Consider the following 57,671-nt stretch of genomic DNA (forward strand, 5'->3'; position numbering starts at 1 on the left):
GTAAGAGGGCTACAAACGGAAAGTTCTCTTACATTTTTCTCGTACTTTACAAAATTGGGATCAGCAATTGGGATAGTCGCTACGCTCGTTATAAGTTTGCTTGTTTTTTGGAAGAAGCGTTATTATGCTGCGATGATTGTATATCCAATGGGAATTTTAGTAACACATCTTGTGAATAAAGGGATAAAAGAGATTGTAAAGAGAGAACGTCCGTCATTAAATGAAGCGCTAGATGCACTTGGATATAGTTTTCCTAGTGGACATGCAATGCTATCAATTATGACATTTGGATTTCTTACTTATATCATTGCTGCTAATTTGAAAAGCGTAGCTGGGAAATGTGTCACAACGATTTTGATGGGTATAGTAATTCTATCGATTGGATTAAGTAGAGTCATTTTAAATGTACATTACCCAACTGATATTTTAGCTGGTTACTGCGTAGGTGGTATTTTGTTAATTATCGCGATTTACTACCATCGTTTACTTACTGAGAGATTAGGGCTTAATAAAGAGAGATAGAAAAACGTCTGGAAAAACTATTATTATAGTTTTTCCAGACGTTTTTTGTTTATATCAAGATGTGATACAGTATAAGTGACAATTGAATTATGTAAAGTAGGTGAAAATGTGTGAAGACAAATGTACATAAAGTTGATAAGTGGGGGAAGTTAGGAGCCTTTTTGTATCAGTTTCGTTATACAGTAATTGTAGCGTTACTGTTGCTCGCAATCGCACTTGGGATTTTTGCTCCAAAGCTACCGGGAGTATTAGGTGGTGACGGTTTCCAAACGGAAGGCGACTATCAAAAAACGAAAGAAATTTTAGATAAAGATTTTAAGAAGTCTCAAGATACGCTGCTACTCGTTTTTGAGAAAAATAAAGATGCTTCGCATGAGGAATTTAAAAAGCGAATAAATGAAATTGTAAAGAATGTTCAAGAGAAAGAGAACTATGAATCTTTCCATCACCCAATCCAAAATAAAGAAATGCTACAAGATGACATCGGCTATGCGACAATTTTATTTTCCGGGAAAACAAATAAGGAACGAATGGAAAAGACATTACAATTTGCTGATGAGATTGAGAAAGAAAGTAATATAGCATTAAAAGTAACACCTACAGGGTTTCCGAAAATTAATAAAGAGATTAATGAAAGAACGCAAAATGATTTAAAAGTAGCAGAGATGATTGGATTACCAATTGCGTTTCTTGTATTACTATTTTCGTTTGGTAGCCTTTTGGCATCAATTTTACCGATTTTGAATGGGGCGCTTAGTGTTATTAGTACGATGGGTATATTGTATTTCATCGGTGTTGATAAAGAACTATCTATTTTCGTGTTAAACGTTGCACCGATGATTGGACTTGCATTATCTATTGATTTTGCGCTATTATTTGTGAACCGTTTTCGAGAGGAAGTTGCTAAACGAACGGTAAAAGAAGCGATAGCAATTACATATCAAACGGCAGGACGTGCGATTGTATTTTCAGGATTATGCGTATTTGTTGGGTTATCCGGTTTGTTTTTCTTTAAGATAGATTATATTCAATCTGTCGCGATTAGCGGAATGATTGTTGTCATTATGAGTATTTTATTCTCACTCACACTTCTTCCAGCACTATTATCGTTAATCGGTAAAAGAATATTAAAAAAGAATCAAGTAGCACATACGCCGGCAAAAGCATGGCGTAAATTTGCAAAATTTGTGATGAAACATCCAATTGCAATGATTATTGTTGTTACAACATTTATTGTTATTTGCTTATTACCGTTACGTACAGCTAATTTGCAGTTCCCTGGTGTTGAAGCTTTACCTGAAAAGAGTGATACAAGGATTGCATATGAAAAGTATGAAGAAGCATTTAATGAAACTGTCAAAACACACGCTGATGTTACGTTAGTTGTAGAGACGAAAAAAGATATGAAAGAAAAAGAAAGTCTACAAAAGATAGAAGAAGTCGTTCAAAAGTTAAAAGGTGATAAGAAAGTACATGAAGTAAGAAGTTTATACGACGGGTTAACTGGAATGAAAGCAGATCAAGTTGTTGGAATGTTGCAGTCGCCAGAATCAGCGAAACTAGCTCCTGTATTTGAAGCATACACGCAAGGGAATAAGACGACGATAGAAATATTTTTGAAAACAAAACCACGTACAGAGACTGCAAAACAGTGGGTACGTGACTTTAAAAAGAACTATAAAGAAACGGATGTTACGTATTATCTAGGCGGAATGACGACGTTTCAACAAGAATTAGAAGATGAAATTAAAGATAAAGTTGTAATTGGTATGTCTGTTATATTTGGATCGACCTTTGTTATATTATTATTTGCATTCCGATCTATACTCATTCCAATTAAGGCAATTGTTATGAATATACTTAGTTTAAGTGCAACCATTGGAATTGTTGTTTGGTTATTTGAAGGTGGTCATTTCGGTTTAGAAGCAAGTCCGGTTCTGTTTGTCTTACCAATCTTCATTTTTGGCCTCGTATTTGGGCTTAGTATGGATTATGAAGTATTTCTTATTTCACGTATTCATGAGCTCTATGAAGAAACAGGAGATAACGATCAAGCAACGTTAGAAGGGCTCGTTTCAACAAGTAGAATCATTACATCAGCTGCTTTAATAATGATTGTTGTAACTGGTGCATTCGCATTTACTGATATTTTACCAGTAAAGCAGATGGGTCTTGGCGTTGCATTAGCAATATTTCTTGATGCAACAATTATTCGTCTTATGCTCGTACCAAGCTTAATGAAGTTATTTGGAGACTGGAACTGGTGGTTACCATTTCGAAAAAAACGAGAAAAATCATCGTAAAAAATGCTCATCAATATGATGAGCATTTTTTATGAATAGCAAAGCCTACATTTTGCAAATAGTATGTGATAAGAACATTACATAATAAGTAGGTGAAGGCAATGTTTCGTTATTTTAAGTTTAAGTTAAATGATACAGTACAGTTTGCCGAGAACGATGGGCATATGTATCGCATTGTCGGTTATCGGTTAGAAAAAGGATTTTATCCAAAAGATGAATGGACTCATATCATTTATGAACTACTTAGAGAATTTGACGGGTATACGATGGATGCAGAAGAGGAAGAACTTGTAAAGGTCGTTCAAGTAGAGGATGAGTATTACAAAATACAAGAAGTATCAGGTTATCGCTATCCAGTAAAAATGAAACAAAAACAACAAGTGATGAAAATAGAAAAGATGGACGATTTATTAGATGCTTACAATGATTATAAAAGGTTGGCGGATTTCTTTAAGGATTTATCGTATGAACAAAAAGCTGAAGAAGTATTGTTAGAAATGAAAAGACTTAGAGCTTGAGGGGCAGTCTATTATAAGACTGTCCTCTATTTTTGACGGTGCATCAAAGTGTGTTTTCCGTTACAATGAGAGAATCAATAGAAATAAGGTGATAAACAGTATGGAAACAAAGAAAAAGGGTGAATGGTGTGAAATTACCGTTCCAGCTAAATGGAATGGTATAAGTATTGAATCGGTATTAAAAGTAGAATGGGAAATACCGAAAAAGCTATTACATCAGCTTCGTATGGAAAAAGGTGTTACGGTTAACGGGGAACAAAGAAGATGGAATGAGCTTTTAAAAGAGAACGATAAGTTACAAGTCCATATGTTTGCGGAGGAAGAGTACGGTGTAGATCCAGAATATGGTGAATTACATGTAGTATACGAAGATGATCACGTACTTATCGTAAATAAACCAGAGCAAATGGACACACACCCTGCTGAAAAAGGTGGAACCGGGACGCTTGCAAATCTTGTTGCTTTTCATTTTCAAATGCAAGGTTTAGAGACGAAGGTGCGTCATATTCATCGTTTAGATAAAGATACGACAGGTGGTGTCGTGTTTGCTAAGCATAGAATTGCTGGTTCAATTATGGATCGCTTATTAATGGAAAGAAAAATTAAAAGAACGTACGCAGCGCTCGTTGAAGGGAAAGTAAAGAAGAAACAAGGAAAGATTGATGCTGCTATCGGAAGGGATCGCCATCATGCTACAAGGCGTCGTATTTCTCCAAAAGGTGACCAAGCTATCACATATTATAAAGTAGAAAAGTATTTTAAGAAGCAAAACACGACTTTCGTAACGTTACAATTAGAAACGGGTAGAACACATCAAATTCGTGTTCATATGAGTCATAATGGTAATCCATTAGTTGGGGATGTATTATATGGTGGACAAACAAAATATATGTCCAGTCAAGCATTGCATGCGATGAAGATACATTTCTTGCATCCAATTACGAAAGAAGCGATTGAAGTTGATGTGCCGTTTCCTACAAAGTTAAATAATAAAATAAAAGAATTTCAAAAAGAAAATGCGTAAAGTATAAGTTTTAACTTGAAAAAAGTAGATTTTTGCAGGGATTTCTCTAAAAGAAGCGAAGCCGTTAAGAGAAAAGAGAGGTGAGAATCACTTGATTAAATATAAGTATGTACTGGGAATATTTTTCGCTTGTCTTTTACTTACTCTATTTCTCTATCCCTATTTACCAAATCGTATGGCAGTACATTGGAATGTAAATGGTCAGCCAAACGAGTTTATGAGTAAACAAGTCGTTGTAGCATTTATTCCCTGTTTTATTATTTTTTCATATGGATTTTTGTATATTATTTCACATAATATATTTAAGTTTAATGAAAGAGAGCATGGTATTATAGGCGGATTTATAAAGAAAATTACGTTATTTATGTTGTTTATTCATACGCTTATCCTCTTTATTAATTTTGGGGATTTGATATCCTTTCAAACAGGATTAACGATTGGGATTAGTATGTTTCTTTTTATGCTGAGTAAAGAATTTAAGAAAATAAAAGGCAAAGAAAAAGAAAAAGATCCAATTAAATTACAAAAAATTTGTTTAGTGAGTAGACGGATTTTTCAAGTGATGGCATGTGGCATATTGTTTTCATTGTTTTTGAACTTAGAGTGGGGATTTTATGTATTGCTTAGTGTAATAAGCTGTGGATCTATGTTGTTTATGTTATATATTTTCTATTCATACATAATAGAAAGCTATGAAACTTAAAAAAGAGTCTTCTCATTATGAGAAGACTCTTTTAATCTATTTACTTCGTAATAAATTGTTGTGTCCAGTAGTTGCCGCTTTCTACATAACCAACACCGATGTGAGTGAAGCCGTTATTTAAGATGTTTGCACGGTGTCCAGCGCTGTTCATCCAAGCTTGTACTACTTCTTCAGGTGTACGTTGACCTTGAGCGATGTTTTCACCTGCAGATGTATAAGAAATACCAAATTTCTTCATCATGTCAAACGGAGACCCGTATGTAGGGCTGTTATGATCAAAGTAGTTGTTTTTTTGCATATCTTCAGACTTAATACGTGCTACTTTGCTTAATTCAGTATCGATTTTTAGTGCTGGTAAGCCTTGTTTTGCACGCTCAGCGTTTGTTAATTCAACAACACGTTGTTCAAACTCGCTTAAAGATTTTGCTTCTTCAGCAGGCTTTTGCTCAGCTGGTTTTTGTTCAGCAGGTTTTTGAGTATTGTTGTTTTCAGCAGGCTTTTGAGCTTCTGGTTTTTGAACTTCTTCAGCAGGCTTTTGCTCGGCAGGTTTTTGCTCAACTGGCTTTTGAGTTTCTGGCTTAGCTGTTGGTTGCTCAGTTACAACATTTCCAGTAGGTTGTTGACCAGGAATGAAGCAGTTTGGTTGGAAGTTTCCTTGTTGCCATTGTGCTAATGATTCAACTCCCATAGATTGTAAGAATGCTTGTAATTCTTGTTGGCTCATTTGTTTCATCATTACTTTTGAATGCTGAATATTTTGAACCTTTACGTTAGATGGTTGTACTGTTGCAGCTTGTGCATCTAGAGAAGATACTCCTAAAGTAAGAGCTGTTGCAGCAGCTACAGATAATAAAACACGCTTTTTCATGATGTGTGTCCCCCTATATAAAGTTTTAATTTGTTTTCACACGATTTGTTTTTGACAGCCTGTCTGACTGACAAATTCATCGTAGCATACAATTTGCGAGAAAAAAGATGGAAAAAAATTCATAGACTTTAAAATTACCTAATTTATCCTAAGAGAAGAAGGGAGCAAAAATAAGAGAAATATAGAGTATAAAAGGAATTTATAGTGTTTTTATACTTGGTTTTAAGAGGGGGTTTTTGGATAAAGTTACCTAAATAGAAAATGAAGAATCCTATTGTATCAATGGTTTGAACGTTTTTTTGAGGAATATAATGGATTGATTTTTACAAAACTGTAATGTTTCTGTTGTTCTTTTTTATAATAAAGTAACATATTTTTAATGTTGTAGCAGACAAAAAAGCGGCTATCTCTTTACATAGACGAAGGAGATAGCCGTTTTCCTATTATTACGTATGTTACGAGTTAGTTTCAATTGCTTCTAATAATAAATCCACAATGTGAATTCCTCTCATTTTATGAGAAAGCCCTTCTCGCTCAATACCCAATTTCATTTGTAATAAACAACCTGGATTTGCAGTAACAATGGTTGCTGCTTCTGTTTCATGCACACGGTCCATTTTGTAATCTAGAAATTCCATTGATAACTCTGAATGAACAATATTGTAAATACCAGCAGAGCCACAGCAGCGGTCGGCATCTTTCATTTCTCGATATGTTGCACCTTGGATAGCCTCTAGTAACATACGAGGTTCAGAAGATGTGCGCATAACATTGCGTAAATGACAAGAGTCTTGATACGTAATAACTTGCGGCGTGAGTCGTAAGTCAGTTCGCTTATGGAAGTCTAGTTCTACTAGTATAGCAGTAATATCTTTAATTTTAGAAACAAACTGCTTAGCACGTTCAGCCCAATCCGGATCATCTTTTAAAAGATAATCATAGTCTACGAGATAAGCCCCGCAACCACCTGCATTCGTAATAATATAGTCGATGTTTAAATCTTCGAATGCTTTTATATTTCGCTTTGCTAATTCTTTTGCTCCACTCTTTTCACCAGCATGTCCATGCAATGCACCGCAGCAACTTTGTGTTTTTGGAATAACGATATCACAACCAGCTAATTGAAGAAGTTTCATCGTTGCGTTATTTGTTTCTAAAAACATCGTATCCATTAAGCAGCCTGTGAAGAATGCAACTTGTTTTTTCTTTGTGCTTTCTGCAGGTAAAAATGAAGGACGATCTTTCATGGCTTTCATTTTAGGGACTTTTGGTAAAACGAGATCCATCGTTGCAAGCGTTTCAGGGAATAACTTCATAATCCCTGTTTTATGTGTTAGCGTTTGTAAACCAGAACGTTGATAAAATCCGATTAGTCCAGTTAATGTTCTCATTCGATTTTGATGGGGGAATAGTCCTTCAAAAACGACTTTTCGAACAGCTTTCACTGGCACTGAGAATTTTTTATTTTGATTAATAATATCACGAGCTTCTTCTAATAAATGTCCATAATTTACACCAGATGGACAAACAGGTTCACAAGCACGGCAACCAAGACAAACGTTTAATGTATGTTCAACATCTTCATCTGGTTCGATTAAACCATCAACGACTGCTTTCATTAATGCGATACGTCCGCGTGGTGAATGTGACTCTTTATATCCGGATTGAATGTAGGTAGGACAAGTAGGTAAACAAAAACCGCATCGCATACAGTTTAGTAATTCATCTTCACTTAATCGTTCTTTAAATTCTTTTTGAATATTTTCTTTATTTAATGTGGTCATTGCTCAACCACCACTCTTTTTCGAGTGTCTTTCGCGAACATTTTTCCAGGATTCATAATGTTATTTGGATCGAAAGCTTGCTTTATTCCTTGCATAGCTGCAATACCTTCTTTACCTAATTTCATTTCTAAATATGGAGCTTTCATTGCACCAACACCATGTTCACCAGTAATTGTGCCACCAAGTTCAATTGCTTTCGCAAATATTTCAGCAAAAGCTTGTTCAGCTCGGTGCATTTCTTCTGCATTACGAGCGTCTGTCATACAAGTTGGATGTAAATTACCATCACCAGCGTGTCCAAACGTACAAATAGGAATATTATATTTTTTTGCAATGGCATTAATAGCTTCAACCATCGGAGCGATTTGTGAACGTGGTACAGTCGCATCTTCTAATATTGTAGTAGGTTTTAATCGTGCGAGCGCTGATAGAGCACTACGGCGAGCGGTACGAAGCGCATCTGCTTCTGTTTCGTCTTTTGCAATACGAACATCAACTGCATTCATAGAGCGGCAAACATTAGCCATGTTTTCAATATCTCGATTGACTACTTCGGGAGGGCCGTCTTGTTCAATTAATAAAATTGCTTTTACATCTGTAGGTAAACCGATTTGCGCAAACTCTTCTACTACTTCAATTGTCGGTTGGTCTAAGAACTCCAGTGTTGCTGGAATGATTTTATTTGCAATAATAGAAGAAACAGCACGTGCAGCTTCATTAATATCTTCATATAGTGCAAGCATTGTTTTCTTTGTTTCAGGCATAGGAACAAGTTTTAATATAGCTTCTGTTACCACGCCAAGTGTTCCTTCAGAACCGATAAATAAACGAGTTAAATCGTAACCAGCTACATCTTTTGCTAATTTACCACCAGTGCGAATAATATCGCCATTTGGTAAGACAAGTTCAAGCCCCATTACATAATCACGTGTTACGCCGTATTTCAAACCGCGTAATCCACCTGAGTTTTCATTAATATTACCGCCGATTGTAGAAATTTTCATCGAGCTTGGATCTGGTGGATAAAATAAACCTTTTTCTTCTACTGCTTTAATAATATCAAGTGTAATGACACCAGCTTGTACAGTAATTGTTAAGTTTTCTTCATCAATTTCTAAAATATTGTTCATATGGCGGAAAATAAGGACGATACCGCCTTCAAGTGGACATGTTCCTGCGCAAAGATTTGTTCCAGACCCGCGCACATACACAGGAATTTTGTGAGTGTTACATACTTTTAATACTTCAGCTACTTCATTTGTATTACGAGGAGCAATGACTGCATCAGGCATTGCTTGGAAGTTTGGAGTGGCATCATAACTATAAGTTAAACACCCCATATTGGATGTATCTACATTATCTTCGCCAACAATAGATACGAATGAATGAATAATTTGTTTTTCTAACATTGGAAATCCCCCTCAAACTGTTAACGTGTTTAGTTATAATAAACAACGTGGTAACAGTGCTTTCATTATAATGATAAAAAAGTCGAGGGATTCTTTCTATGTATAATCATCTAAAGATTAATCTGTTTTATCGTTCTTTTTTGTATGATCATCTAATAGGAGGAGTGCGAAGTATAAAACGTTTAAGTCTTTGAATTGCTTTGGATCAAGTCCTGTATGTTCTTCAATCTTTTTTAGCCTGTAATGTAATGTGTTAATGTGTATATGTAATTGTTTAGCCGTCTGTTTATAAGATTGGTTATAATCGATAAATAAGCGCAAAGTATGTATAAGCTCAGGAAATGATAATAAGTTTTCGATGGTACGCTCTAGAAATTGTTCACGCGTTTCGGCAGAAATATCTTGTAAACACATTTCTAAACGTAAATCTTCATTAAATACAATTTTTTTCGTTTCCAATGATACAGAAAGAGCGCGTAATGCTTGTTCGTAACATATGTTCATATTGTTTGAGGTAACTGTTTGTCCAATCCCGATATATAAAGAAATAGAAAATAAAGTTTCGCAGTCTTGTTTTAACCGTTTTAAAAATTGATAAGTTTGCTCTTTTGAGCTCGTTGCTGTAAATAAAATAAAACGATCATTTCCCCAACGAACAAATAGATGCTCTTTTGTTAAAATATTACGTATGTGTTGCCATATTTTACGCTGGAGCATCGTGTCATTTTTGCCAATAGAAAACAAAATAAGTTGTTTTTTCTTATATAAATCAATGCCAAGTGTTTTGGCGCGATCAAGAAAACTCGGGGACCACTCTGTATTTTGAAGCCAATCAAAGACAAAAGCTTCATAAGAACGGTGCTCAAGTTCTAGTTGCTCTAAAAAGTAGTTTTCATGAATTAATAATTCGGTCATCTTACGCAATATTTCTCCGTAGCGTGAAATATTTTCAGGTTCTCCTGTAATCCCAATGACACCAATTACTTCATCATGAAATAATAAAGGAAGATTCATCCCAGCCTTTACACCTTGCAATCGCCTTTCATCTTCTTTTGTAATGATGACGGTTTTCTTTTGTTTGGCGCAGCGGAGTGCACCTTCATGAAATTGACCAATTCTTTCTGTATCTGTACTTGCGATAATAACGCCTTCTATATTAATGATAATAATATTTTCTGTAATTAGTCTGCGTACTTCTCGTACAATTTTATTCGCTAAATCAGGAAATAGCATAATTGACACACCTCAAATTCTATTTGTTGTACATTATATATGTAAATTGAGTAAGAAAGGGAAATTTCACACTTTCCACACATTTATTTGTTATTTTACAATTATAACGAAATCATCCGAAGATGGAGGGAATCTTTTGAGAAAGTATGTTTTTCTTCTCTGTTTTTTATTTCTACTAGTAGGGTGTCAAGGAAGTTCATATACACCAATTGCTAAAGATAAAAATGTTATTATAACTACGAATATAAAAGAAGGCAGCATTAGTTTTATTGATAAAAAAGATAAAAAGTTAATTACGACATGGGAACTAAATGAGCCAATGGCCGGAATCACACTGCTTCCAAATGGCGATGAAATACTTGTATACGGTAAGCAATTAGAATATATGTATGTATATTCACTAGCGGAAGGAAGGCAAGTGGGAAAATATAAAACTGGAAAGGGCATTGTAAATGTGGTGGTATCAGCAGATAAAAAACAATTATTTGCTGCTGATCAAAATGTTCAAAAGGTAAGGTTCTTTACGATAAATGGGAAAGAGACAGGAAGTGTTTCAACAGGAAAAGGGCCTATAACGATGGTAGAGTATCAGAATCGGTTATCTGTACTAAACTTTTATGATACGAAACTAACGACAATTGATACGAAGAAAAAAGAAGTTATTCAATCCTTTATGATTCCGCCAGCATCAACAGGAGCGACGATTAGTCCTGATGGGAAAGAAATATGGATTGGCGGACATGGTGATGGAAATCAAGTAAATGAGAAAGTGTTAGTGTATTCTTTACAGAGTGGAGAAATGGTGCGTTCTTTACACGCTCCATTTATGCCTGTGAATATAACGAAGGATAGTAAGTACGTATATGCACTCAGTCATGGATCGAATACACTTAGAAAGTTTGATATTAGCACATATAAAGAAATAGCTTCTGTAGAAGTAGGGTCGAATCCATTTGCATTTTTTGAGAGCGGAGCAGAAGGGTATGTAGCCAGTTATGATAGTGATGAAGTGTGCGTTATAGATATGAAGAATTTGAAAATAAAACAAACAATTAAAGTCGGAAAAGGACCGTTTCAACTCATAGAGAGGGAAGGGAAGGACAATGAATAAATATAGAGTGCTAGTTGTAGATGATGAAAGTGATATGAGACAGCTTGTTGGAATGTATTTGGATAACTTTGGATATGAGTGGGGAGAAGCTGAGAATGGAAAAGAGGCTCTTAAAAAACTAGAAACGGATCATTATGATTTCGTTGTATTAGATATAATGATGCCAGAAATGGATGGACTTTCAGTTTGTAAAGAAATTAGAAAAACGTCAGATGTGCCGATTATATTTTTAACGGCAAAAGGTGAAGAGTGGAATAGGGTGAACGGCTTACGTATGGGAGCAGATGACTATATTGTAAAACCGTTTAGTCCTGGTGAATTGGTTGCCCGTATGGAAGCTGTGCTAAGAAGATATACAAAGCAAGAACAGCAAGAAGAGATTCAATTTGGACCAATTCTTATCAATGAAAAAAGTAGACGAATAGAGGCGGGTGGTGAGCCGATTTCTCTTACTGTAAAAGAGTTTGATTTATTATATTTTCTTTGCCAACATACAGGACAAGTATTTAGCCGGGAGCAATTACTTGAAAAGGTATGGGGATATGATTATGCCGGAAGTACAAGAACGGTAGATACGCATGTGAAAACGATGCGCTTGAAGCTTGGAGAAAGTGGAAACTACATTCAAACTGTTTGGGGTGTAGGCTATAAATTTGAGGTGTAACGTATGTTTACGATGGTACAAAAACTTTGGCTTACAGTAGTATGTGCAGTATGTGTAACAGTGTCCTTTCTTTATTTCGTATCTTTATACTCGTATGAAAAATTATACGTTGATAATTTAAAAGCTTCGTTAGTAATGGAAGGAAAAAGTCTTGCTGCTCAATATGATAAGCGTGAAGGAATATCAACTTTTGAAGAGAAAGTAAGATCGTTTGATCAAATATCTAGTTCAGACGTTATTTTCGTGTCTAATCCGCGTGATTTAAGCGCATGTTTGCCTTTTGATGTGCATCATCATTCTCTTATAAGTGAAGGAGATAGGCAAACGCTATTAGACGGGAAAACTGTGACAAAAATAGGATATGAAGAACATTTTGACCGTAATATTATGGGGGTTGTCATCCCTGTATTGGAAAATAAAAAATTAGTCGGAATTGTCTATTCGTATATTCCTTTAAAAAGTATAAAAGATTTAATCTATGATATGGGTCTTATTTTAGCACCGTTAGCAATTGCTATGATTTTAATTACGATATGGGTTGGAAGGAAAATTATAATTGCAATTACGAAGCCACTTTCGCAAATGGAGCGGGTTGCAAATCATTTGGCTACGGGAGATTTTTCGGAGCGGATTACAGTTTCTTCAGAGGATGAAATTGGACGATTAGGAAAAGCATTTAATAAAATGGCAAATTCATTAGAAACAGAAGATGTAAAGCGTAAGGAATTTTTAGCAAATGTTTCGCATGAACTTAGAACACCACTTAGTTATATAAAAGGGTATAGCGAGGCTATTTTAGATGGTGTTGCAAAGGGACCGCAGCAGGAAAAAGTAACGCAGCTAATTCATAAAGAAGCAGGTCGTATGCAGCGTCTCGTTCATGACTTGTTAGACTTAGCACAATTAGAAGGTGAGCACTTTCCGTTAAAGAAGCAACCTATCGTTTTTTCACAGCTGATTGAAGACGTATTAGATACGTATGAGATTAAGTTTATAGAAAAGGAAATTCATATTTCAACCAATTTAAATCCAGAGGTCATTGTCATGATTGATGAGGATCGTATGCAACAAGTGCTTCATAATGTGTTAGATAATGCGATACGGTATACAAATCAAAAAGGAAATATCGTTATAACTTTAGAGCAAATCGATGATTACTGTGAATTAAAAATAAAAGATACAGGAATTGGTATTGATATAGAACATTTGGAGAATCTTGGAGAACGCTTTTACCGAGTTGATAAAGCGAGAAGTCGTCAACACGGTGGAACAGGTTTAGGCCTTGCTATTGTGAAACAAATTGTTCATATACATGGTGGACAGTGGAAAATTGAAAGTGAAAAAGATAAGGGAACAACGGTTATTATTAAACTGAATGTACAGGATGAGGGGAGCATGTTCTAATTTTTAGGACATGTTCTTTTTATTGAAGAAAATATTTATCCCGCTATTCGCCGGGCAGTAAGACACTCACCTCAAAATTCAACGGAAGCAAAGAAGTTAGGTGGAGGCCCTGCTGCCCGTAAAAGCCCGATTGGTGAGAGCTAATAATCAGTGGGCGATGAACAAAACCTCCACTGATTAAAGTTTCACTTTATACGTAAAAATATAAATTAATATGTAATAAATATCGAAAATTTGACTATTTTATGAACAAAACATTTGTACTTCTTATCAATTCGGTCTAAAATAGTTATGATGCAAAGTTCTTATAAATCGTTTCAATTGTTGTTTGGAAGATACTGAGGTGATTTAACTGGAGTACAAATCTATTAAACCGAAAAAAATTTACGAAGAAGTATCTGAAGCTATTTTAACAATGATTAAAAATGGTACGTTAAAACCTGGTGACAAACTACTCCCTGTGCATCAATTAGCTGAGCAGTTTCAAGTTGGCAGATCTGCTGTTCGTGAAGCGCTAAGTGCGCTAAGAGCGATGGGCTTAATTGAGATGAAACAAGGAGAAGGTACATATGTGAAGAACTTCGATTCTTCTTCATTAACGAAATCATTAAACAATAGATTATTAATGAAGAAAGAAGATATTTTGAATTTATTAGAAGTACGAAAGGTGCTTGAAGTGGGGGCAGTTCGAGTAGCGGCGGCAAAACGTACGGAAGATAACTTACAAAATATGAAACATTGGTTAGATGAAATGGCAAAGAGCATTGGAGATGAAAAGGCTGGCGAAAAAGCCGATTTTCAATTTCATATGGGAATTGCAGAGTCTTCGCATAATAACATTTTGCTTGAACTCATGAATCATGTTTCAGAGATGATTGCTGAAACAATTGGTGAATCAAGACGCATTATTTTATATGGTGAACAAACGACATCAGAACGACTTATAGAAGAGCATCAAGTTATATATGATGCGGTGTTAAAACAAGATGTAGAATTAGCGCAGCAAGCAATGCTAGATCATTTAACAAATGTAGAACATATTGTCACAGGTAAAAACGATATAAATTCGTAATTTAATCTTTTAAAAATTTAATTTTCTGATAAAATAGAGAAAGATTAAGTAAGCGTTTTCTTTAGAAGAGGGAGAGGATAGGCCATGGTTGAGCCTATTTCTTCTCTACTAAGTCATCTGATGACCATATGTTTTTTGGTGAAGTTGTAAAAAGGGGGAGTAATAGTTATGAAAGTTACTTTATTTGTTACTTGTTTAGTCGATATGTTTGAAACAAATGTCGGCAAAGCAACAGTTGAAGTGTTGGAGCGTTTAGGTTGTGAAATTGAATTTCCAGAAGCACAAGTTTGTTGTGGGCAGCCTGCTTATAATAGCGGCCATGTAGAAGCAGCAAAAGAAGCGATGAAACATATGATTGAAACTTTTGAAGATGCAGAATATATTGTTACGCCATCTGGTTCTTGTGCGACAATGTTTCATGAGTATCCGCATGTTTTCAAAGATGATCCAAAGTGGGCTAAACGTGCACAAAAAGTTGCTGATAAAACTTATGAATTTACACAGTTTATTGTAGATGTTTTAAAAGTTACAGATGTTGGTGCAAGTTTACCAGGGATAGCTACTATTCATAAATCATGTCATATGACGCGTATGCTTGGAGTAAAAGAAGCACCAGGAATTTTATTATCAAATGTAAAAGGATTAACTGTGAGAGATTTGCCAAACGTGCAAAATTGTTGCGGGTTTGGGGGAACGTTTTCAGTTAAGATGACTCCAATTTCTGAGCAAATGGTAGACGAAAAAGTAGATAGTGTCATGGAAACAGGTGCAGATTATTTAATCGGTGCAGATTGTGGGTGTTTGTTAAACATTGGCGGACGTATTGAGCGTTTAGGAAAAGAAGTAAAAGTAATGCATATTGCTGAGGTACTGAATAGTCGCTCATGAAGGGGGAACATAAGCTATGTCTATGAAAATCAGTGAGAAAAAATTTAATGATCGCGTTGGTGATGGAATTCAAGATTCGTTTATGCGCGGAGCAGTATCTTCTGCACAAACGCGTTTATATACGAATCGCTTAAAAGCTGCAGATGAATTAGGAAACTGGGAAGAGTGGCGTGAACTAGGTGAACAAATTCGTCAACATACGTTAGAAAATCTGGATTATTACTTAATGCAGTTAAGTGAAAATGTATCAAAAAGAGGCGGGCACGTGTACTTTGCGAAGACGAAAGAGGAAGCTGCAAAGTATATTCAAGACGTTGCCAAAAAGAAACAAGCGAAAAAAGTAGTAAAATCAAAGTCGATGGTAACAGAAGAAATTAGTATGAACCATGCGCTTGAAGAGATTGGCTGTGAAGTATTAGAGAGTGACTTAGGAGAGTATATCTTGCAAGTAGATAATGATCCACCTTCACATATTATTGCACCTGCACTTCATAAAAATAGAACGCAAATTCGCGATGTATTTAAAGAAAAGCTAGGCTATGAAAATTCTGATGACCCATATGAAATGACAAAGTTTGTTCGTAAACAACTTCGTGAGAAATTTATGGATGCAGAAATTGGTGTAACTGGTTGTAACTTTGCTGTTGCCAATACTGGATCTCTTTGTTTAGTAACGAATGAAGGTAATGCAGATCTTGTTATGTCAATTCCTAAAACACAAATTGCGGTAATGGGTATGGAACGTATGGTTCCGACAATGGAAGAATTAGATGTTTTAGTTGGTTTACTATGTCGTAGTGCAGTAGGTCAAAAATTAACAAGTTATGTAACAGTAGCAGGACCAATTCAAGAAGAGGAAGTTGATGGACCTGAAGAATTCCATTTAGTGGTTGTTGATAATGGTCGCTCTCAAATTCTTGGATCTGAATTCCGTTCCGTATTACAATGTATTCGTTGCGCTGCTTGTGTTAACGTATGTCCTGTATATCGTCACGTTGGTGGACATTCATATGGATCGATTTACTCAGGACCAATCGGTGCGGTATTAACACCGCTTCTAGGTGGATATGATGATTACAAAGAGCTTCCTTATGCATCTAGTTTATGCGGAGCATGTACAGAAGCTTGTCCAGTAAAAATTCCGTTGCATGATTTATTATTAAAGCATCGTCAAGTCATCGTTGAGCAAGAAGGTCGTGCACCACTTGCAGAAAAACTAGCGATGAAAATGTTTAGTATGGGTGCTTCTTCAGCTGCTTTATATAAAATGGGTTCAAAAATGGCACCAGCGGCAATGAGTCCATTTACATCTGGTAATCGTGTATCAAAAGGTGTTGGACCACTTAAAAACTGGACGGATATTCGTGAATTCCCAGCTCCAAGTAAAGAACGATTCCGTGATTGGTATAAAGATCATAAGAAAGGCGGGGATAAATAATGACAGGATTAATTCAAAACCGTGATGCCTTTCTAGATAACATTGCAAAAGAACTTGGGCGCGCACGTAAAACAGAAGGTGTAGAGCGTCCAGTATGGAAAAGTAATGTGAATATAGAAACGTTAAAAGATTATTCACAAGAAGAATTACTAGAAGTGTTTAAAAAGCAATGTACAAACATTCATACAACTGTAGTAGAAACGACAAATGACCGTTTAGGTGAAGACCTTCAAAAAGTAATCATGGAAAACGGCGGGGGACCTATTTTATTATCAGCAGATGATCGTTTTGATGCATATGGTTTAACATCTTTATTTAAAGAAGAACTTCCAAAGCGAGACGTTGAAGTAAACGTATGGGATCCAGAGAGAAAAGACGAAAATATGCGTTTAGCTGAAAAAGCGAATATTGGTATTGCATTTAGTGATTATACATTAGCCGAATCTGGTACAATTGTTGTACAAAGTCATAAAGGGCAGGGACGTTCTTTACACTTTTTACCGACTGTATATTTTGCTATTATTCCACGTGAAACACTTGTGCCTCGTATTACACAAGCAGTTCAGGATATGAACTCACGCGTAGAAAATGGGGAGACAGCGGCATCTTGTATTAACTTTATTACAGGGCCAAGTAACTCGGCTGACATTGAGATGAATCTTGTTGTCGGAGTACATGGACCATTAAAAGCAGTATATTTCATCGTATAAAAGAGGGGAAAGCAGGCCAGAAAATGGCCTGCTTTTTTAGTAGAATAAAGGATAATATGAAGTAGAAGTTCTCTCCTTTTTTTGCTATGTTTTTTGGGAAAGGAGAGGAAGGGATGTTCACTTATTTATATGCACTGTTAGCAGGGATGGTGTTTGGTTCTTTTTTTATGTTAGTTGCGGTGAGGGTTCCATTAGGTGCGTCTATTATTACCCCGCGTTCACATTGTTATTATTGCAAATATGTGCTAAGGCCAAAAGAACTAATCCCCATCATTTCATTTTATATACAAAGAGGCTGTTGTACGAATTGTAAGAGGAAAATTCCAATTATATATGTAGCATTTGAATGTATAACAGGAAGTATATTTCTTCTTACCTTGTATATGATTGGAATAGAACAAGAACTTATTATCATTTTATCCCTTTTTTCGCTACTTCTTATTATTTCAGTTACAGATTACTTATATATGTTAATTCCTGATTGTATTTTAATTTCGTTTGCGGTTTTACTCATTCTCGAAAGTGTTTTTGTACAATTAGTTACTTGGACAGATAGTATAGTTGGTAGTGGTGTTATATTCCTTTTGTTATATTGCATGCAAAAGATATATCCAGAAGGGCTTGGCGGAGGAGATATAAAACTACTTTCGTTACTTGGTTTTATAGTAGGAGTGAAGGGCGTTTTTATCGTTTTATTTTTAGCATCTTGTTTTAGTCTTTGTTTTTTCGGGATTGGTATCGGATTAAAACGTATAGAAGTACGAAAGCCAATTCCATTTGGTCCTTTTATTAGTCTTGGGGCAATGTGCTATGTATTAGCTGTTTATTCAAATTAGAGAGGGAATCGAAAATGAACGTATATATGGATGATCAAAGAAGTTGCCCGTTCGGGTATGTGTCCGCAACTACAGTAGAATGTGCCTTGCAAATGGTTCGGGATTATGATGTGAATATTCTTTCCCTTGATTATAATATGGGCTGGGGAGCAAAAAATGGACTAGATTTTGTAGAAGCTTTTTGTACAGAGGGATTATATGTAAATGAAATTCACCTTCATACGAATGATGTCATCGGTATGCACAAGATGAAACAGAGAATGGATAAGGGAAAGGAAGAAGGAGAAATTAATCCTCACCTTGTTGTTAAATACGTGGGAAGCTAAAAACTCCAAAGTAAAACTTTGGAGTTTTTAATGTTTCATATGTGCTTGTAAAGGAATAATCTCTTCTTGTTGAGCTACTGCGATTTCAGTTTCTTCCTGTTGAACTTCAGGTGTTTTCTTTGTTAAGTAGTGGTATACCATACCGACAAATACTGATCCGCCAATAATGTTACCGATTGTAACAGGAATTAAGTTATGAATAGCACCTGAAAAAGAAATTGTCTCAGGGTGCGGTGAAACTAAAGATAAAGCAAAGAGTGATAAGTTTGCAATACTATGTTCGTAACCAGATAAGAAGAATGTGAAAACAAGTAGCATCATGACTATTATTTTTGCTGTGTCACCTTTAACCTGAGAAGGTAAGAAACAAGCAAGACATACGAGCCAGTTACATAAAATGGCTTTAAAGAATAACTGCATTGTAGGTGTGTTCATCTTTCCTTCAACGACTTTATTCATTAAGTGACCGTGATCAATTGCTTCAAAAATTCCAGTTGCGTAAAATAGTAAGGCAAAGAATAACGCGCCGGCTAAGTTACCTGCATAACAAGCAACCCAGTTACGTAGTGTATCAGAAATCGTTGTTTCTTTTCTTAAAGTTGCTACAGTAAAGTACATTGTGTTCCCAGTAAACAATTCAGCACCGCCATATATAATAAGTACGAGAGCAATCCCGAAAAACATAGAAGCAGCTAAATAAGTTGCTGGTGAATCTGCAATGTGAAAAAAGTTACCTAATTTAAAACATAGTACAATAATAAAACCGATATAAATACCCGCAAGTGCAGCACGAATGAAATATTGCATTGGGTTTGTATCTAGTATTTTCTTTTTGCTTTTAGCCAGTTTGACAACATAATCTAGTCCTTGTTCTAGCATGAGTAATACGCTCCTTTAGTAAATCTTCTATAAATACTCCTTATATGAATAAAGTACATGGAATTGTTCTCACTTTCAATAAGTTTGTGCAATGTTTCACAAAAAGGACATACATACATTAAGAAAACGTTTACAAAAGGTAGTATAATGTAATTTTTTCTGGACATTGAGAGGAAGAAAGAAAAAAGAAAAAGCGCTGTAATTACAGCGCTTTTTCGTCTAAATTCTTTTCTACTTTTACTTCTACTTCTTTTGAGAAGAACCAACCACCAACTGCGATTCCGACTAATACAATCCAGAATGTAAGCTTCCACGGAGTGGATTCTGGGAATGAATGTGGAATTACATTTAATGCAGGGTGTGCTAATGTATAAACTGCTAGCTTCACACCAACCCAACCTACAATTAAGAATGCTGCGGTTTCAAGTCCTGGTTTACGTTTTAAGATTTGTACGAAAGCAGTTGCTGCAAATCGCATAATGATTAATCCGATAAGTCCACCTACAAAGATAACAGCGAATTGCCCAGTATCAAGACTACCAATTGTACCTAATCCTGTTTTTGGTAAAGTCATTGCTAGTGCAACAGCAGCTAAAATTGAATCAACTGCGAAGGCGATATCAGCAACCTCAACTTTAAATACAGTCCACCAAAAGTTCTCTTGTTTTTTCTTTGCTTCTTTTTCTTCTGTTTCTTCATCTGTATTCTTTTTAACATATGTTTTAAATAAGTGATTACCAGCGATAAACATAAGGTAGATGGCACCGATTGCTTGCACTTGCCATACATCGACTAAGAACGAAATCATAAATAACGATCCAAATCGGAAAACAAATGCCCCCGCTAATCCATAAAATAGTGCTTTCTTTCGTTTTTCTTCTGGTAAATGTTTTACCATAATTGCAAGAACAAGAGCGTTATCAGCCGCTAAAATCCCTTCAAGTGCAATTAGGATGAGTAATACCCAACCATACTCCAATAATAATGATACATCCATGTACATTCTCCTCTCATTTCTATAAGTTCTAAATAAGTGAAGAATTTCCCCACTATTTAGTTTCCCCATACTCCTGCCTATTAACTTTGGAAAAATCTGGAAGTGAATGCAAAAAAGACCTCTGCCGTTAATAGGCAAAGGTCTTGCTAGACATATGTAATAAAAAATGCCAACAAAGCCGGAAGAACTAAGTTCTACGTAATGACGACTTTGTTTCCAAGAAATATTCTTGGACGCTACTCCCCTTTGGAGATATGTTATTGTATTCTCATTATATGGATAATTTATACGGTTGTCAACCTGTTAAAATATCTTCATTCGGATATTTTATTTTCAGGTTCTTTTTACGAGCAAATGAAAAAGCCAATGTTAAAGGACCCATTTTCCCGAAAAACATCATAAAGATAATAATAGCTTTTCCGATTATAGTTAAGTGGGGTGTTAAATTCATACTGAGGCCAACAGTCCCAAATGCTGAAAATACTTCGAAAGCACTCATCAATAGAGGAACTCGCTCAGTAATACTCAAAATTAAAATAGCAAAAAAGATAAATGAAATGGAAATAATAGTAATGGTTAATGATTTGACAATGAGAGTATCTTTAATGGATTTTTTAAATACGACAATATCCTCTTGTTCTTGTAAAAATTTAAATACGCCAAAAAATATGATTAAAAATGTTGTTAACTTAATCCCACCACCAGTTGAAGCGCTACCAGCACCAATAAACATAAGGAGCATCATTAATAGGAGAGAAGGTTTTGACAATGTAGAAATATCAACAGTATTAAACCCGGCAGTTCGCGTTGAAATTGCTTGAAAATAAGAGGCCAATCCTTCTTCAAATGGGGTAAAACCTCTCATAGAAAGGGAGTTATGGAACTCGAATATAAAAATAAAAAGGGTAGCAATAATGTTGACGATTAGAGTAGAAGAGAGCATAAGTTTTGAATGTAGTGTAAGGTTTTTAAAGTTTTTCTTTCTTTTTATGTCTACGATTACTGTAAAACCAATTCCCCCTAAGATGATGAGAGAGGAAATGACGAGATTGACAAGAATGCTATGAGAATGGGACATTAAATTATCGCTCCACACAGAAAAGCCAGCATTGTTAAAGGCTGAGATTGAATGGAAAAAACTATAATAGATCCCTTTCATAACCCCATATTTTGGTACCCATTCAAAAGAAAGAATTATAGTAGCGATACATTCGACTGTAAAAGAGAATAAAAATAATGCTTTGGCAAGACGGATGATGCCGCCGATATTCGTTTGATTTAATGCTTGTTGCAGTAAAATTCGATTTTGAAGACCGATTTTTCTTCCGAGCATAATCGCAATTAAGACAGCAAAGCTCATAATGCCAAGCCCGCCAACTTGTATAAGCGTTAAAATGACACATTGTCCAAACAAAGTAAATACTTTTCCAGTATCTACAACACCAAGTCCAGTAACAGTACAAGCGGAAACGGTTGTAAATAAGGCATCGAGCCATGAAATGGAAGTTGTCGTAGCAATGGGTAGTTTTAATAAACATGTGCCGACAACTGATAATACAAGAAAAGACAAAGTAAGAACGCGGGGAGGGCTCATGCTAATATTAATCCGTTTCATTTTACAGATCGCTCCTTTCGTTTTGATTAGTATGTGAAAAAGCACCATTATGTATGTTGAAAATAGAAAGAGGCAGAGAATATCTGCCTCTAAGCCATATGTTATATTATTATCCACGTAATTGTTGTTGAGCTAAAGCAACAAGACGTTTTGTTACTTCACCGCCAACTGAACCGTTAGAACGAGATGCTGTATTAGATCCTAAGCTTACACCAAATTCTTGTGCAATTTCATATTTAAATTGTTCAAGTGCTTGTTCTGCACCTGGAACTAATAATTTGTTTGTTTTTACCATGTTGATACACATCCTTATGAGTAGTCCAGTTCAGCTAAGTTCTTATCTAAACTGGTAACGTTATTTTATGTGGAAACGACGTACTCATACGCGGAAGTAATCGGTGCGATTAGAAGTTCTTGGATAGAAAAAAGAGTAGCAAATTTGCTACTCTTTTTTTAGTATTGTCGCTGTTCCTTCCACGACAATATCATCTGATTGATTATATATGTTTGTTTGCAGCGTAATGATTTTTTTATCATCACGCTTCTTAATAACCTCTGCCACAACGCGAAGTGTATCACCGATTTTGACAGGGGCACGGAATGAAACATTTTGGGATAAATAAATCGTATTTTTGCCTGGGAGTTTCGTTCCAAGGATGGTAGAAATAAAACTCGAAACGAGCATACCGTGAGCAATACGTTCTTTAAACATTGTCGTTTTTGCAAAAGAATCTAAAATGTGAATAGGATTCACATCCCCAGTCAATTTTGCAAAATTGATAACATCTTCATCTGTAATTGTTTTTGTAAGGGATGCTTGATCACCGACTTGAATCTCATCATAGCGAAGCTCCGGAACAGTTTGTGCTTCTTGAAATGGATTCATTTTGTCCTCCTTCTTTTCCATATCGAAAAATGTTAGCCATCTTGATGTAGTAGGAGGAAGAAAGAGTTTTGTTTGTGCTGCGGTTAGCTCCCACATTTTTCTTACTTGATGGAAGTAAATAGATTTTTTGAGTTTTCCTCGAACTTTTTTGCGAGTTCCAACTGTTTTGACTTGAACTCTTCCAAAAAAACCTCTAACTGTTTTTGAGCCTCTTCACGTTGTAATTGTTGTTGCTCAATAAATTGTTTTGTTGTTTCTTCAAATTGGCCGCTTGTTTGGGTAAGAATTGACAATGATGTTTTTGTAGGAGAAACAGTAAGCTGATGCATATGAGCAGAAAGTTCCTTCCATTTGTCCTGCCACTCGTTAATTTGATCATTTAAGGAGTTTCCAGTTAATTGTTTCACGTAATCTGTATATTGGTTATTGAACTGAGCAGTGAGTTGTTGTAGTTCTTTTTCTAGTTCATCTACTCCTGATGTTAATTTATGCAAAGCGTCTTGTTGTTGTTTTAATGTTTCTAAAGTAAGTTGCTCTAATTGCTTCCCAGCTGAAGAGAAAAGGGAAAGTGATTGAGACCAGTTTTTCCAAAATGCATCGACTAATTCGTATGGTTTAGTTTCCATTGTTTGACCCCCAAATGTTTTTTTGCATATTGTGAACGCAGATTACTCTGCTGTACCACCAGGTGAAGATGAAGAATCCTTTTCATCCTTTTCTGGAGAAGTAGAAAATGGAAAGAATGCATTGGTGTATAACGTGAAAAACGTTCGCAACATATTTTGATAATGTTCAAAAGAAGTCGCACATGTTGTTAAATATTGCTCTCCATATTCAGTTAAAGAATAAATTCTTTTTGCCGGCCCTCCATCGCTTGTATCCCAAGTAGAAGAAATAAGGTTTTCTTTTTCTAATTTGCGTAGTGTTCTATAAACATTACCTTGGTCAACAGAAGAAAAGCCGATATCCATTAGCATTTGAATAAGTTTGTAACCATGAAGACTCCAGTCTTTTAGACAGAGAAGTAAGAAGGGAACTAAGAAGTTTTTTGGCATGGAGTTTGGTTGTTTCGCTTGGTTGCTCTCCAAACTTTCGCGTTGTTCTGGTTCATTTTGTAGCATGATTGTGCATCACCTCATGAATCAGTTAGATGGAATTTTTTGCTTATAAGTGCAATTTACACCTATCTGTTTTTAAAGTCAACACATTTGTTAGAAAATAGAAAAAAATAAAATATAGACTTGAAGTTTTATTCAGAATATTAGAAAATAGTGAATAGGTTGAATTGTTTCAAAAACGAAAAAGGGAGTGTAGGTAAAGTGATTGATCAAAAATTCGATCCACTACAAGCATGGAAAAATGCTTATGAACAAACCGAAACATTTTGGGGAAAAGCGCTCAATGAAACAATTAAAACAGAAGAATATTCTGCTTGGATGGGCAGCGTTCTAGATTTGAATTTGTTTTATCAAAAAGCATTAAATGATACGACAAAAAACTATTTAGAACAAGTAAATGTGCCGACGAAAGAGGATATCGCAAGAGTGGCTACGCTTGTTATTAACTTAGAAAATAAAGTAGATAACATTGAGGAGTTTCTAGAGGAGAAAGTAGATTCTTTAGGGCAAGCTCCTACATTAAAGCGTGATGTAACGAAAGTAAAACAAGATATTCGTACGCTTGAAACAAAAGTAGATCAAATTTTAGAATTGCTAGAAAAGCAAAATGCAGTACTAGCTAAACTACAAGTACCTGTAAAAGAAGAGGTAAAGCCTGCGAATAAACCAGAAAATAAAAAATGATAAAAGCGCTTGTTTATAACAGATAAAAGAGAGAGGGAGAATCTCTTTTCACGTATAAACAGCGAAACATAATTATATATGGACTCTATAGTATGAGTACCAAAATGATTCATAACAATCGTTCACAAATTCATTTAAGGGGGAAAAGAAATGGTTCAATTAAATGGAAAAGTAGCAATCGTAACAGGTGGAGCAAAAGGAATTGGAAAAGCAATTACAGTAGCATTAGCACAAGAGGGAGCGAAAGTAGTTATTAACTATAATAGCAGTAAAGAAGCAGCTGAAAATTTAGTAAATGAATTAGGAAAAGAAGGACATGACGTTTATGCAGTGCAAGCGGATGTTTCTAAAGTAGAAGATGCAAACCGACTTGTAGAAGAAACTGTGAATCATTTTGGTAAAGTTGATATTCTTGTTAATAATGCTGGTATTACAAGAGACCGTACATTCAAAAAGTTAAATCGTGAAGATTGGGAGCGCGTAATTGACGTGAATTTAAGCAGCGTATTTAATACGACAAGTGCGGTTCTTCCATACATAACGGAAGCAGAAGAAGGAAGAATTATTAGCATTTCTTCTATTATTGGTCAAGCAGGTGGATTTGGCCAAACAAACTACTCAGCAGCAAAAGCGGGTATGTTAGGATTTACAAAATCATTAGCGTTAGAACTTGCAAAAACAAATGTCACTGTAAATGCTATTTGCCCAGGATTTATTGATACTGAAATGGTAGCAGAAGTACCAGAAGAAGTACGTCAAAAAATCGTTGCAAAAATCCCGAAAAAACGTTTTGGTCAAGCTGATGAAATTGCAAAAGGTGTAGTATACCTATGCCGTGACGGTGCGTATATCACAGGTCAACAATTAAACATTAACGGCGGATTATATATGTAATGAAGTAAGAAAAAAGTGCATATCCATAGCAGGAATGCACTTCTTTTTTTTTAAGAAGGAAATCGACCAAAAAGGAGATAGAAAAATGACTACATTCGCAACAGAATGGGAAAAGCAATTAGAGCTATACCCAGAAGAGTACCGAAAAGCATACCGCCGAGTGAAAAGGGCGAGTGAAATTTTATTACGTGAACCAGAGCCGCAAGTCGGATTAACGCCGAAAGAGGTTATTTGGACGAAGAATAAGACGAAGCTTTATCGCTACATTCCAAAACAAGAAAAAACACAAAGAGTTCCAATTCTGTTAATATATGCTCTTATTAATAAACCATATATTATGGATTTAACTCCTGGAAATAGTTTAGTGGAATATCTAGTGGATCGTGGTTTTGATGTATATATGCTTGATTGGGGCACATTTGGTTTAGAAGATAGTCATTTGAAATTTGATGATTTCGTGTTTGATTATATTGCAAAAGCAGTAAAAAAAGTAATGCGAACTGCAAAATCGGACGAGATTTCTTTACTTGGTTATTGCATGGGTGGAACGCTAACTTCTATTTATGCAGCGCTTCATCCGCACATGCCAATTCGTAATTTAATTTTCATGACAAGTCCTTTTGATTTCTCTGAAACAGGATTGTATGGTCCTTTATTAGATGAGAAATACTTCAATTTAGATAAAGCGGTTGATACATTTGGAAATATTCCGCCAGAAATGATTGATTTCGGAAACAAAATGTTAAAGCCAATTACGAACTTTGTTGGTCCATATGTTGCTCTAGTAGATCGTTCAGAGAATGAACGCTTCGTCGAAAGCTGGAGATTGGTTCAAAAGTGGGTTGGTGATGGTATTCCGTTCCCAGGTGAATCATACAGACAGTGGATTCGTGATTTTTATCAAAATAATAAATTGGTTAAGGGTGAACTCGTTATTCGCGGACAAAAGGTAGATCTTGCAAATATTAAGGCGAATGTCTTAAATATTTCCGGGAAACGTGATCATATCGCTTTGCCATGTCAAGTAGAAGCATTACTAGACCATATTTCTAGCACAGATAAACAATATGTATGTTTACCAACAGGGCATATGTCTATCGTTTACGGTGGAACAGCTGTAAAACAAACATATCCGACGATTGGAAATTGGCTTGAAGAGCGTTCTAATTAAAAATAAAAAATCCAACTAGCCTATGTTAGTTGGATTTTTTTATGAAAAATAACAAAACATAGAAAGGAGAAATTTATATTTTAGGAGTATAATTATGAAACTTATGACAGGTAAGTTGTTTTGGAATACAGGAGTTTCAGTACCTTGTTATCCACCGTTAGGAAATGATATGATATGTGATGTGCTTGTAGTCGGAAGTGGCGAAGCAGGTGCCCATATAGCGTATTCTTTAGCGAAAATAGGTATGAGTGTAATGCTTATTGAAAAAAGAGAAATTGCATGTGGTAGTACATTTGCAAATGTAGGTGTATTACAGTTTCTTCATGATAAATCGTTAACCTCACTTATCCATACATTTGGTGAAGAAAAAGGGGTACGAGCATATAAACTGTGTTACGAAGCGTTACGGACAATGGAGAAAGTGGTACCTACTCTCGATATTGATCCCTATTTTATTCCGAGAAGTAGTTTATATTATGCAAGTAAAAGTGAGGATGTCTCATTTTTACAAGAGGAGTACAATACGTTGCAGAATTATGGATTTCCTGTTGAGTATTTTACAGAATCTGATATTAAGAAACGTTATCCTTTTATAAAACAAGCGGCATTATATACACACGGTGATGCCGAGGTGAATCCGTATTTATTAGCGCACAGTCTTTTGCATAAAGCAAATCAAATGGGAGCTAATATATATGAACATACAGAGGCAATACATATAAAAAAACGTAAAAATGATTTAATTTGTTACACGAAAATAGGAAATCAAATTGTAGCAAAGAATATTATTATGGCGACAGGTTATGAAGCGCTTTTTGGAAAGAAAGAAAGAAAAAATACAACAGTAGACACCTCTTATGCAATTGTAACAAATGAAATAGATCAGTTTGAAGGCTGGCATGAGCGATCGTTAATTTGGGAAACGGCACGGCCCTACTTATATTTTCGAACGTATCGAAGCCGCATTATAGTAGGCGGATTAGATGAAGCGCTGCAAATTCAAACAATTGGTGATACGAAATTATTGCATAAGCGTGATATCCTTATTAATATTGTAAAAGAGATGTTTCCGCAGTATAAAAATATACAGGCAGACTACTATTGGGCAGCCGCATTTGGTGGTACTCATGATGGTCTCCCCATTTTAAAAGAAGACGAAAAGATACATAATTTGTTTTACGCATTGCCGTATGGAGGTAATGGAACTGTATATGGAATGGTCTTTGCCAAATTATTTGAGCAGTTATTTACAAATAAAGAAAGTAAAGATTTTTCTTTATTTAATCGATAGAAAAAAGGTAGCGAAGTGATGGAATGAGAGATATAAAAAAGTTTTTACAAAAATTACGTCCTGTACAACTCATCGTTTTGTTTTATTTGTTAGCAGTAGTTGTATCGGTGATATTGCTTAGTTTACCGTTTGTTACGAAGCCTGGTGTGAAATGGACATTTATAGATGCGCTTTTTACATCGGTTAGTGCGGTAAGCGTTACGGGACTGTCTGTTATTACGATTTCAGATACGTTTACTACAGCAGGAATTATTGTTTTAGCCCTTATTCTACAATTAGGCGGCTTAGGAATTATGGCGCTTGGTACATTTGTTTGGATCATTACGGGGAAAAAGATTGGTTTGCAAAGAAGAAGATTAATTATGGCAGACCATAATCAAGGGAATTTATCGGGTCTTGTAGAATTGATGCGTTCTATTTTGATTGTAATTATTTCAATAGAACTTATTGGAGCAATCCTATTAGGTACAAGATTTTTACTTTACTTTCCGACTTGGAAAGAAGCTTATTTTCACGGTTTCTTTGCAGCTGTTAGTGCGACTACGAACGGCGGATTTGATTTAACAGGACAATCATTAATTCCTTATAAAAAAGATTATATTGTTCAAATGATTCATATGTTACTAATTATTTTAGGAGCGATTGGTTTCCCTGTGCTAATGGAAGTGAAACAATTCCTTAGTAAAAGGAGACAACAATTATTCCGTTTTTCATTATTTACAAAACTGACGACAACAACATTTTTTGCACTCGTTGTTGTTGGTACAATTATGATTTTTTTACTGGAGAGAAATCATTTTTTAGTAGGAAAGTCATGGCATGAAACTGTATTTTATACATTATTCCAATCTGTGACGACGAGAAGTGGTGGACTTGCTACGATGGATATACGTGAATTGTCACAACCGACGCTTTTATTTATGAGTATATTAATGTTTATAGGGGCATCTCCAAGTTCGGTTGGGGGCGGAATACGTACAACAACATTTGCTGTTAGTATATTGTCACTATATACCTTTGCAAGGGGTGGTAGAACAGTTAGAGTCTTCAAACGTCAGCTACATGAAGAGGATGTACTGAAAGCATCTGTCGTTATGACGATGGGGATTTTGTTATGTGCTACTGCGCTATTCATTTTATCTATTACGGAAAATGTACCGCTTATGAGCTTAATTGTTGAAGTTTGTTCTGCTTTCGGAACGACGGGACTATCAACAGGTGTTACGCCTGATTTAACAACTGTTGGGAAACTTGTACTTATTGTGCTTATGTTTATCGGACGCGTTGGTATTTTAACATTTATTTTAGCTAGTGGTGGAAGGGAACAACCACCTCGCTATAAATACCCGAAAGAGCGGATTATTATTGGATAGTATGAAACCATTCTACCTACGTTAGGTAGAATGGTTTTTTAGTCGTTAATTCCAAATTGTGGATGCATAAAAGCTTCATTTTTATTATCCGCTTCGTTTTTTAGCAACTCTTGATTTTCTTCTGAAATCCACCCAATATCATTTGTAGGATGGATCCACTCATCGCCAGCCATAATGGCAGGATCTATTTTATCACTCCAATTGTTAAGTGGACTGTTCTCGGAATTATATTTACTGTCTCCAATTACAACATCATATTGATTCACAAAAGGTTGTTGCATCGTTTTTCCTGTTCCTTTAAAAGATGGAAAATTCATTTGATGCGGGAGCGTTTCGTCTAAAATTGGTGATTGAATCTTTTCTTTTTTCTTCAAAATTATCGCTCCTTTTTATAATGATTTCTTCATACGTAGTATTTCCATCTAACGCCTCTTATGTACTTGTTAACACTTGCCAGTAATAATTATTTTAAGTTGTTTCAAACTAGAGTAGAAAGTGATTTCTTGAGAGCAGGTGAATGTATTGGTAAAAAGAAAAGTGAAACAAAATGCGGCAATCAATAATAATAAAACTCCGAAAGAAAGCTTACCAGATGCAGAATTTGCATTAGAGTATGAAGGAGAAAATAGCGCAAAGTATGCGAATCGTAATTCAAAAAAAGGGAAACAAAAATGAGGCGTTTTTTACAAACGCCTCATTTTTTTGTGGGATTATAAAGGTTTTTTTAATTATTTGTAAATTTAGTGTTTTCTATTAGCAGAAAAATGCGAAAAAACATAGAAGTAGCAACGTATTACACAAAAACAAACAACAAACAAAAGATTAATGTTGGTTTAATACTGCTTTTACACTAGTTGTTTATATTTGAGTTGTACATAAGATTTGTAAAAGGAGAGAGAAACAGTGAAAAAAACAATCTTTAAAGCTGTAGCGACTGGAATGGTATTTTCGTTATTAATGGGGTGTGGTGCAAAGAAGGAAGAAAGTGCTGGAGCGAAAGTGAAAGATGACAAATTATCTGGATCATTAACTGTTTACACAGCAATTGAAGAAGAGCTTGTACCAATTTATCTTGATTCCTTTAAAAAGAAATATCCTGATGTGAAATTGAACATTGTACGTGATTCAACAGGAGTTATTACTGCGAAATTGCTAGCTGAAGGGAAAAATACACAAGCAGATGTTGTATGGGGAACTGCGGCATCAAGTCTATTAGCTTTAGATAAAAAAGATATGTTAAAAGGATACTCTCCAAAAGGAGCAGATCGTGTTCTTCCACAATTTAAAGATGATAAGCAACCTGAAAAATGGGTAGGAAATACTGCATTTATGACGGGGATTGCTGTAAATAAAGAAGAGTTAAAGAAGAAAAATTTACCGATGCCAGAATCATATGAAGATTTAACGAAACCAGAGTATAAAGGAACACTTGTTATGCCACATCCAGCATCATCTGGAACAGGATTTTTAACAGTTTCTGCATGGCTACAAATCATGGGTGAAGATAAAGGCTGGGATTACATGAAGAAACTTCATGATAATATGGCAAGTTATACGCATTCAGGATCAAAACCAGCGAAATTAGCAGGAGCAGGTGAATATCCAGTCGGTGTATCAATGGTTTATAGTGCTTTAAAAGAGAAACAAAAAGGTGCACCAGTTGAAGTTGTACTGCCGAAAGAAGGATTAGGGTGGGAAGTAGAAGCGAACGCACTTATTAAGAAAGATAATGCGAAAAATGATAAATTAGCACAAGCATTTTTAGATTGGGCAATTACTGATGATGTAATGAAGTTATACTTTGAGAAAAATGGATTTGCGACAATTAAAAATGATTATAAACTTCCAGAGGGATTCCCGAAAGATGTTACTGAAAAATTATATAAAAAGAATGACTTTAAATGGGCAGCAGAAAATCGTGACAAAATTTTAGAAAAATGGGAAAAAGAGTTTGGCCAAAAAGCAGAACCGAAAAAGTAAGTGAGTGGGAGAGAGAAAAATGAGCGAATATTTATCAATTCAACACATTCAAAAACAGTTTGATGCATTTACAGCGTTAAAAGATATTTCTTTTACTGTGAACAAAAATGAGTTTGTTTGTTTATTAGGCCCGAGTGGCTGTGGGAAAACGACGTTGCTTCGCATTTTAGCGGGACTAGAGGAACCAACGACTGGCAGTATAGCTGTGAATGGAAAAGATATTACAGCATTGCCTCCTGGAAAGAGAAACTTCGGAATGGTTTTCCAATCGTATGCTTTATTTCCGAATTTAACAGCACTTGAAAATATTGAATACGGCTTAAAGACAAAAAAATATGGGAAAGCAGAAGTGAAAGAGAAAGCGCTAGATGCGTTAAAACTTGTAGATTTGCTGAATGTAAAAGATAAATATCCTGCTCAAATGTCTGGTGGACAACAGCAGCGAGTAGCACTTGCACGTGCGCTCGCTCTGTCTCCAGATATTTTGTTACTCGATGAGCCGTTATCAGCTTTAGATGCAAAAGTGCGTGAAAAATTACGTAGGGAAATGCGTGATTTGCAAGAGAAAATAGGAGTAACGACGATTATGGTAACGCATGATCAAGAAGAGGCATTAACAATGGCTGATAAAATTGTTGTAATGAATCATGCGGAAATTATGCAGATTGGAACACCAGAGGAGATTTATCAAAGACCAGCCAATCCGTTTGTGGCAGATTTTATTGGTTCTATTAATTTCTTTTCGAAAAATAACGAAGAACATGCAATTCGTCCTGAACATGTAACAATTGTACAAAAGGACGGTATTAAAACAGTTGTGGAAAGTATGGAATTTCGCGGATCTGTATATCGGACGGAAGTGCGAGTCTTAGAAGAAAACACACACCTTTATAATGAGAAAATTGTAGTGGATATATTAGCATCAGAAGTAGAAGCAACGGCTATTAGAAAAGGAAAGCCGATTCAAATCTCTTTCTCAGAAAATCATATGTTGTCATATGGAAAGAAGGTCATTGTATAGATGGAGATGTTAGAAAACTATAAGGTAGAAAGTACGAAAAAAAAGATTAAGAGAAGTATAGGGAAAGAGGAATGGATCCAACGGCTCGTAATTATCGGTATGATTTTTTCTTTCCTTATCATACTTGTATTACCGCTATTACAACTATTTACACAGGCTTTTTATAATAAAGATGGAGTTTTCGTTGGTTTAGCGAATTTCAGTAAATATTTCACAACACCAACTTTAGTTCAGTCTTTACAAAATACAGTATGGATTTCGGGCGCAACAACAATTATTTCAGTTGCAATCGCATTCGTTTACGCATATGCAATTGCCCGTACGAATGTTTTTGGAAAGCGTGTATTTCAGTATGTAGCGTTATTACCATTGTTCGCACCAACGATGATGCACGGTATAGCACTTACATATTTATTTGGTAATCAAGGGCTAGTAACGAAAGGAATGTTTGGTTTATTTGAAGGTATACAAATCCCTTTATATGGACCAGTAGGAATTGTAATAGCTGAAGTTATGTATACATTTCCACAAGCCTTTCTTATATTGCTAATTGCCTTCCAAGGATCTGATTATCGTTTATATGAAGCTTCTAATATGTTAGGGGCGAGTAAAACAAAGCAATTTTTCACGGTTACTTTACCTATTGTAAAGTACGGATTAATTAGTGCAATGTTTGTTGTGTTTACACTTAGTTTTACTGATTTTGGGGCACCAAAAATTGTTGGTGGTCAATATAATGTGCTTGCTACTGACGTATACAAACAAGTAATTGGACAGCAAAATATGCCGATGGGTGCAACTGTCGGAATGATTTTATTAATCCCAGCTATATTCGCATTTGTAGTTGATCGTATTACGCAAAGAAAGCAGGCGAATTTCTTATCTTCAAAAGCAGTACCATACAGAATAATAGCTAATAAGAAAAGAGATGTAATCTCATTCATATATTGTAGTGTGATTACACTTATGATCATTCTATTATTTGTTGCAGTTGGTATTGCTGCAAGTGTGAAAGTATGGCCATATAATATGAGTTTTACATTTGAGCATTTTAATTTTTCAAGTTTAACAGGAGATGGACTTGAAGCATTTAAAAATAGCGTAATTGTTTCAGCAGTTACAGCAGTTATTGGGGCGATTTTAACATTTGTATTCGCATATGCAATTGAGAAAATAGACCAGCTACAATTTTTCAGAAAAACAGGTTACTTTTTCTCTATAGTGCCGTTAGCGATACCAGGTTTAGTACTCGGATTAGGATATGTCTTTTTCTTTAGTCAACCAACGATTCAAATTCTTGGACTATCAGTAACGAATCCGTTTCATTCTTTATACGGAACAATCGCTGTATTAGTACTAGTAAATATCATTCATTTTTATTCTGTAACATTTGTCACGGCAACGACTGCCTTAAAGAAATTAGACCGAGAGTTTGAGCTTGTTTCGCAGTCGATGGGTATTCCGTTTTATAAAACATTCTTCCGAGTAACAGTACCAATGTGTTTACCAGCAATTTTAGAAATGGTAATGTACTACTTCGTAAATTCAATGGTAACTGTATCGGCAGTTGTATTCCTATATGCAGCTGATTTTAAACTAGCTGCCGTATCAATCGTAAATATGGATGATGCAGGAAATGTAGCACCAGCAGCTGCAATGAGTGTACTTATTGTTGTTACAAATATTGTAGTGAGAGTTGTATATGAATGGGGAACGAAAGCACTTCGTAACCGAACTTCACAATGGCAAAAAAGATAAGTAAGAAGGGTGATGGACAGAATGAAAATTGAAGCAGTTATTTTTGATTGGGCAGGTACGACGGTTGATTACGGATGTTTTGCACCGCTAGAAGTATTCATGAAGATTTTTCAAAAACGTGGCGTTGAAATTACAGCAGCAGAAGCACGTAAGCCAATGGGATTATTAAAAATAGATCATGTAAGGGCACTAACAGAAATGCCTCGTATTGCGGATGAGTGGAAGCGTGTCTTCGGTCAATTACCAACAGAAGCAGACATCCATGAGATGTATGAAGAGTTTGAAGAAATTCTCTTTTCTATTTTACCAAGTTATGCTACGCCGATTGATGAGGTAAAAGAAGTAATCGCTTCTTTACGTGAGAGAGGCATTAAAATCGGTTCAACAACGGGCTATACGAGAGAAATGATGGAAATTGTAGCAAAGGAAGCAGCGTTACAAGGATATAAACCTGATTTTCTTGTTACGCCAGATGATGTTCCAGCAGGCCGCCCATACCCATGGATGTGCTATAAAAATGCAATGGAACTTGGTGTGTATCCGATGAACCATATGATAAAGGTAGGGGACACAGTATCAGATATGAAAGAAGGTAGAAATGCTGGAATGTGGACAGTTGGTGTAATTCTTGGAAGTAGTGAGCTCGGTTTAACGGAAGAGGAAGTGGAGAGTATGGATTCGGTAGAGCTTCGTGAAAAAATAGAAATAGTTCGTAATCGGTTTGTTGAAAATGGGGCTCATTTTACGATTGAAACGATGCAGGAGCTCGAAAACGTAATGGAACATATCGAGAAACAAGAACTTATTATTTCATAAAAGGGGTACGGGATCATGAATGAAAATCACTACTTATTATTAACACCAGGACCATTAACGACAACAAAATCAGTAAAAGAAGTTATGCTATACGATTGGTGTACGTGGGATGTTGAATATAATACGATGGTGCAAGAAGTAAGAGCTAAACTTGTATCGTTAGCGACGAAGGAAGAAGAGAAATATACAACAGTGTTAATGCAAGGAAGCGGTACGTTTTCAGTTGAAGCAGTAATTGGCTCTGTTATTCAGGGAAATGGGAAGCTTCTCGTTTGTACAAATGGTGCGTACGGTAAGCGCATTGTACAAATGGCAGAGATGTTACAGATTGATGTAGTGGTCAGCCAAACAGAAGAGTGGGAACCTACTAATATTGTAGAAGTAGAAAAGTTATTGGAAGAAGATAAAGAGATTACGCATATTGCAGTTGTTCATTGTGAAACAACGACAGGCATTATAAATCCAATTGTAGATGTATGTAAATTAGGAAAGCAGTATGGAAAGGTTACAATTGTTGATGCGATGAGTAGTTTCGGCGGGATTGAAATAGACATTGCTGATTTACAAATTGATTTTTTAATTAGTAGTGCGAATAAGTGTATTCAAGGGGTTCCTGGATTCGGATTTGTAATCGCAAAACGTGATGAATTATTGAAGTGTAAAGGGCAAGGACGCTCTTTATCTCTTGATTTATATGATCAGTGGGAAACGATGGAAAAACAAAATGGGAAATGGCGTTTTACTTCACCTACACATGTTGTACATGCTTTTTATCAAGCGCTACTTGAGTTAGAAAAAGAAGGTGGAGTAAGAGCACGTTACAATCGATATTACAACAATCAAAAACTACTAGTGAATAGAATGGGAGAAATCGGATTTAAGCCACTAGTAGATAAGAAATATCAATCTCCTATTATTACATCTTTCATTTATCCAAAAGAGGGGTTTGAGTTTCAACAGTTATATAACGAATTAAAGCGTTATGGATTTGTTATTTACCCTGGGAAAATTTCGAAAGTAGATACGTTCCGCATTGGAAATATCGGTGATGTACATGAAGAAGATATTAATCGCTTAGTTGATAGTATTGCTAAAGGAGTTGTTATTGGGTGAAAGTATTTTGCTTAGGTGGAGCAGGTAAAATTTGTCGTGAAGCTATTTTGGATTTAGTTCAATTTTCATCTTTTGAGACGATTACTGTGGCCGATTTTAACGAGGAAGAGGGCCGTAAAGTAGTAGAATGGCTCAACGATCCTCGTGTTGATTTTGTAAAAGTAGATGTAACAAATCACGAGGATACGGTTGCAAAAATGAAAGGTTATGACATTGTAATGGACGGTACGACGATAAAGCTAAATGGATTGTCGACTCGCTGTATTGCAGAAGCAGGCTGTCACGGTGTGAACTTAAATGGATTTGGTGAAGAAAATGAATCGCATGCTATATTTGTTCAAAATGAAAAAACATGTTTGCCTGGGTTTGGTATGACGCCAGGTGTAACGCAAATGATGGCAATGCATGCAGCAAATCAACTGGATACTGTAGAGTCTGTCCGCGTAAGTCACGGTTCGTATCGTCCGATTGCTTTTTCTGCTTCAATTACAGAGACAACGACATATGAATATGATCCACATTTACCATCGCGTACAGTGTATGAAGATGGTGAATTTAAACAAGTACTTCCGTTTGCGCGTCCGAGAGAAATAGAATTGCCAGCGCCTTATGGTAAGGAAACGCAGTATATCATTCCGCATTCTGAAACGATTACGTTAGCAAAGGCACTAGAAAATAAAGGTGTCAAACTGATAGAGACGAGAGGAACTTGGCCGAAGCAAAATATGCAACTTGTACGTGCTTTATATGATTACGGCATATTGCGTAATGATCAGATTGAAATAAACGGGAAAGAAATAGGCATTATGGATTGTATTTCGCAGTATTTATTGCAATCGAAAGAAGGACAAGAAACAGAGCTTTATGGTTATGCACTTCATGTAGAAGTAATAGGTATGAAAAATAATGAGAAGCAAAGACATGTGTTATATCATACACATCCGTTATCTGATGGTTCTGTTGTAGGATGGGAAAAATTAAGGGCGTATACGAGAAACGTCGGTATTCCATTTGGGATTGCTGCAGAGTTAATTGCAACTGGAAATGCAAGTAGGGTGGGTGTTGTTACGCCTGAAGAAGCTTTTGAAAATCCACAATTAATTTTTGATGAACTAGCAAAGCGCGGTATTCATATTCATGAAGAAGTTTCTACTTACAAAGAAAATTATAACTTTGTATAAGTAAGGAAGCTTATGAGGGAGATATAAATGAGGTGAATCTATGTCTGTAGTAGGAGAAGAAAGAAAGCGAACCATTCTTGAAAAGGTAGAATTTAAAGGAAAAGTAAAGGTTTCAGAATTAGCGAGAGAATTTGCTGTATCAACAGAAACGATTCGTCGATATTTAGAAGAACTAGATCGTGAAAAGAAGCTGAAAAAAGTGTATGGTGGAGCTGTTCAACTTCCAGGCGCTGGGGTAGAGGCGCCAATGTTAGAAAGAGAAATGCTACATATAGAAGAGAAGAAAAGAATTGGTTATAAAGCAGCGACATTTGTAGAAGATGGTGATGTCATTGCAATTGATGATGGAAGTACACCGCTTCAAATGGTTCCATACCTTGTTCATCGTAAAAACTTAACGATTGTAACAAGTTCATTTCCAGTCGCAACACAATTAATTTCTTCTATTAATAAAAAGATGTTTCACGGTGAAGTTTTATTTATAGGTGGAAAAGTATCTCCAAAGCATTCGCGTGTATCAGGGTCTATTTCTCAGCAAGTAATACAGCAATTCCATTTTCATAAAGCGTTCGTTTCGATTGATGGGTTATTACCTAGTTTTGGAGTTTCCAGCTTTGAATTAGAGAAAGCGAAATTGTCAGAGGCGATGATGAAATTAGCTGAGAAGACATATATTTTATGTGATCATACGAAGGTAGGCGTGAAAGGGAATTATCGTATAGCAGCATTTTCACGTATTCAACATGTAATTTGTGATAAAAAAATGCCATATAGTTTTGAAGAAGAACTTATGAAGCATAATATTCAGTGGACAGTTTGTTAAATAAAGTGAAAGTGCCTAAACTCCCGCCTAATTTTTAGGAGGGAGTTTTATTGTCTGCAAATCGTAAAATAAAAGATTTGCATTTATGCAAAAAGTGGACACATTTTCTCATCTCTTTCATATAATTTACCAATACAAAAAAAGTTGGTCGAAGGAAAGAAGGGAGAACATGTCAGAACGAATATATAATAAACTTGTATTGTACGCGAATATTTTGCAAAAAATTGGTGTCATCAATGAGAAGGAAAAAAGTGAAATTCTTCATACGATAGGTAAAAAAGCCCTTTGAATAAAGGGCTTTTTATTTTTTATCTTTAAAAATATAAATTTAATGTAATATTCTCATTGACAATGATAATGATATTCATTATCATTTATTTGTGGGTAATTGATAAGGGTTATCAATTATAAAAATTGTATATGATAGGGGATATTATTTTGAAAAAAAATTATATGAAGGCGCTAGTAGTAGCGACAACATTAGCAATTCCATTTGCTACGTATTCTACTCCAGCATTAGCGGCATTAAAAGTTGAAGCAAATCAATCGGTAGCAGCAGCAAGTGATCGCACGTATGATACTGAAATTAAAATATATAAGGACCAAAAAGACGAGCCATCTATGGTTTCTCAATATATAAAAGATCCTAAAGTAACGATTGCAGCTGGCAAAAAAATTGTCACTGTAACAATGCAAGATAGCGATTATTTTCAATATCTTAGAATAGAAGATAAAAACCAGCCTGGTGTATTTCATGATGTGAAGGTTTTGTCAGAAGATAAGAGGAAGAATGGAACGAAAGTAGTTCAATTTGAAATTGGCGAGTTTGAGAAGAAGCACAATATGCAAATGCATATACTTATTCCAGCTATTGGATATGATCACAAATATCAAGTTCAATTTGAAATTAAAGATCCAACTGTAGGTAACAAAGAAACAGAGAAACCAGATGATAACTCTAATTCAGGAAATACGGAAACGGATAATCCAGTTGATAATCAAAATATGATAACAGATAACAAATTAAGAGAGCTTGTTAATAAAAAAGTATTTAATAGAAAAGATTTAAATACACCAATTACGAAAGAAGATTTATTACAAGTAAAGGATTTGTTTTTAAATACAAATGAGATACTTGATTATAGTGCATTAAAATATATGCCAAATTTAAAATCTTTAACAGTTGCGAATGCGAAGATAAAAGACCCGTCGTTCTTTGCGAACTTAAAGCAATTAAATCATTTAGCTTTGCGTGGTAATGAATTTGCAGATGTAACGCCACTTGTTAAGATGGATAATTTAGAATCTCTTGATTTAAGTAATAATAAAATTACAAACGTTGCACCACTAACTGAAATGAAAAATGTAAAAAGTTTATATCTATCAGGCAACCAAATAGAAGATGTAACAGCATTAGCGAAAATGGAACAACTAGATTACTTGAATTTAGCAAATAATAAAATTAAGAACGTTGCTCCATTAAGCGCTTTAAAAAATGTAACATACTTAACTTTAGCAGGTAATCAAATTGAAGATATTAAAGCGTTATATTCATTACCTTTAACAGACTTAGTATTAACACGTAATAAAGTTAAAGATTTATCCGGCATTGAGCAAATGAAGCAATTAGAAGAATTGTGGATCGGGAAAAATGAAATAAAAGATGTTACTCCTCTAAGTAAGATGACACAGTTAAAACAATTACACTTACCTAACAATGAGTTAAAGGATATTACTCCATTATCAAGTTTAGTAAACTTACAAAAGCTTGATTTAGAAGCGAATTATATTTCAGACTTATCACCAGTTAGTAATTTAAAAAAATTAGTATTTCTAAGTTTTGTTGCAAATGAAATCCGTGATGTCCGACCAGTTATAGAACTAAGTAAGACGGCTTATATTAATGTCCAAAATCAAAAAGTATTTTTAGAGGAAACAGAAGTAAATAAAGAAGTAAAAGTACCTATATATGAAAAAGATGGTGAGATTTCTACGAAAATCCGTCTGAAGAGCGATAATGGTACGTATAGTAATGGTGTAGTGAAATGGAGTACACCAGGTGAGAAAGTATATGAATTTGGTGTGAAAGATCCATTCGCGGATACAGGAATCTTCTTTACAGGATCTGTTATTCAAAATGTAGTAGAAAGTAAAGACGGTAATACATCTAAAGAAGATGAGAAAACAGAAGTGGTAGAATTTAAAGATGTACCAAAGGGACATTGGTCAGAAGAAGCAATTAATTACTTAGCGAAAGAAAAATTATTTATAGGCTATGGAAATGGTGAATTTGGATTTGGTGATAACATTACTCGTGGACAAGTAGCACTTCTAATACAAAGGTATTTAAAATTAGAAAATAATCTAGAACAAAAAACGGCATTTACAGATACGAAAGGAAATATGTATGAAACGGCTATTGATGCAGTGGTTCAAGCTGGAATTATGACAGGCTATGGAAATGGTATGTTCCGTCCAGATGGAGTATTAACTCGATATGAAATGTCAGTAGTACTACAAAGAGTATTTCAGTTAAAAGAAAATGAAAATAGTGCAGAGAATTTTAAAGATGTACCAAATGGCCATTGGGCGAAAGGATATGTGAAAGCTTTAGTGGATAATAAAATATCAAAAGGCGACGGGGAAGGGAATTTTTTAGGAGATAATTTCGTAACACGTGAACAATACGCACAGTTTTTGTATAATGCAATAAAGAAATAAAGTGAAACTTTATTCAGTGGGGGTTTTGTTCATTCCCTACTGATTAGTAGCCCTCACCAATCGGGCTGCCCGTTAATGCGGAATAAAAAATGAGGAAAATACGCTATTCTTTAATTAAAGAATAGCGTATTTTTTATGTGCAAAATGAAATAGATAGGAGTATAGACATATGAATAGCCTATTTTAAAGAAGAACCACGAAACTATATTGACAAAAAAGCGTTCTCATGTGATAATTCAATTAAATTTTTAGAATAATCAAAAAATATTCCTTTTACATAGAAAGGATTCGAACCTTATATGAATATTATGCCGGGGGTGACGAAATGTTATTTTTTCTGAAGAAATGGAATGAATTAAAAGATGTGAAATCTGAATTGGCACTTCGTGATTGGTTTTATGGTACCAAAATTAGCTTATCGCTATGTACGTCAAAAGAGCCGTTAACATTTTTAGTAAATGTTGAGGGAAGAGATAAAGGGCTATTTTCGGAAGAAGATTTTATTGTCGTAAATTGCATGTGCGAGTCAGTATTTGAAAATGAAGAAAAACCAGCTGCAGAGTCATTTATGCATGCGGATATTTATAAAAAAAGTAGTGCAGGATGTATTTTACAAGTGCAGACTGTAGATAGTCATTTAATATCAGAGTTATATGGGGAAGAAGGAGAAGTAACGTTCGATAAACGCAGTGTGGAGCGTGTTTTCGGAAAAGAAGGTATAACAGAAATGACAATTCCAATTGTAGAAGATGAAAAAAAATTCGCTGATTTATTAGAAAGCAATGTTCCGAATTTCATTGAAGGTGGAGGAGTAGTTCTTGTTCATAATTACGGCATGATTGTGTGGGGAAAAACGCCAGAAGAAGCGAAAAAATGGCTAGAGGGTATAGAATATTTAATGAACTATCATGTAAAGTTATTAATGATTAAGGGTGCAAGGAGCTCTGTTATATAAAAATGGATGTGATATGGCTACAAGTTAATAAACAAATGAAAGCGTTTTAAAAATAATTTCACTCATAAAATATAGGTCTCCTTATTATATATAGATTACATGTTGACATGTAAGGAGGAACATATTTTGCGAGTTAAATATCATTTTCTGCCAAAGCAGCAAGTAACATTTTGCAAGATAAATGATTCTGGTGAAGAGGCACTGCAAATGATGAACGAAACGGGATTTCGAGCCATCCCGGTATTAGCAGAAGATGAGAAGAAATTCACGGGGATTATTTATAAAGTAGATTTATTAGAAAAAAAATGCAATAGCGGATTAGAGCATGTAAGTGCAGGGGATATGCTTGATGATTCCAATGCATTTATTTTTGAAAAGGATTCATTCTTCAGAGCTTTTTATGTAATTCGTCGGCTTCCGTTTTTAGCCGTGCTAAATGATTATAATGAATTTGTCGGTATGTTAACGCATTCGAATATATTTGATGTTATTGAAGATTCATTTGGTATGCGAACAGGTGGTTATATATTAACAATTGCAACACAAGATTGTAAGGGAACGATTAAAGAGCTTGGGACATTGTTAAAAGCATATAATATCGGTGGCCTATTTACGTTAGATAACGGTGATCAATATATCCGCCGCGTTATTGTAAATATATCAGATGAGTTAGATGAAACAAGATTAAAGCAATTAATCGGAAAAATAGAGAAAAAAGGATTCAGAGTGAGTCATGTAGATTATATTTAAGTTAAAAAAAGTACCTATCTGTTATATATAGATAGGTACTTTTTTGTCCCGCCATTTGTGGGCAGTAAAATCCGCGCCTCAAAATTCAGCGCAAGTAAAGAAGTTAAGTGGGGGGACGGATTGCCCATAAAAGCCCAATTGGTGAGGGCTGATTAAAGTTTTACTTTATGTGAGTAATGAACTTTATTTTGAAACAGGAGGCGGGGATAATGCTAGATCAGATAAGAAAATAAAGTCTGCATGCTCACGAATTTTAGGGATAGAAGTTTCAATAACGCGTGATGTAATTTCACCTGGAGGGCCCACATGCCCGATAGCTACCATAATAGGTTTTTCTTGAATTTTTTTGATGAGTAATTGGGCTTGTTTTGAAATATGTCCTGCTGTATACACATCATCAAAAAATAGTTGGTTTTCAATAATAGGAACTCCTAATTCTTTTCCGATTTTTGGGACGACACTATTAGGATTCGTTTTACTATCTAAGTAAAATAAACCGTGTTTTTTACAAGCAGCAAGTATAAGGCGAACAATTCTTTCATCCGCTGTTACTTTTGACCCCATATGATTGTTCATTCCAATTGCATGCGGTACTTCTTGAATCGCTTGTTCAAGTCGGTTGTTTATTTCTTCATCGCTTAAATCAGTTGTAATTGCTTTCGGCCCAAGCCATTCTTTTTTACCTTTTATAGGTTCCATTGGCATATGTATAATAACTTCATGGCCTTTCTTATGGGCAGCTATTGCATCTTCTTTTGTGGAAGGAAGAAAAGGCATAACAGCAACAGTGAGTGGAATGGGAAGTGATAACATTTGATTAGTCCCCTTCATATTATTTCCGAAATCATCAATGACAATAGCAACTTTATTCGTATGAGCGTTTGCTTGAATAGGAAATAAGAAGGACGGTAAAAACAAAACAATGATGAATAATGCAATCGTATATTTTCGCATATAAATATTTCCTTTCTATTGTTATCCCGCTATTTGTGGGGAGTAAGACTCCCACCTCAACATTGGGCTGGATAGGTGGGAGATTCACTGCCTACCCGATTGGTGAATGCTAATAATCAGTGGGGGCTGAACAAAAAACACTGATTAAAGTTTCACTTTATCAATCATCATTATGTTTTGCTTTTTTATATAAATTAAACAAAAAATGTCGAAGAAAAGTAGGTGGGAAATTAAGAATCCACGGTTTACGTAGCATTTATAAAAAAACAAGATGAAAAAAATGTCTATTATTGCGAATGTATTTACAAAGATAGAATAATTTGTAATAATTCTCAAAGTGAGGGTAAAGATTTGTAAATTACAGGGAGAAAATGTTAAAATTTCTGATTCTTCAAATTTGCATATGATTAAGTAGTTAAAAAAGTCAATGGAGAAGTGAAGTTAAGAGCATGGAAGTATAATAAGGGGGATATGGATGTTTACTGTAAAAAGGAAGTACACATTAGAAAAGCTTTCACGTGATATTCATATGAAACGTGAAGAAATGATTCAACTAGGATTAACAAGTGGGCTAAATAGTAGGGAGACAATTCAAGTTAGTCAAGAATTGGACAAGCTTATTTTACAATATCAATGTTATAAAGAAAAACAAACACCGAAATGGTTTTCAATTATAAAAATACCTATTTTCCAAATCGGGTATGAAGGAAAATCAAATAATTTTTGGCGAATGCTTGTGGCTGGTTTTATGAAATAAGTATAATTACCCTTATAGGATAAGGATAATTATACTATGTGTAACGGAATTTCGATATGAACTGCTGTTCCTTCGTTTTCTGTACTGTCAATAAAAATATGCCCATTATACATCTCTACAATTCGTTTACATATGACAAGTCCAAGACCTGTTCCAGTATCTTTATTAGTAAAGAACGGATGAAAGAGGTGTTTTTGAATATGTTGCGGAATCCCTTTTCCAGTATCTATAATCTGCAATTGTGCGTGTGTTTCATTGTTTTTTACTACAATGGTTAGTGTATCACTAGAAGTCATGGCCTCAATTGCATTTTTTGTAATGTTTAAAACCACTTGTTTCATATGGTCTTTCGAACAACGGATATGAACAGGATGGTCTGGCAAATGTAAATGGAATACAATGTTATGTAAATTCGCCTCAGATTGAATAATTAATGCTACCTCATTTAGAATTTTTCTTACATCATACGTTTGTTCGATGATGGCGGTTGGCTTTCCGAGAATAAGAAATTCACTTACAATTTCATTGATTCGCTCTATTTCTTGTTCAATTACGGAAAAGTAGAACTGATCTTGCTCATCTTTATATTTCTCTTTTAATAGAGCGACGAGTCCTTTAATTCCAGTAAGAGGATTACGGATTTCGTGTGCTGTACTCGCTGCAAAAGTTCCAACTAATTCAATTTTTTGTAGTTCATTTTGTTGCCTTTCAATTTTTGTTTGACGTTTTAACAACATATATTGAGCAAGTAAAAATAAAATAGACATTAAAAATAAAGTAGCTATACACTCTATTGCAACCCACTGGTATAAGGTTTTTTGATGAATAGGTAATGGAGAAACAGAGACCTTCCAATTTAATCTTTGGAGTGGGGTAGTAAGCATATTAGAATGCGTATCACTTGTGTCGTTATTATCATCGGTTAGAAAAACTACATCATGTTTATCAGTTACCTCAAAATGGTATTGTGGTTTAATGGCATTTAAAGAAGATGAAATGTAATCAAAGCGTAAACTAGCTAATAATAATCCTGAGAGCTCCTTCTGTTTATTAAATATGGGGGCAGCAATCATAATAGCTTTATGTCCAAGAACGCGATCAGTAATGACTGATGATACAGTGGTTTTTTTAGTTTGGAGCGCGTCTTGAATATATTTACGGTCTGAAACATCTATAGGCTTTGATTCATCTTCAGATGCGATTGTAATGACTCCTTCTGGTGTAGCGTAATATAGACCAGAAAAGCGTGCATCGTTTCCATCTGTATCATGTACAATTTGTTTAATACCATTTATATTACCAGTCTCGGTGCCTACAACTTTTGCAAGCATGTCTAAAGCAGAAATTGCTTCACCAAGATGATGATCCAAATAATCTCTATATAAAAAGAGAACTGTATGAGCAGATAATTTGTTTTCCTGTTTCATTTTATATGTATGATACGAATAAAATGTAGCACCAATCCCTATTGTCGGTAGGATAACAAGCAATATATATACAATTATGCTTTGGAATTTGACTTTCAAATGTGGTACTCCTTCTTTTTTTATTATCATTATATATAAACTATGTTAAAATTGTCATGTTTTTATTCAAGAATGATTCTTAATATATTAGGGGAGAGGAAATGGATGAGTGAATGCTCATTCGGAATTCACAGGAAGTATGAACTGGCATTTTCTTTTTATTGCTGAGAATTTAAGTGAAGGGTTGAAAGTTGTATGACATCAAATAATGAACGAGAAGATATTTCTCAATCTTTAAAAGTATTTATTGCATTATCTCGTGTACATCGTTCTGTTATGGATACTACAAATAAATCTATACAAAGTAACGGGTTAAATCCAACTGAATTTGCTGTATTAGAACTGCTATATCATAAAGGCGGTCAACCACTTCAGCAAATTGGTGAGCGTATTTTAATAGCTAGTGGCAGCATTACATATGTTGTAGATAAGCTGGAGAAAAAGGGATTAGTAAAGAGAATTCCATGTCCGAATGACAGACGTGTTATTTACGCGCAATTAACTGAGTCTGGCGAGAACTTTATTGCTTCTATTTTTCCGGGGCATGAGAAAGTTATACATCAGTCTTTTGAAATGTTAACGAAAGATGAAAAAGATGAATTACTTGATTTATTAAAAAAAATTGGGAAGTATGAAAAATAATATGTTCCAAAGGAGCTTTGGATAAATAAATCCAAGGCTTTTTTATTTGTAATGAGCTCAGGGCAATCACTGCCGAAATTTGTTGAAAATTAAGAGGAAATTCAAGAATACGTATTGAATTATAATAAAGGTATGTAATGGAGAGGAGGCTCGTTCATGTCATTTAAAGACTATGAATATAAACGCCCAAATATTGAAGAGTTAAAAGAGAAATTTACTGTTGCTTTAGAGAAGTTTGATAACGCAAAAACTGTAGAAGAACAAAAACAAGTCATTCATTCAATTAATGAGATTCGCAACGATTTTGGTACAATGGGAAACCTTTGTTACATTCGCCATTCTGTTGATACGACGGATACTTTTTATAAGGAGGAGCAGGATTTCTTTGATGAATTCTCTCCAGTTGTACAAGGATATGGTACAAAATATTATAAGGCACTCATTAATTCTCCATTTCGTGAAGAATTAGAGGCGTATTATGGAAAACAATTATTTGCTCTAGCAGAATGTGATTTAAAAACATATTCAGATGAAGTCGTGAAAGATTTACAATTAGAAAATAAATTATCATCGCAATATACACAGTTATTAGCATCTGCAAAAATTGACTTTGCTGGAGAAGAAAGAACGTTATCGCAACTGATTCCGTTTATGCAAGGAAAAGAAAGAAGCGAACGTAAAGCAGCAAGTGAAGCATACTACGGATTTTTAGCTGGAAATGAGGAAGAACTAGATCGTATTTATGATGAGCTTGTTAAAGTGAGAACGAAAATCGCAAAATCTTTAGGTTTCAAAAACTTTGTTGAACTTGGATATGCAAGAATGTACCGTACAGATTATAATGCGGAGATGGTGGCTAATTACCGTCAGCAAGTGCTAGATTATATCGTTCCCGTTACAACGGAATTAAGAAAGCGACAACAAGCACGTATCGGTGTAGAGAAGTTAGCTTATTACGACGAAAACTTTGAGTTTGCTACAGGTAACCCAACTCCAAAAGGAGATGCGGATTGGATTGTTGATCATGGAAAGACAATGTATAAAGAGTTATCGGCTGAAACAGATGAATTTTTCAATTTCATGCTAGATAATGATTTATTAGATTTAGTTGCGAAAAAAGGAAAAGCTGGTGGCGGATATTGTACATATATTGAGAATTATAAAGCGCCATTTATTTTCTCAAACTTCAATGGAACATCTGGTGACATTGACGTATTAACACATGAAGCAGGTCATGCTTTCCAAGTATATGAAAGTCGTAAATTTGAAATTCCAGAATATAATTGGCCAACATATGAGGCGTGTGAAATCCACTCTATGAGTATGGAATTCTTTACATGGCCATGGATGAAGCTATTCTTTGAAGAAGATGCAGATAAATATTACTTCTCTCACTTAAGTTCAGCACTTCTGTTTTTACCTTATGGTGTATCTGTTGATGAATATCAACATTATGTATATGAAAATCCTGAAGCATCACCTGAAGAGCGTAAGACAGCATGGCGTAACATAGAGAAGAAATATTTACCACATCGTGATTATGAGGAGAATGATTATTTAGAGCGCGGTGGTTTTTGGCAACGTCAAGGGCATATTTATAGCTCACCGTTCTATTATATTGATTACACGCTTGCTCAAATTTGTGCGCTACAATTTTGGAAACGTGCAAGAGATAATAGACAAGAGGCGTGGGAAGATTATGTGAATCTGTGCCAACAAGGTGGAAGTAAATCGTTCTTAGAATTAGTAGAGGTTGCAAATTTAACATCACCATTTGCTGAAGGCTGTGTGAAAAGTGTTATTACAGAAATTGAAGCATGGTTACATGCGATTGACGACACAAAATTGTAAAAAACATGCGCTTTTTTCACATGTTTAACATCGACATAATGGGAAAATGATGAGATAATAAAAGAAAATTCAGAATACTAAAGGGGTGTTTCTAATAAGGAGCACCTCTTTTCACCAACAAAAGGGGGGGAACAAGTATGCTTCAATCTAATATGGATGTAAGTTTAGAAAGTTTAGTAAATTCATTACAGGCTACTCGAAGCACGCTATTATCAGAAATTGAAATGTTAAATGACACAGAAGTGAATGTAAAGCCACGCCGTGATAAATGGAGTATTATTCAAATTTTACACCACTTGCATTTAGTTGAACAATCTGTCACGTCTGCCCTTGTATATGCTTTACAAAAAAATGAAAGAAACATGACTCCATTTAAAGACCTCCAACTTACGCTTGATCGCACACATAAACGAGAAGCTCCTCAGCAAATGCAACCAACAGAAACTTTAATGAAAAAACAGCAAGGAATTCAATTGCTAGAACATTCACGCCAAGAACTATTACACGCGCTTCATAGTGTTATAGATGAAAAAGATCTATTTGAAAATGGATTAAAGCATCCTGTTTTTAATGATCTGAATTTGTATCAATGGGTTCAATTTCTTGATTTGCATGAACAAAGACATCTTACGCAGTTAAAAGAGGCGAAACATGCAATTTTGCAACGCTAAAGTGGAAGAAGTGGGAAACCACTTCTTTTTTGATACGTGCATAGTTTTCTTTCTTATTTTGGAATACTACATGGAGAAATAAGAAAGAAAAGAAGGAGTTGAAAAAACATGTCTAAGAAGAAGCGAGAAGAAGAGCGCGCCTGGAAAGCACGTAAAGAAAATCAACAACCGCACGGAAAAGTGAAAGCTTTTGCTGAATTAGTTGAAGGAACAGAAAAAACGTGATGAGTATTTCATCACGTTTTTTGTATGAGTGGAAAAGTTAATAAAAAGGTTGTACCGATTCCTTTTTCACTTATAATATCAATTTTTCCATTCATAGCTTGAACAACACTGAATACGACCATCATTCCAAGTCCAGTACCTTTTTCTTTCGTTGAATAAAAGGGCGAACCAAGACGTTTTACTTGTTCTGAATCCATACCGACTCCTGTATCTTTTATATATAACTGAATATGCTTATGATCAGGAACTAATGTGAAATAAAGATCACCGCCTTTTGGCATAGCCTCAATGCAATTTTTTAAAATATTTAATAAACATTGATTTAGTTTTTGCTTTTCTCCAGCGATAAAAAAAGAAGTGCTTTGCTTTATATAATGAGTACGTACATTTGTTAAATTAGCAAGCGGTGTAATTAGCGACAATGCATGTAGTAATTCTTCTTCTAACTGTAATATTTGTTCTTTTTCAATGCTTGGTTTAGCAAAGGTTAAATAATCTGTAAGAACATGATTTGCTTGTTCGATGCCATTAATGGCAATGTCGATATATAATTTTCGTTCCTGCTCAGTGCATGTATCTGATTGTAACAGTTGTAAAAAACCTTTCGTTGAAGTTAATGGATTGCGAATTTCATGAGAGATAGACGCTGCCATTTCACCAATTAAATGAAACTTTTCAGCATTTATAAGTTCATTTTGGAGACGAACTTGAGTTTGTAATATGTGTAGTAAATATAAAATTAGAATCGTACCAAGCATTGAACATAATTCATACACAATAATATGCGGTATATAATCAGTCTTATTTGTAACCTTTGAAAGGAAGAAGGGTATCCAACTAAATCCGTATGTGAGACTGTAGATAATAGCAAGTGTTATTTTTATACGATTATAAGTTCGATTGAAAAATTTATATGTTAATAATAGAACAATAAATAGAAGAACAGAACCGATAAGAGATGGGAAAACACCTACCCCACCTAATAATAAGCGATATATGTTTAATACAACTAAGATAGAACCACCAGCAATAGGCCCTCCCGTTAATGTACCGACAATTAATACAATATGGCGCATATCAAATTGAAAACCATTATTTGTTTTTGCTGCAAATGTAATACAGAGTACGGTAGCGAGGCAACAGAGTACAATGAATATAGCTGAATTTAATTTAGGAGAGCGTTTCCCTTTTTGATTCCAAAATAAATGATATACGAGCATTGTAATCAGGATGAATAATATATTTAAAAAGAGATAAATAATAAAGGATTTCAGTGGGATGCCTCCTCTCTTCTTATATTAAATTAATCATACTATAAAATGAAAGAAATGAAATAATAAATAGCGGAAAAATCAGAAATTTTTACGCTAGTATACAATATGTTACAATAAGCTATGTCAATGAAAGAAGAAATTCCGTGCACTGCGCGGGAGAGGTTCGCGAACTCCCTCTATAAAAAACTATGGAAACAACAATATCCTTAGGTATTGTTTTGTTTTTTTATTGTGACAGTTCAAGAACGTTCTTTCTTCTTATTTATAGTAGAGAAGGAGAATGAGTGAAATGAAAAAAGAAAAAGCAGTTGTTGTTTTTAGTGGAGGACAAGATAGTACGACATGTTTATTTTGGGCAATAGAGCAGTTTGCAGAGGTAGAAGCTGTAACGTTTAATTACAATCAACGTCATAAGCTAGAAATTGATTGTGCAGCGGAAATTGCAAAAGAACTAGGAATAAAGCATACGGTACTAGATATGAGTCTATTAAATCAACTTGCTCCAAATGCGTTAACGAGAACGGATATGGAGATTACACATGAAGAAGGTGAATTGCCATCGACATTTGTAGATGGACGAAATTTACTCTTCTTATCATTTGCTGCTGTATTAGCAAAACAAGTTGGAGCACGTCATATTGTAACGGGTGTATGTGAAACTGATTTCAGTGGTTATCCAGACTGCCGTGACGTGTTTGTGAAATCGTTAAATGTTACTTTAAATTTATCTATGGATTACCCGTTTGTCATTCACACGCCACTTATGTGGATTGATAAGGCTGAAACATGGAAATTATCAGATGAACTTGGAGCATTTGAGTTTGTTCGAGAAAAAACATTAACATGTTATAACGGAATCATTGGTGATGGTTGCGGTGAATGTCCAGCATGTCAACTTCGTAAAGCAGGATTAGATACGTACCTACAAGAACGCGAAGGAGCGAACAACTAATGGATAACTTTTTTGGATTTCGCATCGTAGAGAATTTGCAAAAAATGGACAAGGATATTCAGCGTAAACAACTCAAATACCATAATAAAAGAGTAATGGTCAGCAAGGAATTTACATTTGATGCAGCACACCATTTACACTGTTATGAAGGGAAATGTAAAAACTTACATGGTCACACATATAAAGTTGTATTTGGAATTAGTGGATATGTAAATGAAATAGGTCTTGCAATTGACTTTGGAGATATAAAAGAAATTTGGAAGAATGAAATAGAAATTTATCTAGATCATCGTTATTTAAACGAAACGTTACCTGCAATGAATACGACTGCTGAAAATATGGTCGTTTGGATTTATGAAAAGATGGCAGAAGCACTAACAAAAGAGAATAGAGTGAACGAATATAAAGGAGCTCGCGTTGAATTTGTTCGTTTATTTGAGACGCCGACTAGTTATGCGGAAGTAAGACGGGAGTGGATGCTTGATGAGTAAAATCCCTGTCTTAGAAATATTCGGTCCGACTATTCAAGGTGAAGGAATGGTTGTAGGGCAAAAGACAATGTTTATCCGTACAGCTGGTTGTGATTATAGCTGTGCTTGGTGTGATTCTGCTTTTACGTGGGATGGATCAGCTAAAGATCAAATTAGACAGATGACACCAGAAGATATTTGGGATGAGCTTGTTGCAATTGGAGGAGAAAATTTTTCTCATGTTACGATTTCAGGTGGAAATCCGGCATTATTGAAAAATATTGAGTTTCTTCTTTCTATATTAAAAGAAAATGGAATGCGAACGGCAATTGAAACGCAAGGGAGTAAATGGCAAGATTGGTTACTTCAAATTGATGAGATAACAATTTCTCCAAAACCACCAAGTTCAACGATGAAAACAGATTTTCAGAGGTTAGATGCTATTATTCAGAAACTAGCAGGAAAAGATATTAGTTTAAAAGTAGTAGTATTCGATGATCATGATTTTGAATATGCAGTTAAGATGCACGAACGTTATCCAAAGGTACCATTTTTCTTACAAGTAGGAAACGATGATACAAAAACAGTGGATGATGCGATGCTTATAAAAAAATTATTAGATAAGTATGAATGGCTGATTGATAAAGCTGTAAATTGTAAAGAGATGAATGATGCAAAAGTATTGCCTCAGCTTCATGCGTTAGTATGGGGAAATAAGCGCGGCGTATAACGAGAAGGGATGTTTAAAATGACAGGAAGATTAGATGAAGATTTAAAAGATGTAACATTACTAGGGAATCAAAATACAAAATATTTATTTGAATATAGCCCAGAAATATTAGAGGTATTTGATAATAATCATCCAAACCGTGATTATTTTGTAAAATTCAATTGTCCTGAATTTACAAGTTTATGCCCGAAAACAGGACAACCAGATTTTGCAACAATTTATATTAGCTATATTCCAGAGCAAAAAATGGTAGAGAGTAAATCTTTAAAGTTGTATTTATTTAGTTTCCGCAATCATGGTGATTTCCATGAAGATTGCATGAACGTTATTATGAACGATTTAATTAAATTAATGGATCCACGTTATATTGAGGTATGGGGGAAATTCACACCACGTGGTGGCATTTCAATTGATCCATACTGCAACTACGGGCGCCCAGGGACGAAGTATGAACAAATGGCTGATTACCGCATGATGAACCACGATCTATATCCGGAAACAATTGATAATCGTTAATAGAAAGAAAGGGCCTGTATAGTATACAGGCCCTTTCTTTCTATTATATTATGCATTTTGATTAATGACAGTATAGTTTTTATGACTTACAACTGTAAGAGGTTCCATATCTAGTTCTCTAAAATTCTTCATAATTGTTATATCAACAATAACAGAGTTTTGATTTACTTTTTGAACACGGCCTTGCATTCCACCTTTAAATTCGATGATATCTCCAGTTTCTGCGATCTGCATAAGCAACTCTCCTTGTTACAGTTTTCCCAAAAAAAGAATAAATTTGGGTTTTTTTATTTCCTCCTATTTTGAACCATATTTCCTACTTTGTAAATGTTTCCAAAGTAAAAATTCGAAAAATATTCACTTTTTGTAAGAAAATATGTAGAAAATCCATGTTTTTTGAAAAAAATAGCAAAAATGCGAGAATCTTTATATCGAGGTATAATGAAAAAGTAGAATAACCTGCTGAAGTGGGAGAAATTAGAGGCGGTAAAATGATGTTTGAATTTGTGGGGAGTGTTATAGCTTTAATTTTATTTTTATTTTCTTATATGCATTTAAAAAAGATTCGTCAATATGATACGAGTACATATTTTGATGGGATGGATGGTATCCATGCTTCGATAACACATGATAGTGGTGGGGAGATGTAAAGGTATATAACTTTATTTTCTTGCGTGGTATGATGTTTAGAACTAGTGCATAATAGAGTTCATAAGTGATGAATGGAGAGTGAAAAGAATGAAGATTTCTTTTATTCGTCATGGTCGCTTAGATTGTACTATAGAACCAATGACGGTTACATCCTTTCATGAATGGATAAAAGGATATGACTTACATACTATAACAGAAAAACAACCTATACCATTGGAAACAAGAGAAGCGGTTGAAGTAGCGAAATTGATTGTAACGAGTGATCAAAAGTGTGCTGTACAGTCAGCAGCTGAATTAATGGATTCTTTATCTTTTATACAAAATTCTCTTTTTAGGGAAGCGGCAGTTCCGGCGAGCTTTTATGCGCCAAAATGGTTGAAGTGTAAACTTAACGTATGGATGTGTATTGGACGAGCATTATGGATACTTGGTTACCATAAAAATGTTGAATCTTATAAGGAAGTAAGAGAGAGGGCAAGGCAAGCAGCTTACGTATTACATCGTTATGCTCTCGTACATGGAAGTATTGCTCTTGTAGGTCATAATTATTTTAATTCGATGATTGGAACGGAGCTGAGGGCAATGGGATGGTCTGGTTCGCCTATTTTGCATAGAAAGCCATGGGGATGTACAACATATACGTTTCACGAGGCGATGGATGGAAATATATTAAATACGAATTTAACATAAAAGCACACGATTTATATAAATCGTGTGCTTTCTTTTTAAGATACAGAAATTTTGACGTTTAATGGTTTTACGAGATGAGCATAAGGTTCGCCTACTAGCATAACAATTTCATCTTTTTTATAACCTAACTTTTCGTATAGTGAATAGGCGCGTGTGTTTTCTAAATTAACAAGTAAAGCGATTTTTTCATGCCCTTTTTCAGTTGCATAGATTTCGGCAGCTTCAATTAATTTAGAACCGATACCTTTTCCGCCGTGTGCACTTGAAACTGATAGTGTATCAATGTAATACTCATCAAGCTCAGCTTCTTTTTCTAACGTAATTGATTCATCTTTATGTAATTCTCTTAAGTGATGTACAATTGGTGCGTCAAGCTGTGTTGCTTCACTACCGTGATAAGCGACAATAACTCCAACTGCACTCTCGTCTTGTTCATAGACAAAACAGTTTTCGTAGCTCAGACGGTTATTTTCTTTTGAGAACCATGTCTCAAGTCCTAGTAATACTTCTGCTTCATCTGTGCTACCTGTGATTTTTTCAGCAATTTCATGCAGAGCATTATACAATAAAGGAGCTATTGCCATTGCATCTGTCTTTTTTGCTTTCCGAATCATAGTATCCCTCCTAGTTCTATTTGTATATTGTAGCATAGTGGTATGGAACTTTGCATAATTGAATGCCGAAATGTTTGATATAGAGAAGTAGCTATGTTAGTATATGATATTTAGTGGACATATAGTAAAACGATATTGTTTGCGAAATAACGAAAATAAAATCATGGCATAACAACGAGATAAAGTGAAACGTTAATCAGTAAGATTTTTTGTTCATTCCACGACTGATTAGTAGTCAACACCAATCGCACTACCTGCAAATAGCGGGATAAATTTACAGTTGTTGACCTATAGAATATACGATAAAATAAAATATTGCAGAGAGGTGAAATACATGGATAAAGAATTAGCAAATACAATTTTAGATCAGCTAAAAAATGGTGAAATAAAGGAGTATGTTGTTACGAAAGATGTATTTTATACGTTCAGAGAAGTTGTTGTAAATAGAGAAGACTTTAAGCATTTCATTGGTAACGCACAGCGAGGCGGGCAAGTGATTTATACATATTCAGAAACGCCACGTTCATAAAGAGGAATTTTGATCAGCAGGGCATCTCTCACTGATTAGTAGCCTTTCACCAATCGGACGTTTAATGCGGGATAAATAAAAGATAAAGGAGAGGGGAATTATGGGCGATTTTAAACAAGGCATTTTACCACATTGGGATTATATGTGGAAAGATAGAGCCGGCAATCGATTTATGGGAATGGTTATGTATCCAGAGAAACGAAAATGTTCAGCAAAAATGCTTCAGAAAATAAAAAGAGCATATGAAGAAGCAGTAGAAATTAAAGTAACTGTACAAGTTCGACATACATATCAGTACGTAGAAGGAATGATTGTATACTTTGATGAAGAGGCTCCGGTATGTACAATGATTGATAAAGATGAAAATCCGCATCATATATTTGTAAAAGATATTTTGCGCATTGAGCACTCTGAATAAACTTTTCATAAATAAATTGAAGTTCCATAATAATAATCTTTTTCTATAATAGTTATCTTTTAGTATGTAACGAGAAACGAAAGTATATGTATAATATATTTAATAAGGTAAATTTGATAAATGTAATCGTTTTTTAGAGCAGATTATAGTTTCATATCTGTTCTTTTTTGCGTGATGCTGGAGAAATATATTTCTTCAGCATCTACCGTTTTATGACAAAATATATTGTTAACTTTTTTAAAAATAAGGTTAAATTCGTTGACAACTTTTTTGAAAAGCACTTTATTGACATGAGTTTTAGAATGTTGTTTCATAGTCATTGTATTGAAAAAAAACGGCTATCATGTCGAAAAGTAAAAGTTAAAAAAAGAAAGAATTTATACATATATCTTGTGTCTTATTTTGAAACGTAATACAATATATAGAGAAATCAAGAACAACATATAGAGAATATAGATTTGAGAGGGAGGGTCGGAAATGTTAGTTGCATATGATTCTATGACAGGAAACGTGAAGCGTTTCATTCACAAATTAAATATGCCGGCCGTTCAAATTGATGAAGATCTAGTAATAGATGAAGACTTTATTCTTATTACGTATACAACAGGTTTTGGCAATGTACCAGAACGTGTTTTAGACTTTTTAGAGCGCAATAATGAAAAATTAAAAGGCGTATCTGCAAGCGGCAATCGTAACTGGGGAGACATGTTCGGTGCAAGTGCTGACAAGATTTCTACTAAATATGAAGTGCCTATTGTATCAAAATTTGAGTTATCTGGAACAAATAACGATGTAGAATATTTTAAGGAAAGGGTGCGGGAGATTGCGACACATTGAACTGAATAATGAAATCACGCAAATGCAGGACGGTTTTTATCAGCTTCATAAAGATAAAGAGGCATTAGAAGTCTTTATGGAAGAAGCTAGAGAGAATACCGTTCCTTTTAATAGCGTGGCAGAGCGAATGGAGTATATGAAAGAACATGATTACTATTACAACGTTCTGGACGAGTATAGCTTGGAGGAAGTAGAGGAAGTATATAACATCGCTTATGGTGAAAACTTCGAGTTCCAATCTTATATGGCAGCATCTAAGTTCTACAAAGATTATGCGTTAAAAACGAATGATCAAAAACAATACTTAGAAAGCTATGAAGATCGTGTAGCAATTGTTTCATTATACTTAGGACGCGGTGATGTTTCGAAGGCAAGACAATTCGCAAGCATGATTGTAAAACAAAATTACCAACCAGCGACACCAACCTTTTTAAATGCGGGAAGAAGCAGAAGAGGAGAAATGGTGTCTTGTTTCTTGTTAGAGATGGACGATAGCTTAAATTCGATCGGCTTTAACATTAATAC

At 34.9% G+C, this 57,671-nt stretch carries 62 protein-coding genes and 1 riboswitch (2 of these 63 only partly in view); of the genes, 45 read left to right on the top strand and 17 right to left on the bottom strand.

Annotation, left to right across the window (positions count from 1 at the left end):
* The 5 genes from C3Y97_RS06460 to C3Y97_RS06480 all read left to right on the top strand — a co-directional run.
* A protein-coding gene (locus C3Y97_RS06460; protein ID WP_000727797.1) for a phosphatase PAP2 family protein crosses the window boundary here: on the top strand, positions 1-522 show its 3' portion. 126 nt of this gene lie to the left of the window's left edge; 522 of the gene's 648 nt are visible here — the last part of the coding sequence; its start codon lies off the left edge, out of view; the stop codon is at positions 520-522.
* Positions 523-632: 110 nt separating this feature from the next.
* Positions 633-2,825 (top strand): MMPL family transporter, encoded by a 2,193-nt coding sequence (locus tag C3Y97_RS06465; RefSeq protein WP_000856405.1) that lies wholly within the window; start codon positions 633-635, stop codon positions 2,823-2,825.
* A gap of 101 nt (positions 2,826-2,926) precedes the next feature.
* The gene (locus C3Y97_RS06470; RefSeq protein ID WP_000490301.1) at positions 2,927-3,343 is read left to right on the top strand and encodes a hypothetical protein; all 417 of its coding nucleotides are present in this window, start codon (positions 2,927-2,929) and stop codon (positions 3,341-3,343) included.
* A gap of 100 nt (positions 3,344-3,443) precedes the next feature.
* Positions 3,444-4,367, top strand: coding sequence for an RluA family pseudouridine synthase (locus tag C3Y97_RS06475; protein ID WP_000448350.1), 924 nt, complete (start codon positions 3,444-3,446; stop codon positions 4,365-4,367).
* A gap of 91 nt (positions 4,368-4,458) precedes the next feature.
* On the top strand, positions 4,459-5,070 hold the full coding sequence (locus C3Y97_RS06480; protein WP_006917704.1) for a DUF1648 domain-containing protein: 612 nt from the start codon (positions 4,459-4,461) through the stop codon (positions 5,068-5,070).
* Positions 5,071-5,110: 40 nt separating this feature from the next.
* Here C3Y97_RS06480 and C3Y97_RS06485 read toward each other — a convergent pair whose 3' ends face one another.
* From C3Y97_RS06485 to C3Y97_RS06500, 4 genes are all read right to left on the bottom strand, one after another.
* Complete coding sequence (locus tag C3Y97_RS06485) at positions 5,111-5,938, bottom strand: CAP domain-containing protein (RefSeq protein WP_000747603.1); 828 nt, start codon at positions 5,936-5,938, stop codon at positions 5,111-5,113.
* Between the two features lie 455 nt (positions 5,939-6,393).
* On the bottom strand, positions 6,394-7,722 hold the full coding sequence (locus tag C3Y97_RS06490) for a (Fe-S)-binding protein (RefSeq protein WP_000209620.1): 1,329 nt from the start codon (positions 7,720-7,722) through the stop codon (positions 6,394-6,396).
* Positions 7,719-9,131 carry a glycolate oxidase subunit GlcD gene (glcD, locus tag C3Y97_RS06495; RefSeq protein ID WP_136363206.1) on the bottom strand — a complete coding sequence of 471 codons (1,413 nt, stop codon included), beginning with the start codon at positions 9,129-9,131 and terminating at the stop codon, positions 7,719-7,721. The genes C3Y97_RS06490 and glcD overlap by 4 nt, the downstream gene beginning before the upstream one ends.
* Positions 9,132-9,248: 117 nt before the next feature.
* Positions 9,249-10,364, bottom strand: a complete 1,116-nt coding sequence (locus C3Y97_RS06500; RefSeq protein WP_000898641.1) for a CdaR family transcriptional regulator — start codon at positions 10,362-10,364, stop codon at positions 9,249-9,251.
* A 136-nt stretch (positions 10,365-10,500) separates the two neighbouring features.
* Here C3Y97_RS06500 and C3Y97_RS06505 point away from each other — a divergent pair, with 136 nt between their 5' ends.
* From C3Y97_RS06505 to C3Y97_RS06545, 9 genes are all read left to right on the top strand, one after another.
* Positions 10,501-11,475 (top strand): YncE family protein, encoded by a 975-nt coding sequence (locus C3Y97_RS06505; RefSeq protein WP_001234154.1) that lies wholly within the window; start codon positions 10,501-10,503, stop codon positions 11,473-11,475.
* Positions 11,468-12,139, top strand: a complete 672-nt coding sequence (locus tag C3Y97_RS06510; protein WP_001046398.1) for a response regulator transcription factor — start codon at positions 11,468-11,470, stop codon at positions 12,137-12,139. Before C3Y97_RS06505 ends, C3Y97_RS06510 begins: the two co-directional genes overlap by 8 nt.
* Positions 12,140-12,142: 3 nt before the next feature.
* A complete protein-coding gene (locus tag C3Y97_RS06515; protein WP_000494796.1) occupies positions 12,143-13,543 on the top strand; it encodes a sensor histidine kinase in 1,401 nt (466 codons plus the stop codon).
* Between the two features lie 382 nt (positions 13,544-13,925).
* Positions 13,926-14,615 carry a FadR/GntR family transcriptional regulator gene (locus C3Y97_RS06520; protein WP_254904515.1) on the top strand — a complete coding sequence of 230 codons (690 nt, stop codon included), beginning with the start codon at positions 13,926-13,928 and terminating at the stop codon, positions 14,613-14,615.
* 168 nt (positions 14,616-14,783) lie between these two features.
* On the top strand, positions 14,784-15,503 hold the full coding sequence (locus tag C3Y97_RS06525) for a (Fe-S)-binding protein (protein WP_000869148.1): 720 nt from the start codon (positions 14,784-14,786) through the stop codon (positions 15,501-15,503).
* A gap of 16 nt (positions 15,504-15,519) precedes the next feature.
* On the top strand, positions 15,520-16,941 hold the full coding sequence (locus tag C3Y97_RS06530; RefSeq protein ID WP_000061930.1) for a LutB/LldF family L-lactate oxidation iron-sulfur protein: 1,422 nt from the start codon (positions 15,520-15,522) through the stop codon (positions 16,939-16,941).
* Positions 16,941-17,651: a LutC/YkgG family protein gene (locus tag C3Y97_RS06535; RefSeq protein ID WP_000147187.1), complete on the top strand. Its 711-nt coding sequence runs from the start codon at positions 16,941-16,943 to the stop codon at positions 17,649-17,651. The genes C3Y97_RS06530 and C3Y97_RS06535 overlap by 1 nt, the downstream gene beginning before the upstream one ends.
* 113 nt (positions 17,652-17,764) lie before the next feature.
* Complete coding sequence (locus C3Y97_RS06540; protein ID WP_136363208.1) at positions 17,765-18,487, top strand: prepilin peptidase; 723 nt, start codon at positions 17,765-17,767, stop codon at positions 18,485-18,487.
* 14 nt (positions 18,488-18,501) lie between these two features.
* Complete coding sequence (locus tag C3Y97_RS06545; protein WP_001103770.1) at positions 18,502-18,813, top strand: cyclic-phosphate processing receiver domain-containing protein; 312 nt, start codon at positions 18,502-18,504, stop codon at positions 18,811-18,813.
* Between the two features lie 27 nt (positions 18,814-18,840).
* Here C3Y97_RS06545 and C3Y97_RS06550 read toward each other — a convergent pair whose 3' ends face one another.
* The 7 genes from C3Y97_RS06550 to phaQ form a co-directional block, all read right to left on the bottom strand.
* Positions 18,841-19,692 carry a formate/nitrite transporter family protein gene (locus C3Y97_RS06550; RefSeq protein WP_000893025.1) on the bottom strand — a complete coding sequence of 284 codons (852 nt, stop codon included), beginning with the start codon at positions 19,690-19,692 and terminating at the stop codon, positions 18,841-18,843.
* A 202-nt stretch (positions 19,693-19,894) separates the two neighbouring features.
* Positions 19,895-20,689, bottom strand: a complete 795-nt coding sequence (locus tag C3Y97_RS06555; RefSeq protein ID WP_000383314.1) for a TerC family protein — start codon at positions 20,687-20,689, stop codon at positions 19,895-19,897.
* Between the two features lie 295 nt (positions 20,690-20,984).
* A complete protein-coding gene (locus tag C3Y97_RS06560; RefSeq protein WP_000822360.1) occupies positions 20,985-22,304 on the bottom strand; it encodes a TrkH family potassium uptake protein in 1,320 nt (439 codons plus the stop codon).
* Positions 22,305-22,413: 109 nt separating this feature from the next.
* On the bottom strand, positions 22,414-22,599 hold the full coding sequence (locus C3Y97_RS06565) for an alpha/beta-type small acid-soluble spore protein (protein ID WP_000241212.1): 186 nt from the start codon (positions 22,597-22,599) through the stop codon (positions 22,414-22,416).
* Positions 22,600-22,746: 147 nt separating this feature from the next.
* Positions 22,747-23,190: a MaoC family dehydratase gene (locus C3Y97_RS06570; RefSeq protein WP_001067916.1), complete on the bottom strand. Its 444-nt coding sequence runs from the start codon at positions 23,188-23,190 to the stop codon at positions 22,747-22,749.
* Positions 23,191-23,291: 101 nt separating this feature from the next.
* Positions 23,292-23,816, bottom strand: coding sequence for a polyhydroxyalkanoic acid inclusion protein PhaP (gene phaP, locus C3Y97_RS06575; RefSeq protein WP_016124304.1), 525 nt, complete (start codon positions 23,814-23,816; stop codon positions 23,292-23,294).
* 42 nt (positions 23,817-23,858) lie between these two features.
* Positions 23,859-24,311 (bottom strand): poly-beta-hydroxybutyrate-responsive repressor, encoded by a 453-nt coding sequence (gene phaQ / locus C3Y97_RS06580; RefSeq protein ID WP_000939955.1) that lies wholly within the window; start codon positions 24,309-24,311, stop codon positions 23,859-23,861.
* 198 nt (positions 24,312-24,509) lie between these two features.
* Here phaQ and phaR point away from each other — a divergent pair, with 198 nt between their 5' ends.
* The 5 genes from phaR (at position 24,510) to C3Y97_RS06605 (ending at position 29,721) form a co-directional block, all read left to right on the top strand.
* Positions 24,510-24,992, top strand: coding sequence for a polyhydroxyalkanoic acid synthase subunit PhaR (gene phaR / locus C3Y97_RS06585; RefSeq protein ID WP_000566942.1), 483 nt, complete (start codon positions 24,510-24,512; stop codon positions 24,990-24,992).
* A gap of 150 nt (positions 24,993-25,142) precedes the next feature.
* Positions 25,143-25,886, top strand: coding sequence for an acetoacetyl-CoA reductase (locus C3Y97_RS06590; RefSeq protein WP_000250414.1), 744 nt, complete (start codon positions 25,143-25,145; stop codon positions 25,884-25,886).
* An 85-nt stretch (positions 25,887-25,971) separates the two neighbouring features.
* On the top strand, positions 25,972-27,057 hold the full coding sequence (gene phaC, locus C3Y97_RS06595) for a class III poly(R)-hydroxyalkanoic acid synthase subunit PhaC (RefSeq protein WP_000206336.1): 1,086 nt from the start codon (positions 25,972-25,974) through the stop codon (positions 27,055-27,057).
* Positions 27,058-27,151: 94 nt separating this feature from the next.
* Positions 27,152-28,348, top strand: a complete 1,197-nt coding sequence (locus C3Y97_RS06600; RefSeq protein ID WP_000772574.1) for an NAD(P)/FAD-dependent oxidoreductase — start codon at positions 27,152-27,154, stop codon at positions 28,346-28,348.
* 23 nt (positions 28,349-28,371) lie between these two features.
* The gene (locus C3Y97_RS06605) at positions 28,372-29,721 is read left to right on the top strand and encodes a TrkH family potassium uptake protein (RefSeq protein WP_001204705.1); all 1,350 of its coding nucleotides are present in this window, start codon (positions 28,372-28,374) and stop codon (positions 29,719-29,721) included.
* Between the two features lie 38 nt (positions 29,722-29,759).
* Here the strand turns inward: C3Y97_RS06605 and C3Y97_RS06610 are convergent, their stop codons facing one another.
* Positions 29,760-30,095 (bottom strand): DUF3905 domain-containing protein, encoded by a 336-nt coding sequence (locus C3Y97_RS06610; protein WP_000726025.1) that lies wholly within the window; start codon positions 30,093-30,095, stop codon positions 29,760-29,762.
* Between the two features lie 148 nt (positions 30,096-30,243).
* Between C3Y97_RS06610 and C3Y97_RS27770 the strand changes: the two genes are divergently transcribed.
* From C3Y97_RS27770 to cbpA, 11 genes are all read left to right on the top strand, one after another.
* Entirely contained in the window at positions 30,244-30,396 is a 153-nt protein-coding gene (locus tag C3Y97_RS27770; RefSeq protein ID WP_000240799.1) for a hypothetical protein, read from the top strand.
* Between the two features lie 228 nt (positions 30,397-30,624).
* Positions 30,625-31,701, top strand: a complete 1,077-nt coding sequence (locus C3Y97_RS06620; protein WP_000750893.1) for a putative 2-aminoethylphosphonate ABC transporter substrate-binding protein — start codon at positions 30,625-30,627, stop codon at positions 31,699-31,701.
* Between the two features lie 19 nt (positions 31,702-31,720).
* Entirely contained in the window at positions 31,721-32,722 is a 1,002-nt protein-coding gene (locus C3Y97_RS06625) for a putative 2-aminoethylphosphonate ABC transporter ATP-binding protein (protein ID WP_000006197.1), read from the top strand.
* Complete coding sequence (locus C3Y97_RS06630) at positions 32,723-34,480, top strand: putative 2-aminoethylphosphonate ABC transporter permease subunit (protein ID WP_136363210.1); 1,758 nt, start codon at positions 32,723-32,725, stop codon at positions 34,478-34,480.
* A 21-nt stretch (positions 34,481-34,501) separates the two neighbouring features.
* Complete coding sequence (gene phnX / locus C3Y97_RS06635) at positions 34,502-35,296, top strand: phosphonoacetaldehyde hydrolase (protein WP_000687397.1); 795 nt, start codon at positions 34,502-34,504, stop codon at positions 35,294-35,296.
* A 15-nt stretch (positions 35,297-35,311) separates the two neighbouring features.
* On the top strand, positions 35,312-36,409 hold the full coding sequence (gene phnW / locus C3Y97_RS06640; protein WP_001004786.1) for a 2-aminoethylphosphonate--pyruvate transaminase: 1,098 nt from the start codon (positions 35,312-35,314) through the stop codon (positions 36,407-36,409).
* Positions 36,406-37,590, top strand: a complete 1,185-nt coding sequence (locus C3Y97_RS06645; protein ID WP_000862162.1) for a saccharopine dehydrogenase family protein — start codon at positions 36,406-36,408, stop codon at positions 37,588-37,590. The genes phnW and C3Y97_RS06645 overlap by 4 nt, the downstream gene beginning before the upstream one ends.
* Before the next feature lie 40 nt (positions 37,591-37,630).
* Positions 37,631-38,413, top strand: a complete 783-nt coding sequence (locus C3Y97_RS06650) for a DeoR/GlpR family DNA-binding transcription regulator (protein WP_000117666.1) — start codon at positions 37,631-37,633, stop codon at positions 38,411-38,413.
* Between the two features lie 420 nt (positions 38,414-38,833).
* The gene (locus C3Y97_RS06655; RefSeq protein ID WP_025921764.1) at positions 38,834-41,134 is read left to right on the top strand and encodes an NEAT domain-containing leucine-rich repeat protein; all 2,301 of its coding nucleotides are present in this window, start codon (positions 38,834-38,836) and stop codon (positions 41,132-41,134) included.
* Between the two features lie 325 nt (positions 41,135-41,459).
* Entirely contained in the window at positions 41,460-42,089 is a 630-nt protein-coding gene (locus C3Y97_RS06660; protein WP_000896006.1) for a class II aldolase/adducin family protein, read from the top strand.
* Positions 42,090-42,215: 126 nt separating this feature from the next.
* On the top strand, positions 42,216-42,839 hold the full coding sequence (cbpA, locus tag C3Y97_RS06665; protein ID WP_001264208.1) for a cyclic di-AMP binding protein CbpA: 624 nt from the start codon (positions 42,216-42,218) through the stop codon (positions 42,837-42,839).
* Between the two features lie 183 nt (positions 42,840-43,022).
* Here the strand turns inward: cbpA and C3Y97_RS06670 are convergent, their stop codons facing one another.
* Entirely contained in the window at positions 43,023-43,793 is a 771-nt protein-coding gene (locus C3Y97_RS06670) for a divergent polysaccharide deacetylase family protein (protein ID WP_001234107.1), read from the bottom strand.
* A gap of 475 nt (positions 43,794-44,268) precedes the next feature.
* Between C3Y97_RS06670 and C3Y97_RS06675 the strand changes: the two genes are divergently transcribed.
* Positions 44,269-44,550 carry an aspartyl-phosphate phosphatase Spo0E family protein gene (locus tag C3Y97_RS06675; protein WP_000495536.1) on the top strand — a complete coding sequence of 94 codons (282 nt, stop codon included), beginning with the start codon at positions 44,269-44,271 and terminating at the stop codon, positions 44,548-44,550.
* 29 nt (positions 44,551-44,579) lie between these two features.
* On the opposite strand, the gene C3Y97_RS06680 is transcribed toward C3Y97_RS06675, so the two are convergent.
* Positions 44,580-46,076 carry a DUF3149 domain-containing protein gene (locus tag C3Y97_RS06680; protein ID WP_000865067.1) on the bottom strand — a complete coding sequence of 499 codons (1,497 nt, stop codon included), beginning with the start codon at positions 46,074-46,076 and terminating at the stop codon, positions 44,580-44,582.
* Between the two features lie 195 nt (positions 46,077-46,271).
* Between C3Y97_RS06680 and C3Y97_RS06685 the strand changes: the two genes are divergently transcribed.
* The 4 genes from C3Y97_RS06685 to C3Y97_RS28035 all read left to right on the top strand — a co-directional run bounded on the left by C3Y97_RS06685 (position 46,272) and on the right by C3Y97_RS28035 (position 49,465).
* Entirely contained in the window at positions 46,272-46,718 is a 447-nt protein-coding gene (locus C3Y97_RS06685; protein ID WP_000203336.1) for a MarR family winged helix-turn-helix transcriptional regulator, read from the top strand.
* 156 nt (positions 46,719-46,874) lie between these two features.
* Positions 46,875-48,569 (top strand): M3 family oligoendopeptidase, encoded by a 1,695-nt coding sequence (locus C3Y97_RS06690; RefSeq protein ID WP_000008577.1) that lies wholly within the window; start codon positions 46,875-46,877, stop codon positions 48,567-48,569.
* A 137-nt stretch (positions 48,570-48,706) separates the two neighbouring features.
* The gene (locus tag C3Y97_RS06695; RefSeq protein WP_000941961.1) at positions 48,707-49,240 is read left to right on the top strand and encodes a DinB family protein; all 534 of its coding nucleotides are present in this window, start codon (positions 48,707-48,709) and stop codon (positions 49,238-49,240) included.
* Between the two features lie 108 nt (positions 49,241-49,348).
* The gene (locus tag C3Y97_RS28035) at positions 49,349-49,465 is read left to right on the top strand and encodes a DUF6254 family protein (RefSeq protein WP_000038355.1); all 117 of its coding nucleotides are present in this window, start codon (positions 49,349-49,351) and stop codon (positions 49,463-49,465) included.
* A gap of 11 nt (positions 49,466-49,476) precedes the next feature.
* Here the strand turns inward: C3Y97_RS28035 and kinB are convergent, their stop codons facing one another.
* On the bottom strand, positions 49,477-50,685 hold the full coding sequence (gene kinB / locus C3Y97_RS06700; RefSeq protein ID WP_136363212.1) for a sporulation sensor histidine kinase KinB: 1,209 nt from the start codon (positions 50,683-50,685) through the stop codon (positions 49,477-49,479).
* A 206-nt stretch (positions 50,686-50,891) separates the two neighbouring features.
* Positions 50,892-50,935, top strand: a riboswitch (PreQ1 riboswitch).
* 93 nt (positions 50,936-51,028) lie between these two features.
* Here kinB and queC point away from each other — a divergent pair.
* The 4 genes from queC to queF are packed head-to-tail and all read left to right on the top strand — an operon-like array spanning position 51,029 to position 53,407.
* The gene (gene queC / locus C3Y97_RS06705) at positions 51,029-51,691 is read left to right on the top strand and encodes a 7-cyano-7-deazaguanine synthase QueC (protein WP_000711595.1); all 663 of its coding nucleotides are present in this window, start codon (positions 51,029-51,031) and stop codon (positions 51,689-51,691) included.
* Positions 51,691-52,182 (top strand): 6-carboxytetrahydropterin synthase QueD, encoded by a 492-nt coding sequence (gene queD / locus C3Y97_RS06710; RefSeq protein ID WP_000368414.1) that lies wholly within the window; start codon positions 51,691-51,693, stop codon positions 52,180-52,182. The genes queC and queD overlap by 1 nt, the downstream gene beginning before the upstream one ends.
* Positions 52,175-52,891 (top strand): 7-carboxy-7-deazaguanine synthase QueE, encoded by a 717-nt coding sequence (queE, locus tag C3Y97_RS06715; RefSeq protein WP_000036294.1) that lies wholly within the window; start codon positions 52,175-52,177, stop codon positions 52,889-52,891. Before queD ends, queE begins: the two co-directional genes overlap by 8 nt.
* 18 nt (positions 52,892-52,909) lie before the next feature.
* The gene (gene queF, locus C3Y97_RS06720) at positions 52,910-53,407 is read left to right on the top strand and encodes a preQ(1) synthase (RefSeq protein ID WP_001986050.1); all 498 of its coding nucleotides are present in this window, start codon (positions 52,910-52,912) and stop codon (positions 53,405-53,407) included.
* 48 nt (positions 53,408-53,455) lie between these two features.
* Here the strand turns inward: queF and C3Y97_RS06725 are convergent, their stop codons facing one another.
* On the bottom strand, positions 53,456-53,641 hold the full coding sequence (locus C3Y97_RS06725; protein WP_001165082.1) for a YkvS family protein: 186 nt from the start codon (positions 53,639-53,641) through the stop codon (positions 53,456-53,458).
* Between the two features lie 260 nt (positions 53,642-53,901).
* On the opposite strand from C3Y97_RS06725, the gene C3Y97_RS06730 reads away from it, so the two are divergent.
* Both C3Y97_RS06730 and C3Y97_RS06735 read left to right on the top strand, forming a co-directional pair.
* Entirely contained in the window at positions 53,902-54,057 is a 156-nt protein-coding gene (locus tag C3Y97_RS06730; protein WP_000461432.1) for a hypothetical protein, read from the top strand.
* 88 nt (positions 54,058-54,145) lie between these two features.
* Positions 54,146-54,748 carry a hypothetical protein gene (locus tag C3Y97_RS06735; RefSeq protein WP_000703104.1) on the top strand — a complete coding sequence of 201 codons (603 nt, stop codon included), beginning with the start codon at positions 54,146-54,148 and terminating at the stop codon, positions 54,746-54,748.
* A 35-nt stretch (positions 54,749-54,783) separates the two neighbouring features.
* Here C3Y97_RS06735 and C3Y97_RS06740 read toward each other — a convergent pair whose 3' ends face one another.
* Complete coding sequence (locus C3Y97_RS06740; protein WP_000619542.1) at positions 54,784-55,362, bottom strand: GNAT family N-acetyltransferase; 579 nt, start codon at positions 55,360-55,362, stop codon at positions 54,784-54,786.
* A gap of 334 nt (positions 55,363-55,696) precedes the next feature.
* Here C3Y97_RS06740 and C3Y97_RS06745 point away from each other — a divergent pair, with 334 nt between their 5' ends.
* The 4 genes from C3Y97_RS06745 to nrdE all read left to right on the top strand — a co-directional run.
* The gene (locus C3Y97_RS06745; protein WP_000356684.1) at positions 55,697-55,891 is read left to right on the top strand and encodes a hypothetical protein; all 195 of its coding nucleotides are present in this window, start codon (positions 55,697-55,699) and stop codon (positions 55,889-55,891) included.
* Between the two features lie 100 nt (positions 55,892-55,991).
* A complete protein-coding gene (locus tag C3Y97_RS06750) occupies positions 55,992-56,309 on the top strand; it encodes a hypothetical protein (protein ID WP_000502205.1) in 318 nt (105 codons plus the stop codon).
* Positions 56,310-56,786: 477 nt separating this feature from the next.
* The gene (nrdI, locus tag C3Y97_RS06760; RefSeq protein ID WP_000959447.1) at positions 56,787-57,146 is read left to right on the top strand and encodes a class Ib ribonucleoside-diphosphate reductase assembly flavoprotein NrdI; all 360 of its coding nucleotides are present in this window, start codon (positions 56,787-56,789) and stop codon (positions 57,144-57,146) included.
* A protein-coding gene (nrdE, locus tag C3Y97_RS06765; protein ID WP_001215839.1) for a class 1b ribonucleoside-diphosphate reductase subunit alpha crosses the window boundary here: on the top strand, positions 57,133-57,671 show its 5' portion. The gene runs 1,546 nt beyond the window's last position; 539 of the gene's 2,085 nt are visible here — the first part of the coding sequence; the start codon lies at positions 57,133-57,135; its stop codon lies beyond the right edge, outside the window. Before nrdI ends, nrdE begins: the two co-directional genes overlap by 14 nt.

It is taken from the genome of Bacillus sp. DU-106, assembly GCF_004799705.1.
Classification (GTDB): domain Bacteria; phylum Bacillota; class Bacilli; order Bacillales; family Bacillaceae_G; genus Bacillus_A; species Bacillus_A cereus.

Bases quoted from the DNA above. Each gene is read 5' to 3' on its own strand.
- C3Y97_RS06650 (WP_000117666.1), top strand. From the start codon at position 37,631: ATGTCTGTAGTAGGAGAAGAAAGAAAGCGAACCATTCTTGAAAAGGTA.
- kinB (WP_136363212.1), bottom strand. From the start codon at position 50,685: ATGCTCGTATATCATTTATTTTGGAATCAAAAAGGGAAACGCTCTCCT.
- phaQ (WP_000939955.1), bottom strand. From the start codon at position 24,311: ATGCTACAAAATGAACCAGAACAACGCGAAAGTTTGGAGAGCAACCAA.
- C3Y97_RS06525 (WP_000869148.1), top strand. From the start codon at position 14,784: ATGAAAGTTACTTTATTTGTTACTTGTTTAGTCGATATGTTTGAAACA.
- queE (WP_000036294.1), top strand. From the start codon at position 52,175: ATGAGTAAAATCCCTGTCTTAGAAATATTCGGTCCGACTATTCAAGGT.
- C3Y97_RS06725 (WP_001165082.1), bottom strand. From the start codon at position 53,641: ATGCAGATCGCAGAAACTGGAGATATCATCGAATTTAAAGGTGGAATG.
- queF (WP_001986050.1), top strand. From the start codon at position 52,910: ATGACAGGAAGATTAGATGAAGATTTAAAAGATGTAACATTACTAGGG.
- C3Y97_RS06490 (WP_000209620.1), bottom strand. From the start codon at position 7,722: ATGACCACATTAAATAAAGAAAATATTCAAAAAGAATTTAAAGAACGA.
- C3Y97_RS06655 (WP_025921764.1), top strand. From the start codon at position 38,834: ATGATAGGGGATATTATTTTGAAAAAAAATTATATGAAGGCGCTAGTA.
- C3Y97_RS06625 (WP_000006197.1), top strand. From the start codon at position 31,721: ATGAGCGAATATTTATCAATTCAACACATTCAAAAACAGTTTGATGCA.
- C3Y97_RS06500 (WP_000898641.1), bottom strand. From the start codon at position 10,364: ATGCTATTTCCTGATTTAGCGAATAAAATTGTACGAGAAGTACGCAGA.
- C3Y97_RS06475 (WP_000448350.1), top strand. From the start codon at position 3,444: ATGGAAACAAAGAAAAAGGGTGAATGGTGTGAAATTACCGTTCCAGCT.
- C3Y97_RS06510 (WP_001046398.1), top strand. From the start codon at position 11,468: ATGAATAAATATAGAGTGCTAGTTGTAGATGATGAAAGTGATATGAGA.
- C3Y97_RS06600 (WP_000772574.1), top strand. From the start codon at position 27,152: ATGAAACTTATGACAGGTAAGTTGTTTTGGAATACAGGAGTTTCAGTA.
- C3Y97_RS06670 (WP_001234107.1), bottom strand. From the start codon at position 43,793: ATGCGAAAATATACGATTGCATTATTCATCATTGTTTTGTTTTTACCG.
- C3Y97_RS06560 (WP_000822360.1), bottom strand. From the start codon at position 22,304: ATGAAACGGATTAATATTAGCATGAGCCCTCCCCGCGTTCTTACTTTG.
- C3Y97_RS06470 (WP_000490301.1), top strand. From the start codon at position 2,927: ATGTTTCGTTATTTTAAGTTTAAGTTAAATGATACAGTACAGTTTGCC.
- C3Y97_RS06535 (WP_000147187.1), top strand. From the start codon at position 16,941: ATGACAGGATTAATTCAAAACCGTGATGCCTTTCTAGATAACATTGCA.
- C3Y97_RS06555 (WP_000383314.1), bottom strand. From the start codon at position 20,689: ATGGATGTATCATTATTATTGGAGTATGGTTGGGTATTACTCATCCTA.
- C3Y97_RS28035 (WP_000038355.1), top strand. From the start codon at position 49,349: ATGTCTAAGAAGAAGCGAGAAGAAGAGCGCGCCTGGAAAGCACGTAAA.
- C3Y97_RS06695 (WP_000941961.1), top strand. From the start codon at position 48,707: ATGCTTCAATCTAATATGGATGTAAGTTTAGAAAGTTTAGTAAATTCA.
- C3Y97_RS06545 (WP_001103770.1), top strand. From the start codon at position 18,502: ATGAACGTATATATGGATGATCAAAGAAGTTGCCCGTTCGGGTATGTG.
- C3Y97_RS06660 (WP_000896006.1), top strand. From the start codon at position 41,460: ATGTTATTTTTTCTGAAGAAATGGAATGAATTAAAAGATGTGAAATCT.
- C3Y97_RS06730 (WP_000461432.1), top strand. From the start codon at position 53,902: ATGTTTGAATTTGTGGGGAGTGTTATAGCTTTAATTTTATTTTTATTT.
- phaC (WP_000206336.1), top strand. From the start codon at position 25,972: ATGACTACATTCGCAACAGAATGGGAAAAGCAATTAGAGCTATACCCA.
- C3Y97_RS06530 (WP_000061930.1), top strand. From the start codon at position 15,520: ATGTCTATGAAAATCAGTGAGAAAAAATTTAATGATCGCGTTGGTGAT.
- C3Y97_RS06540 (WP_136363208.1), top strand. From the start codon at position 17,765: ATGTTCACTTATTTATATGCACTGTTAGCAGGGATGGTGTTTGGTTCT.
- C3Y97_RS06605 (WP_001204705.1), top strand. From the start codon at position 28,372: ATGAGAGATATAAAAAAGTTTTTACAAAAATTACGTCCTGTACAACTC.
- C3Y97_RS06565 (WP_000241212.1), bottom strand. From the start codon at position 22,599: ATGGTAAAAACAAACAAATTATTAGTTCCAGGTGCAGAACAAGCACTT.
- phnW (WP_001004786.1), top strand. From the start codon at position 35,312: ATGAATGAAAATCACTACTTATTATTAACACCAGGACCATTAACGACA.
- glcD (WP_136363206.1), bottom strand. From the start codon at position 9,131: ATGTTAGAAAAACAAATTATTCATTCATTCGTATCTATTGTTGGCGAA.
- C3Y97_RS06740 (WP_000619542.1), bottom strand. From the start codon at position 55,362: ATGATTCGGAAAGCAAAAAAGACAGATGCAATGGCAATAGCTCCTTTA.
- C3Y97_RS06550 (WP_000893025.1), bottom strand. From the start codon at position 19,692: ATGCTAGAACAAGGACTAGATTATGTTGTCAAACTGGCTAAAAGCAAA.
- C3Y97_RS06750 (WP_000502205.1), top strand. From the start codon at position 55,992: ATGGGCGATTTTAAACAAGGCATTTTACCACATTGGGATTATATGTGG.
- C3Y97_RS06735 (WP_000703104.1), top strand. From the start codon at position 54,146: ATGAAGATTTCTTTTATTCGTCATGGTCGCTTAGATTGTACTATAGAA.
- C3Y97_RS06515 (WP_000494796.1), top strand. From the start codon at position 12,143: ATGTTTACGATGGTACAAAAACTTTGGCTTACAGTAGTATGTGCAGTA.
- C3Y97_RS06590 (WP_000250414.1), top strand. From the start codon at position 25,143: ATGGTTCAATTAAATGGAAAAGTAGCAATCGTAACAGGTGGAGCAAAA.
- C3Y97_RS06675 (WP_000495536.1), top strand. From the start codon at position 44,269: ATGTTTACTGTAAAAAGGAAGTACACATTAGAAAAGCTTTCACGTGAT.
- C3Y97_RS06485 (WP_000747603.1), bottom strand. From the start codon at position 5,938: ATGAAAAAGCGTGTTTTATTATCTGTAGCTGCTGCAACAGCTCTTACT.
- queC (WP_000711595.1), top strand. From the start codon at position 51,029: ATGAAAAAAGAAAAAGCAGTTGTTGTTTTTAGTGGAGGACAAGATAGT.
- nrdI (WP_000959447.1), top strand. From the start codon at position 56,787: ATGTTAGTTGCATATGATTCTATGACAGGAAACGTGAAGCGTTTCATT.
- phnX (WP_000687397.1), top strand. From the start codon at position 34,502: ATGAAAATTGAAGCAGTTATTTTTGATTGGGCAGGTACGACGGTTGAT.
- C3Y97_RS06685 (WP_000203336.1), top strand. From the start codon at position 46,272: ATGACATCAAATAATGAACGAGAAGATATTTCTCAATCTTTAAAAGTA.
- C3Y97_RS06690 (WP_000008577.1), top strand. From the start codon at position 46,875: ATGTCATTTAAAGACTATGAATATAAACGCCCAAATATTGAAGAGTTA.
- phaP (WP_016124304.1), bottom strand. From the start codon at position 23,816: ATGGAAACTAAACCATACGAATTAGTCGATGCATTTTGGAAAAACTGG.
- C3Y97_RS06630 (WP_136363210.1), top strand. From the start codon at position 32,723: ATGGAGATGTTAGAAAACTATAAGGTAGAAAGTACGAAAAAAAAGATT.
- C3Y97_RS06745 (WP_000356684.1), top strand. From the start codon at position 55,697: ATGGATAAAGAATTAGCAAATACAATTTTAGATCAGCTAAAAAATGGT.
- C3Y97_RS06570 (WP_001067916.1), bottom strand. From the start codon at position 23,190: ATGAATCCATTTCAAGAAGCACAAACTGTTCCGGAGCTTCGCTATGAT.
- queD (WP_000368414.1), top strand. From the start codon at position 51,691: ATGGATAACTTTTTTGGATTTCGCATCGTAGAGAATTTGCAAAAAATG.